This is a genomic window from Nocardioides sp. NPDC057767, from assembly GCF_042798275.1.
GTDB lineage: Bacteria > Actinomycetota > Actinomycetes > Propionibacteriales > Nocardioidaceae > Nocardioides.
On sequence record NZ_JBHVKJ010000016.1, the window covers coordinates 1 to 57671 of the forward strand.

At 69.2% G+C, this 57671-nt stretch carries 48 protein-coding genes, 1 tRNA gene and 1 riboswitch (1 of these 50 running past the window's edge); of the genes, 35 read left to right on the top strand and 14 right to left on the bottom strand.

Annotated features, from left to right (window positions below):
- Positions 1-33 precede the first annotated feature (33 nt).
- From ACFVDI_RS10320 to ACFVDI_RS10330, 3 genes are all read right to left on the bottom strand, one after another.
- Positions 34-774, bottom strand: coding sequence for a phosphoglyceromutase (locus ACFVDI_RS10320; protein ID WP_378903879.1), 741 nt, complete (start codon positions 772-774; stop codon positions 34-36).
- Complete coding sequence (locus ACFVDI_RS10325) at positions 774-1574, bottom strand: hypothetical protein (RefSeq protein ID WP_378903882.1); 801 nt, start codon at positions 1572-1574, stop codon at positions 774-776. Before ACFVDI_RS10325 ends, ACFVDI_RS10320 begins: the two co-directional genes overlap by 1 nt.
- Positions 1575-1641: 67 nt before the next feature.
- Positions 1642-2487 carry a UbiA family prenyltransferase gene (locus ACFVDI_RS10330; RefSeq protein ID WP_378903885.1) on the bottom strand — a complete coding sequence of 282 codons (846 nt, stop codon included), beginning with the start codon at positions 2485-2487 and terminating at the stop codon, positions 1642-1644.
- A gap of 235 nt (positions 2488-2722) precedes the next feature.
- Between ACFVDI_RS10330 and ACFVDI_RS10335 the strand changes: the two genes are divergently transcribed.
- Positions 2723-3208, top strand: coding sequence for a CarD family transcriptional regulator (locus tag ACFVDI_RS10335; protein WP_008360791.1), 486 nt, complete (start codon positions 2723-2725; stop codon positions 3206-3208).
- A 79-nt stretch (positions 3209-3287) separates the two neighbouring features.
- Positions 3288-3896, top strand: a complete 609-nt coding sequence (locus ACFVDI_RS10340) for a 2-C-methyl-D-erythritol 4-phosphate cytidylyltransferase (protein WP_378903888.1) — start codon at positions 3288-3290, stop codon at positions 3894-3896.
- Between the two features lie 10 nt (positions 3897-3906).
- On the opposite strand, the gene ACFVDI_RS10345 is transcribed toward ACFVDI_RS10340, so the two are convergent.
- Entirely contained in the window at positions 3907-4599 is a 693-nt protein-coding gene (locus ACFVDI_RS10345; protein ID WP_378903891.1) for a 2-C-methyl-D-erythritol 4-phosphate cytidylyltransferase, read from the bottom strand.
- Between the two features lie 169 nt (positions 4600-4768).
- Between ACFVDI_RS10345 and nirD the strand changes: the two genes are divergently transcribed.
- From nirD to ACFVDI_RS10370, 5 genes are all read left to right on the top strand, one after another.
- Positions 4769-5131 carry a nitrite reductase small subunit NirD gene (gene nirD, locus ACFVDI_RS10350; RefSeq protein WP_378903894.1) on the top strand — a complete coding sequence of 121 codons (363 nt, stop codon included), beginning with the start codon at positions 4769-4771 and terminating at the stop codon, positions 5129-5131.
- A 23-nt stretch (positions 5132-5154) separates the two neighbouring features.
- Positions 5155-5634, top strand: coding sequence for a 2-C-methyl-D-erythritol 2,4-cyclodiphosphate synthase (gene ispF / locus ACFVDI_RS10355; RefSeq protein ID WP_378903897.1), 480 nt, complete (start codon positions 5155-5157; stop codon positions 5632-5634).
- Positions 5635-5750: 116 nt separating this feature from the next.
- A complete protein-coding gene (gene cysS / locus ACFVDI_RS10360; RefSeq protein ID WP_378903900.1) occupies positions 5751-7160 on the top strand; it encodes a cysteine--tRNA ligase in 1410 nt (469 codons plus the stop codon).
- Positions 7160-8116, top strand: coding sequence for a 23S rRNA (guanosine(2251)-2'-O)-methyltransferase RlmB (gene rlmB / locus ACFVDI_RS10365; protein WP_378903903.1), 957 nt, complete (start codon positions 7160-7162; stop codon positions 8114-8116). The genes cysS and rlmB overlap by 1 nt, the downstream gene beginning before the upstream one ends.
- 50 nt (positions 8117-8166) lie before the next feature.
- Positions 8167-9693 (top strand): metallophosphoesterase, encoded by a 1527-nt coding sequence (locus ACFVDI_RS10370; RefSeq protein ID WP_378903906.1) that lies wholly within the window; start codon positions 8167-8169, stop codon positions 9691-9693.
- A gap of 2 nt (positions 9694-9695) precedes the next feature.
- Here ACFVDI_RS10370 and ACFVDI_RS10375 read toward each other — a convergent pair whose 3' ends face one another.
- Entirely contained in the window at positions 9696-11225 is a 1530-nt protein-coding gene (locus ACFVDI_RS10375; RefSeq protein WP_378903909.1) for an alanine/glycine:cation symporter family protein, read from the bottom strand.
- A gap of 174 nt (positions 11226-11399) precedes the next feature.
- Between ACFVDI_RS10375 and ACFVDI_RS10380 the strand changes: the two genes are divergently transcribed.
- Positions 11400-11475: transfer RNA gene (locus ACFVDI_RS10380), tRNA-Thr, on the top strand.
- Between the two features lie 10 nt (positions 11476-11485).
- On the opposite strand, the gene pdxY is transcribed toward ACFVDI_RS10380, so the two are convergent.
- From pdxY to ACFVDI_RS10400, 4 genes are all read right to left on the bottom strand, one after another.
- Entirely contained in the window at positions 11486-12334 is an 849-nt protein-coding gene (gene pdxY, locus ACFVDI_RS10385) for a pyridoxal kinase PdxY (RefSeq protein WP_378903912.1), read from the bottom strand.
- A gap of 68 nt (positions 12335-12402) precedes the next feature.
- Complete coding sequence (locus ACFVDI_RS10390; protein ID WP_378903915.1) at positions 12403-12912, bottom strand: rhomboid family intramembrane serine protease; 510 nt, start codon at positions 12910-12912, stop codon at positions 12403-12405.
- A 101-nt stretch (positions 12913-13013) separates the two neighbouring features.
- Entirely contained in the window at positions 13014-13580 is a 567-nt protein-coding gene (locus ACFVDI_RS10395) for a hypothetical protein (RefSeq protein ID WP_378903918.1), read from the bottom strand.
- A gap of 58 nt (positions 13581-13638) precedes the next feature.
- Positions 13639-14328, bottom strand: coding sequence for a uracil-DNA glycosylase (locus ACFVDI_RS10400; RefSeq protein WP_378903921.1), 690 nt, complete (start codon positions 14326-14328; stop codon positions 13639-13641).
- 52 nt (positions 14329-14380) lie between these two features.
- On the opposite strand from ACFVDI_RS10400, the gene ACFVDI_RS10405 reads away from it, so the two are divergent.
- Together ACFVDI_RS10405 and ACFVDI_RS10410 are read left to right on the top strand one after the other, a co-directional pair.
- Positions 14381-15373, top strand: a complete 993-nt coding sequence (locus ACFVDI_RS10405) for an LLM class F420-dependent oxidoreductase (protein ID WP_378903923.1) — start codon at positions 14381-14383, stop codon at positions 15371-15373.
- Between the two features lie 64 nt (positions 15374-15437).
- Positions 15438-16988, top strand: a complete 1551-nt coding sequence (locus ACFVDI_RS10410) for an FMN-binding glutamate synthase family protein (RefSeq protein WP_378903926.1) — start codon at positions 15438-15440, stop codon at positions 16986-16988.
- A gap of 3 nt (positions 16989-16991) precedes the next feature.
- Here ACFVDI_RS10410 and ACFVDI_RS10415 read toward each other — a convergent pair whose 3' ends face one another.
- The gene (locus tag ACFVDI_RS10415) at positions 16992-18017 is read right to left on the bottom strand and encodes a Gfo/Idh/MocA family protein (RefSeq protein WP_378903928.1); all 1026 of its coding nucleotides are present in this window, start codon (positions 18015-18017) and stop codon (positions 16992-16994) included.
- 106 nt (positions 18018-18123) lie between these two features.
- The gene (locus ACFVDI_RS10420) at positions 18124-19566 is read right to left on the bottom strand and encodes a trehalose-6-phosphate synthase (RefSeq protein WP_378904106.1); all 1443 of its coding nucleotides are present in this window, start codon (positions 19564-19566) and stop codon (positions 18124-18126) included.
- A 156-nt stretch (positions 19567-19722) separates the two neighbouring features.
- Here ACFVDI_RS10420 and ACFVDI_RS10425 point away from each other — a divergent pair, with 156 nt between their 5' ends.
- The 8 genes from ACFVDI_RS10425 (at position 19723) to ACFVDI_RS10460 (ending at position 28016) form a co-directional block, all read left to right on the top strand.
- Positions 19723-20019 (top strand): DUF3263 domain-containing protein, encoded by a 297-nt coding sequence (locus ACFVDI_RS10425; protein WP_091046051.1) that lies wholly within the window; start codon positions 19723-19725, stop codon positions 20017-20019.
- Complete coding sequence (locus ACFVDI_RS10430) at positions 20020-20541, top strand: LytR C-terminal domain-containing protein (protein ID WP_378903931.1); 522 nt, start codon at positions 20020-20022, stop codon at positions 20539-20541.
- A gap of 92 nt (positions 20542-20633) precedes the next feature.
- The gene (gene otsB, locus ACFVDI_RS10435) at positions 20634-21488 is read left to right on the top strand and encodes a trehalose-phosphatase (protein ID WP_378903934.1); all 855 of its coding nucleotides are present in this window, start codon (positions 20634-20636) and stop codon (positions 21486-21488) included.
- Between the two features lie 113 nt (positions 21489-21601).
- A complete protein-coding gene (gene lon / locus ACFVDI_RS10440; protein ID WP_378903937.1) occupies positions 21602-23926 on the top strand; it encodes an endopeptidase La in 2325 nt (774 codons plus the stop codon).
- A gap of 68 nt (positions 23927-23994) precedes the next feature.
- Positions 23995-24546, top strand: a complete 552-nt coding sequence (locus tag ACFVDI_RS10445; RefSeq protein ID WP_378903940.1) for an isochorismatase family protein — start codon at positions 23995-23997, stop codon at positions 24544-24546.
- The gene (locus ACFVDI_RS10450; RefSeq protein WP_378903943.1) at positions 24543-25454 is read left to right on the top strand and encodes a GlxA family transcriptional regulator; all 912 of its coding nucleotides are present in this window, start codon (positions 24543-24545) and stop codon (positions 25452-25454) included. Before ACFVDI_RS10445 ends, ACFVDI_RS10450 begins: the two co-directional genes overlap by 4 nt.
- Positions 25455-25538: 84 nt before the next feature.
- Positions 25539-25677, top strand: a riboswitch (SAM riboswitch).
- Between the two features lie 11 nt (positions 25678-25688).
- A complete protein-coding gene (thrC, locus tag ACFVDI_RS10455; protein WP_378903945.1) occupies positions 25689-26960 on the top strand; it encodes a threonine synthase in 1272 nt (423 codons plus the stop codon).
- 126 nt (positions 26961-27086) lie between these two features.
- On the top strand, positions 27087-28016 hold the full coding sequence (locus tag ACFVDI_RS10460; RefSeq protein WP_378903948.1) for an SGNH/GDSL hydrolase family protein: 930 nt from the start codon (positions 27087-27089) through the stop codon (positions 28014-28016).
- A 123-nt stretch (positions 28017-28139) separates the two neighbouring features.
- Here ACFVDI_RS10460 and ACFVDI_RS10465 read toward each other — a convergent pair whose 3' ends face one another.
- Positions 28140-29738 carry an AMP-binding protein gene (locus ACFVDI_RS10465; protein WP_378903951.1) on the bottom strand — a complete coding sequence of 533 codons (1599 nt, stop codon included), beginning with the start codon at positions 29736-29738 and terminating at the stop codon, positions 28140-28142.
- A gap of 87 nt (positions 29739-29825) precedes the next feature.
- On the bottom strand, positions 29826-31394 hold the full coding sequence (locus ACFVDI_RS10470) for an AMP-binding protein (protein ID WP_378903954.1): 1569 nt from the start codon (positions 31392-31394) through the stop codon (positions 29826-29828).
- A gap of 262 nt (positions 31395-31656) precedes the next feature.
- Between ACFVDI_RS10470 and ACFVDI_RS10475 the strand changes: the two genes are divergently transcribed.
- The 9 genes from ACFVDI_RS10475 (at position 31657) to ACFVDI_RS10515 (ending at position 40714) form a co-directional block, all read left to right on the top strand.
- The gene (locus tag ACFVDI_RS10475) at positions 31657-32169 is read left to right on the top strand and encodes a GNAT family N-acetyltransferase (protein WP_378904109.1); all 513 of its coding nucleotides are present in this window, start codon (positions 31657-31659) and stop codon (positions 32167-32169) included.
- A gap of 210 nt (positions 32170-32379) precedes the next feature.
- Positions 32380-34014 (top strand): chaperonin GroEL, encoded by a 1635-nt coding sequence (gene groL / locus ACFVDI_RS10480; protein ID WP_378903957.1) that lies wholly within the window; start codon positions 32380-32382, stop codon positions 34012-34014.
- Positions 34015-34231: 217 nt separating this feature from the next.
- Positions 34232-35269 (top strand): alpha/beta hydrolase family protein, encoded by a 1038-nt coding sequence (locus ACFVDI_RS10485; protein ID WP_378903960.1) that lies wholly within the window; start codon positions 34232-34234, stop codon positions 35267-35269.
- A gap of 273 nt (positions 35270-35542) precedes the next feature.
- On the top strand, positions 35543-36118 hold the full coding sequence (locus ACFVDI_RS10490) for a hypothetical protein (protein ID WP_378903963.1): 576 nt from the start codon (positions 35543-35545) through the stop codon (positions 36116-36118).
- A complete protein-coding gene (locus tag ACFVDI_RS10495) occupies positions 36115-36645 on the top strand; it encodes an NTP transferase domain-containing protein (protein ID WP_378903966.1) in 531 nt (176 codons plus the stop codon). Before ACFVDI_RS10490 ends, ACFVDI_RS10495 begins: the two co-directional genes overlap by 4 nt.
- 72 nt (positions 36646-36717) lie before the next feature.
- Entirely contained in the window at positions 36718-37596 is an 879-nt protein-coding gene (locus ACFVDI_RS10500; protein WP_378903969.1) for an AAA family ATPase, read from the top strand.
- Positions 37597-37672: 76 nt separating this feature from the next.
- Entirely contained in the window at positions 37673-38779 is a 1107-nt protein-coding gene (locus ACFVDI_RS10505) for a VWA domain-containing protein (protein ID WP_378903972.1), read from the top strand.
- Positions 38772-39893: an XdhC family protein gene (locus ACFVDI_RS10510; RefSeq protein ID WP_378903975.1), complete on the top strand. Its 1122-nt coding sequence runs from the start codon at positions 38772-38774 to the stop codon at positions 39891-39893. The genes ACFVDI_RS10505 and ACFVDI_RS10510 overlap by 8 nt, the downstream gene beginning before the upstream one ends.
- Positions 39894-39928: 35 nt before the next feature.
- Positions 39929-40714: a TspO/MBR family protein gene (locus ACFVDI_RS10515; protein ID WP_378903978.1), complete on the top strand. Its 786-nt coding sequence runs from the start codon at positions 39929-39931 to the stop codon at positions 40712-40714.
- 33 nt (positions 40715-40747) lie between these two features.
- Here ACFVDI_RS10515 and ACFVDI_RS10520 read toward each other — a convergent pair whose 3' ends face one another.
- The gene (locus tag ACFVDI_RS10520) at positions 40748-41206 is read right to left on the bottom strand and encodes a GNAT family N-acetyltransferase (RefSeq protein WP_378903981.1); all 459 of its coding nucleotides are present in this window, start codon (positions 41204-41206) and stop codon (positions 40748-40750) included.
- 139 nt (positions 41207-41345) lie between these two features.
- Between ACFVDI_RS10520 and ACFVDI_RS10525 the strand changes: the two genes are divergently transcribed.
- From ACFVDI_RS10525 to ACFVDI_RS10560, 8 genes are all read left to right on the top strand, one after another.
- Entirely contained in the window at positions 41346-42569 is a 1224-nt protein-coding gene (locus ACFVDI_RS10525; protein WP_378903984.1) for a transcriptional regulator, read from the top strand.
- A gap of 98 nt (positions 42570-42667) precedes the next feature.
- On the top strand, positions 42668-43201 hold the full coding sequence (locus ACFVDI_RS10530; RefSeq protein ID WP_378903987.1) for a (2Fe-2S)-binding protein: 534 nt from the start codon (positions 42668-42670) through the stop codon (positions 43199-43201).
- Entirely contained in the window at positions 43198-45675 is a 2478-nt protein-coding gene (locus tag ACFVDI_RS10535) for a xanthine dehydrogenase family protein molybdopterin-binding subunit (RefSeq protein WP_378903990.1), read from the top strand. Before ACFVDI_RS10530 ends, ACFVDI_RS10535 begins: the two co-directional genes overlap by 4 nt.
- Complete coding sequence (locus ACFVDI_RS10540) at positions 45672-46526, top strand: FAD binding domain-containing protein (RefSeq protein WP_378903993.1); 855 nt, start codon at positions 45672-45674, stop codon at positions 46524-46526. The genes ACFVDI_RS10535 and ACFVDI_RS10540 overlap by 4 nt, the downstream gene beginning before the upstream one ends.
- Before the next feature lie 3 nt (positions 46527-46529).
- Entirely contained in the window at positions 46530-47228 is a 699-nt protein-coding gene (locus tag ACFVDI_RS10545; RefSeq protein WP_378903996.1) for an SRPBCC family protein, read from the top strand.
- Positions 47229-47354: 126 nt separating this feature from the next.
- Positions 47355-48851: a flavin-containing monooxygenase gene (locus ACFVDI_RS10550; protein WP_378903999.1), complete on the top strand. Its 1497-nt coding sequence runs from the start codon at positions 47355-47357 to the stop codon at positions 48849-48851.
- 158 nt (positions 48852-49009) lie between these two features.
- Positions 49010-49978, top strand: coding sequence for an AraC family transcriptional regulator (locus ACFVDI_RS10555; protein WP_378904002.1), 969 nt, complete (start codon positions 49010-49012; stop codon positions 49976-49978).
- A 222-nt stretch (positions 49979-50200) separates the two neighbouring features.
- Positions 50201-57671: the 5' portion of a DNRLRE domain-containing protein gene (locus tag ACFVDI_RS10560; protein ID WP_378904005.1), read on the top strand. 1538 nt of this gene lie beyond the right edge of the window; 7471 of the gene's 9009 nt are visible here — the first part of the coding sequence; the start codon lies at positions 50201-50203; the stop codon falls past the right edge of the window.

Genomic DNA, 57671 nt, shown 5'->3' on the forward strand with positions numbered 1-57671 from the left:
CGTCAAGACGAGCCGACTCGGCGGATTTTCTGATTACTGCTTGCCCTGGTTGGCGACAGCCTCGGCCGCAGCGGCCGCGGCCTCGGGGTCGAGGTAGGTGCCGCCGGTGACGACCGGCTTCAGCGACTCGTCGAGCTCGTAGACCAGCGGCTGGGCCGTGGGGATGTTGAGCTTGGCGATCTCGGTGTCGGAGATGTTGTCGAGGTGCTTGACCAGCGCGCGCAGGCTGTTGCCGTGGGCGGTGACCAGCACGGTCTTGCCGGCCTGCAGGTCAGGCACGATCGCCGACTCCCAGTAGGGGATCATCCGGGCGACGACGTCCTTGAGGCACTCGGTGGCGGGCACCTCGATGTCGGCGTAGCGCGGGTCACCGGCCTGGGAGAACTCCGAGTCGGCCTCGATCGGCGGGGGCGGTACGTCGTAGGAGCGACGCCACAGCTGGAACTGCTCCTCGCCGAACTTCTTGAGCGTCTCGGACTTGTTCTTGCCCTGCAGCGCGCCGTAGTGGCGCTCGTTGAGACGCCAGTCGCGGCGCACCGGGATCCAGTGGCGCTCGGCGGTGTCGAGCGCGATGTTGGCGGTGTTGATCGCGCGGCGCAGCAGGCTGGTGTGCACCAGATCGGGCAGGATCCCGGCCTCGGCGAGCAGCTTGCCGCCGTTGACGGCCTCGGCCCGGCCCTTGTCGGTGAGGTCGACATCGACCCAACCGGTGGACAGGTTGAGCGCGTTCCACTCGCTCTCGCCGTGGCGCAGCAGGACGAGCTTGTAGGTCATCAGTGAGCTTCCTCGGCGCCGGCGAGGGCGGCCGGCGGGAACTCGCATGAGTAGGGGTCCTCGGAGATCGTGCCCGCGGACTCGCCGTGCTCCTCGGTCTCTGCCTCGGCACCGGCCTCGGTGGCCTCACCCTCGGTGGCGTGCTCGTCCTCGGTGGCGGTCTCGTCCTCGGTGGCGGTCTCGGCCGGAAGGGTCGAGGCCTCCTCGCCGGTGGCGGCGCCCTCGGACGCCTCGCCCTCGGCGTCCTTGTCCTTCTTCGCGGGCTTGGTGGTGGTCTCGTCGACGGCGGCGACGACCTCGGCGTACGGACCGCACTGGGTGACCACCGGGACCGAGATGGTCCGCTCCTCACCGTCGGAGAAGGTGAAGGTCATCGGGATGCTGTCACCCGGCTTGAAGTCACCGGTGACCGCGATCCCGCCGTTGGCCGGGTCGGCCAGGTTGATGATGCCGGCGGTGGGCAGCTCGATCGGGGTGAACGACTCGGGCGTGACCGTCTTGCTGGCCTCGGCGCCGGTCGCGATCGAGGTGACCGACGGCAACGCCTCGCCGGCGACCGCCGGGTTGATCGCCGGGTCGAGCGAGAAGGTGCCGACCAGGATGCCGGAGCCTTCCTGCGCGGACACGATGCGGGCGGCGTTGATCCGGATGGCACCGTCGAGCGTCGAGCCGCCGTGGGCGATCTCGTTGGGCCGGTCGGTCGCGTAGTCGAAGCTGCTGCAGGCGGTGAGCGCCGGCAGGGCGAGAGCCACGAGGGCGCCCGTCACCGCGAGCCGCTTCCGCATAACCTTGGTCGTCACGCGCGACACTCTATCCGCCCGATCCGGCGATCTCGGAAAAGGGTCAGGCTCGCAGGTCAGGCACCGGTCACGCGCGCAGTCCGACGACGCTCGCGGCGTACAGCATCGCGCCGATCACGACGGCGATGTAGACCAGCGTGGCGACGAGCAGCTTGCCAGCCCCGAGCTTGAGCCCGGCCTTGAGCGGCAGGTAGGTCCAGCCGTCCTCGTTGTCGGCGACCAGGCCCCACAGGGCGGTGAGGAAGTGGACGCCGACACCGAGCGCGGCGGCGAGCGCCACCATCGCCCAATGCGGCGGGCCGCCGGCGGTCTCGCCGGCCCAGCCCGCGTACGAGATGTATCCGGGATAGCAGGCGAAGGCGGCCGCCCACAGGACCCAGGAGAAGAGGCCCTTGCGCAGCAGTACGTTGGCGAGCATGCCGATCACCAGCGAGCCCAGGTAGAACAACCCCGCCACGGTGCCCGAGGTGACCGAGAGCGGAATGACCAGGAGTACGCCGCAGCACAGCGCGAACCAGACGCCACCTGCTTCGAGGCGGCCGTCCGAGATCGGCTTGCCCTCGCGCTCGTGACGACGGTCGACGACCTGGTCGACGAGGTCGTTGTGCCAGCCGAGGACGGCCTGGCCGACGAGCACGGTGGCCGCGATCAGGGCGACTTCACGCGTGGTCAGTCCGGCCAGGACCGCGGCGACCGAGAGGCCGATGGCGGTCAGCACGGCCTGACGGGGGTGGGTGGTGCGGATGAGGAGGAACGGGGCCCAGTTGCCGATCCTGTCCATGACGTTCCGACTGCTCGCCGGGGCATCAGGAACGGCCGACGCGCTGGGCTGCGTCTCTTCCGGGTCCTGATCCTGGGCGTGCGACGACACGGTGAAGATGGTCTTGGGGGCGCTCTGCGATGCATTCGCCATGGCGGCAGTATCGGGCACTCCGCCGACACGCGCAGGACAACAGGCTGGCTACGACGAGATTTCGGCCCCGTTTCGAAATCAGCCATGCTGCCACTCTTGACCGGCCTGCGCGCGCGGAACCACACAAGTTGTCGATCTGTCAACCCCAGATTGAGCCCCTGACCTGCAGAAACGCGGAATCCGAATTCTAAGATCCGTGGTAGACTTATGGCCCTAGGAAGGGGTACCTAAAAATATGACTTTCACCGTCGGCGAGACCGTCGTATACCCGAACCATGGCGCGGCCGTCATCGAAGACATCGAGATGCGCACCATCAAGGGCGAGGAGCGGCAGTATCTGGTCCTCCGCATCATCGCTCAGCAGGACCTCGTGGTGCGTGTTCCGGCCAACAATCTCGAGCTCGTCGGAGTTCGAGACGTCGTAGACAAGGACGGGCTTGATCGAGTCTTCGAGGTGCTTCGTGCGGAGCACGTCGAAGAGCCGACCAACTGGTCGCGTCGTTACAAGGCAAATCTGGAGAAGCTGCACAGCGGCGATGTCATGAAGGTCGCCGAGGTCGTGCGTGACCTGTGGCGTCGTGAGCGTGACCGTGGCCTCTCCGCCGGGGAGAAGCGCATGCTCGCCAAGGCACGCCAGATCCTCGTCTCGGAGCTCGCGCTGTGCGAGCACACCAACGAAGACAAGGCTGAAGTCCTCCTCGACGAGGTGCTGGCCAGCTGAAGCTGGTTTCGGTCTGCGTTACAGGCTCCGGGTCATCCCGGGGCCTGTAACGCGTTCTGGGGCGGATACGGTGACTGTCATGGAGGACCCCTACGCCGACTACGACGAGATCGACGAGACCGCCGACCTGCCGCCGGCCCTCGGGATCGTCGCCGACGACGGCCGGGGCTCGCTGCCGTTCGCACTGATCCACGGTGAGGCGCTGGTCGCCGCGGCGACCTGGTCCCTCGGGGAGTCCGGAGTGACCCCCGTCGACTTCACCACGTCGTGGGCAGGGATCGTCGAGGCCGAGGAGCCGCTGGTCCTGCACGACTCGCTGTGCCCGATGACCCCGCCCGCCTTCATCGCCCACTGCGTCTCGACCGCGCTCGCGCGCGAGGCGGTCGTCGTCGGCGTACGCCCGGTCACCGACACGGTCAAGAAGCTCACCGCCGAGGACGGGGTGCCGGTGCTCGGTGAGACCGTCGACCGGTCCGCGCTCGTCTCGGTCGCGGCACCGATCGTGCTGCCGTCGGCCGTCGTCGCCTCGCTCGACGACTGGCCTTCCGGCGACTTCGCCGAGATCGCGGGTGCCCTGGCCCGCCGGTTCCCGGTGGTCTCGGTCGAGGCGCCGCCGGTCGGTCGCCGGGTGACATCGCCCGATGACGTACGCCTGCTCGAGGCTCTCTCGCGCAGCCGGATCAGCTGAGCTCTTCGCGTCAGCCGAGCAGGGCCCCGGCCGCCTGGAGGTCGTCGGCGAAGGTCACCTTGAGGTTCAGCGGCGAGCTGGGCACGGCGACGATCCGTACGTCGGAGGCGTAGCGCTCCAGCGTCGCACCGGTGTCGGTGCCGTCGAACCCGTCGGCCGCGGCCCGGGCATAGGCAGCCAGCAGGTCGGCGGCCCGGAACGCCTGCGGTGTCTGTACGCCGACGAGAGCACCACCCACCGGCTGGAGGTCACGCGAGGAGAGGTGGGTGAGCGGGGCGGCGGGGATGGCGCCGCCGTGCTCGCGGGCGACACCGATGACCGCGGCATAGAGCTCGGGAGCGGCCAGCGGCCGGGCGGTGTCGTGGATCGCGACGACGTCGATCCGGCCGGCCTCGATGTCGGCGCGGAGCACGCCGAGCGCGGCCTGCTCGGAGGTGTGGCGGGTCGCGCCCCCGGTGACCATCGCGGCCTCGCGCTCGCCCAGCAGGGGCTGCGCCACGGCCGCCACCGCCTCCTCGTCGCCGCTGCGTACGACCAGGACCAGGCGGTGCACGTCGGGCACCTCGAGGGCGGTGCGGAGCGAGAGACCGAGGGCTGAGGAGGCCGGATCGTCGGACCCGTCGAGGGGGAGCAGCACCTTGTTGATGGCGGCTCCGACGCGGGTGCCGGATCCGGCGGCCAGGAGTACGAGAGCGACGGGCACCCCTGGAGGCTATCCCTTCGGTGGAGGAGGTGGCCGAGCGGCTGGGCGCTGGTGTTTACGCACCCGTAACAGAGCGAAACAGGAGGTGTCCCTCACGCGTCCTACGGTTCAAATCCACCGAAGGGAGGACCCGACGAATGTCGACGAAGCGGCTCGGGCCGGCGACGTCATGAGTGCTCACGCGCAGCGGGACGACCACGCAGAGTGGCAGTCCGTCTGTCCCGTCGACGCGCTCGAGGTGAAGCGCGGCGCCACGGCTCTGGTCCACGGGCAGGCCATCGCCATCTTCCGGATGCCCGGCGACGCCGTCTATGCGCTGGGCAACCACGACCCCTTCGCGAAGGCGTCGGTGATCGCCAAGGGCATCGTCGGGGTCCGCGAGGGCGTGCCGTTCGTGGCCTCGCCCGCCCACCGGCACGGGTTCGACCTGCGTACCGGACAGTGCCTGGACGACCCGCACGTGTCCATCCCGGCCTACGAGGTCCGGGTCGTGGACGGGCTCATCCACGTCGGGCACCGGAAGGTCACCTGAGGCGCATCTGGGAGACTGCGGGCGTGCAGCTTCCTCTGGTCGGCATCGGGACCGACGTACACAGCCTTGCCGACGGTGTCCCGATGCACGTGGCGGGCCTCGCCTTCCCTGACGAGGTGCAGGGTCTGGCCGGACACTCCGACGGCGACGTGGCTGCCCACGCCTGCTGCGACGCACTCTTCTCCGCCGCCGGGCTCGGCGACCTGGGGTCGAACTTCGGCACCTCCGAGCCCGAGTGGGCCGGTGCGGCCGGAATCGTCCTGCTGGCGGAGGCAGCACGCAGGGTCCGCGAGGCCGGCTTCGAGATCGGCAACGTCGCGGTCCAGGTGATCGGCAACCGCCCCAAGATCGGTCCGCGGCGGGACGAGGCCAACCGGGTCCTCTCCACTGCGGCAGGCGCGCCGGTCACGGTGACCGCGACGACCTCCGACGGTCTCGGGCTCACCGGGCGCGGCGAAGGTGTCGCCGCGATCGCGACCGCGATCATCGCGCCACGTCGGTAGCGCAGGCGCGAGGTCACCGACATGGCCCGATGAAAGCGCCGTCGCTCGCTCGCTGGCGCTCGCTCGTCGTGCGTCGCGAATCCTGAACTCACCGGCTACGTCCTTAGACTTGGGGCATGGCACTCAGGCTCTACGACTCGGCGACCCGTGAAGTACGTGACTTCACCCCCTTGCAGCCCGGCAAGGCGTCGCTCTACGTCTGTGGCCTGACCGTGCAGAGCGAGCCGCATGTCGGGCACGTCCGGAGCGGGGTGAACTTCGACGTGCTGCAGCGCTGGCTGCGGGCGTCGGGGTATGAGACCACGTTCATCCGCAACGTGACCGACATCGACGACAAGATCCTGGCGAAGTCCGCCGACCAGGGGCGACCCTGGTACAACCTTGCCTACGACATGCACCGTGAGCTCGACTCCGCCTACGCCTCGCTCAACGTCGCCCCGCCGACCTACGAGCCGCTGGCCACCGGTCACATCCCCGAGATCATCGCCCTGATCGAGGAGCTGATCGCGAAGGGCCACGCCTACGCGGCCGAGGACGGCTCGGCCGACGTCTACTTCGACGTGCGCTCCTGGCCCTCCTACGGCGAGCTGTCGGGGCAGAAGGTCGACGACATGGAGGCCGCCGCCGACGCCGACCCGCGGGGCAAGCGCGACCCGCGTGACTTCGCGCTGTGGAAGGGCCGGAAGGTCTCCGAGCCGGAGACCGCCTCGTGGCCCTCGCCCTGGGGGCTGGGGCGTCCCGGGTGGCACATCGAGTGCTCGGCGATGGCCGGGAAGTACCTCGGTCCCGCCTTCGACTTCCACGGCGGAGGCCTCGACCTACGCTTCCCGCACCACGAGAACGAGCAGGCGCAGTCGCGCGCCGCCGGCCGGCCGTTCGCGAGCTACTGGCTCCACAACGCCTGGATCACCACCTCCGGCGAGAAGATGTCGAAGTCGCTGGGCAACTCGCTGGTCATCCCCGAGGTCCTGAAGAAGGTACGCGGCATCGAGCTGCGCTACTACCTGGTCGCGGCCCACTACCGGTCGCACGTCGAGTTCTCCTTCTCAGCCCTGGACGAGGCGGCGCTGGCGTTCCAGCGGATCGAGGGCTTCCTGGACCGGGCGGCCGGCGTGGTCGGCGAGATCCCCGCCGACGGCGTGGCATGCGCCGACTTCGTCAACGCGATGGACGACGACCTCGGCACCCCCGCCGCCGTGGCGGCCCTGCACGACGTCGTCCGTGAGGGCAACAAGCTGCTCGCCGACGGCGACAGCCCGGCGTTGCGCGGTGTCGCCGCGAGCGTGCGCGCGATGCTGGACATCCTCGGGCTGGACCCGGCCGACCCCTCGTGGGGCCCGGCGAGTGGTCAGGACGAGAAGCTGACCGGTGCGCTGGACGTACTCGTCCGCGGGGTCCTGGACGAGCGTGCGGAGGCGCGCGCCGCCAAGGACTGGGCCCGCGCAGATGCCATGCGAGACCGGCTCAAGGATGCCGGGATCGAGATCGAGGACACCCCTGAGGGTCCGAAATGGAGCGTTAACTGATGGCAGGCAACTCCCAGCGTCGCGGAGCGATCGCGAAGGGACGCAAGAAGGGTGCCCAGGTCGGGTCCGGCGGCAACCGTCGTCGCGGGCTCGAGGGCAAGGGACCGACGCCGAAGGCGAAGGACCGGCCCTACCACAAGGCCCACAAGGCGGCCCAGGCCGCCGAGCAGCGGTCCAACAAGGGTCCGCGCAAGCGGGCCGCAGGCGACGCCGAGTGGATCATCGGACGCAACTCCGTGGTCGAGGCGCTGCGCGAGGACGTACCGGTCAACGGGATCTACGTCGCGGAGGGTGCCGAGCGTGACGGTCGGCTGCGGGAGGCGTTCCAGCTCGCCTCCGAGAAGGGCATCTCGCTGCTCGAGGTGACCAAGATCGAGCTCGACCGGCTCACCGGCTTCAACGGCCACCAGGGTCTGGCGGCGCGCATCCCCGCCTATGAGTACGCCCACGCCGACGACCTGATCGACCGCGCCGCCGAGACCGGCGAGAAGCCGCTGATCGTGGCCCTCGACCAGGTCACCGACCCGCGCAACCTGGGCGCCATCGTGCGTTCGGCCGCGGCCTTCGGCGCCCACGGCGTGGTGATCCCGGAGCGCCGTGCGGCCGGGATGACGGCCGCGGCGTGGAAGACGAGCGCCGGTGCGGCGTCCCGGATCCCGGTCGCTCAGACGGTCAACCTGACCCGGCAGCTCAAGGCCTACCAGGACGCCGGCTGCATGGTCGTCGGGCTCGACATGGAGGGCGACATCTCGCTGCCCGAGCTGGGTGCCCCCGACGGTCTCGCCGACGGTCCGCTGGTGATCGTCGTCGGTGCTGAGGGTGGCGGCCTGTCGCGCTTGGTCCAGGAGACCTGTGACCAGATAGTGTCGATCCCGATGGCCAACTCGGTGGAGTCCCTCAATGCCGGCGTCGCTGCGTCGGTCGTGCTCTACGCCGTCGCGGAGGCGCGCCGCTGATCTCCCGCCGCAGCCTGCTTCGTGGCCTCGCCGTCTGGGCGGGGCTGGGAGTGCTGTGGCTCGTGCTCGCCGTGGCGGTGAGCGCGTGGCTCTTCCTGTCCAGCGAACGCCAGGTGGTCCTCGCCGGCCACGACTCGGTCCTGCGCCCGACTCTGTCGGGGAAGGCGATCATCCACACCGGACCGGTGCTTCCCGACGTACGTCTGGACGTGGCCGGTCCGGTCGGCGTCGACGTGACGCTCGGGAAGACCGAGCTGAGGTCGATGGACGAGCTCTTCGAGCGCTATGCGGTGCTCGGTTCGGCGCCGGATGGTCAGCGTGCCGTGGTGCTGGAGCAGGTCGAGTCCATGCTCACCGCCGCCGTGATCCGCGGCGCTGCGGTCTCGCTGGCGATCGTGGCCGGGGGCGTTCTGCTGTGGTGGCTGCCCGGCGCCGAACGCCGTGCCGAGCTGCGGCGACGTACGACGGAGGCGGTCCGCACCCGGCACGGCCTCGCCACCGCGGGCGTCGGTGTGGTGACGGTGGCGGTGCTCGCGGTCGCGGTCTGGCAACCGTGGGGCGAGTCCCCCGCGCCCGCCGCGGACAGCAGGCCCGAGCCCGTCGCCGGTGACTGGACCCCGCTGGCCGACTTCCTCGGCCGGGAGATCCCCGTGCCCGAGGAGCTGGCCGGGGTGGAGGTACGCGGCGACGCCTACACCAACCAGACCCGGAGGCTGGTGGCCAGCGCCGTGGACACCTACAACTCCAGCCGCACCTTCTACGAGAAGGTGGTCGAGAAGGTGCCGGACCTGGCCCTGCGGGATCCGGCCGAGGACGAGACCGTGGTGGCTCTCGTCTCCGACCGCCACGACAACGTCGGCATGGACTCGGTGGTGCGTGCGATCGCCGACGAGGGCGGGGCGACCGGCATCCTGGACGCGGGCGATGACACCTCGACCGGTTCCGAGTGGGAGACCTTCTCCCTCGACTCCCTCACCGACGCCAGCGACGGGCTGGACAAGTGGGCGGTCACCGGCAACCACGACCACGGCCCGACGGTCGGCACCTACCTGGCCGACAAGGGCTGGACGATGCTCGACGGCGAGGTCGTCGACGGCCCTGGGGGTTCGACGCTCCTCGGGGTCCCCGACCCGCGCACCAGCGGCCTCGGCAACTGGATCGACGAGAAGGGCGTCACCCTCGAGGAGGCCGGTGAGAAGCTGGCCGACATCGCCTGCGCCTCGATGGAGGACGGCAAGCCGGTCGCGACGCTCCTCGTCCACGACCCGTCGCTGGCCCGCGAGACCCTGCGCCGCGGCTGCGCGACCCTCGTCGTCGGCGGTCACCGCCACGTCCATCAGGGTCCGACCGAGGTGACCGGCGAGAACGGTCAGGTCGGCTGGACCTACACCAACGGCACCACCGGCGGTGCTGCGTACGCCTTCGCGATGGGGAAGATCCGGCGCACCGCCGAGGTCTCTTTGATCACCTACGCCGACGGGAAGCCCGTCGGTCTCCAGTCGGTCGAGCTGGAGACCAACGGCGCCCTCACCGCCCACGAGTACGTCCCGCTGGGCGCTCCCGTCGGGAGCGAGTAGGGCTAGACCCGCTCGCGCTCCGGCTCGTAGCTCTCCCAGTACGTCGCTCCGGTGATGCCCAGGGCGCGGGGGTCGAAGACCGGGTTGAGCCCCTGCTTCTTCTGCCGCTCGTAGTCCCGCAGCGCCGCGAACGCGGGCTGCTGGAGGACGAGGATCCCGAGGATGTTGAGCCACGCCATCAGGCCGACGCCGATGTCTCCGAGGGTCCAGGCGTCGCTGGCCGTCGACACGCAGCCGTACGCCGAGGCGACCAGGATGACGGCCTGCAGGGCCAGCGTGGTGACCCGGCCGAGCGAGACGCCGCGCTGCCCGCCGAGCCGGACGGTGGCGAACCGGCCGACGATGAAGCGCAGGTTGGTCTCGGCCATGTAGTAGTAGGCGACCATCGTCGTGAAGCAGAAGAAGGCGAGGGAGACGGCGATGAACGAGGCGCCGATCCCGGGGAACACGGTGTCGAAGGCCGACTGCGTGTAGGCCGGGCCGACCTCGGCGCCCGCGGCGAGCACGCCGCCGTCCGCGATCACGTCGCCGCTCTCGCTGCCACCCTCGAAGACGCGGTAGGCGCCGGTGGACAGGATCAGGAAGCCGGTCGCCGAGCACACGAACAGGGTGTCGACGTAGACGGCGAAGGCCTGCACCAGACCCTGCTTCGCCGGGTGCGAGACCTCGGCCGCGGCCGCAGCGTGCGGGCCGGTGCCCTGCCCCGCCTCGTTGGAGTAGACCCCGCGCTTGACGCCCCACATCACGGCGAGACCGAGCACCGCGCCGAACGTGGAGTGGAGGCCGAAGGCGCTGGACACCACGTCGCTGATGACCCCCGGGATCTGGTCCGAGTTCACCACCACGACGACCATGGCGACGGCGACGTACGCCACCGCCATGAACGGCACCACGAGCGTCGCGAAGGACGCGATCCGCTTGACGCCACCGACCACGACGAACGCGAACACGATCACCGTCGCGAGCGCGACGCCCCAGGTCGGGACGCCCCACGCGTTGGTCATGCCCGCCGTCATCGAGTTCGCCTGGACACCGGGAAGGAGTACGCCGCACGCGAGCACGGTCACGGCCGCGAAGACGAACCCGTAGACCGTGAAGAACTTGCTGGCGCGGGTGTGCGCGAAGGCGCGGCTGAAGTAGTAGGCAGGACCGCCCCGGTACTCACCGGTGAGCGGGTCCCGGGTCTTGTAGACCTGACCGAGCGTGCTCTCCACGAAGGACGTCGAGGCGCCGAGGAACGCCACCGCCCACATCCAGAACATCGCGCCCGGCCCACCGAAGGCGATCGCCGTGGCGACACCGGCGATGTTGCCCGTGCCCACGCGCCCGGCCAGCGACATCGCCAGCGCCTGGAACGAGGAGACCCCGGAGGACGACTTCTCACCGCGTACGAGCAGCCGCACCATCTCGGGGAAGTGTCGCACCTGGAGGAAGCGTGACCGCACGGAGAAGAACACCCCCACCGCGAGACACAGATACACGAGCCAGTTGCTCCACACGACCGCGCTGATGGCGCCCAAGATGTCCGTCATCCGTCTTCCCTTCATCTATCCGTTCGGATGAGGGGAAACCCTCTCAGACGTCCTCCCCGCGCAGGTTTTCGAGGGGTTGCCTCGGGGTGCGTCACGGTCGGGACGACACGCCGGATGCGCAGTTGGGCCGGTGACTGGCTACGATTGTCCCGCCGTTGCGGAGACGTACGGCATGCCGGTGTAGCTCAGTTGGTAGAGCGTTCGCCTTGTAAGCGAAATGTCGCGGGTTCGACTCCTGTCACCGGCTCCAAGAGAGATGATCAGCGGAGCTGGGTGACCTCGTACGTCGTCGGCGGGTTGGCGATGTTGTCCTGGGAGGCGACGAGCTCGAGCTCGCGGCGCCCCGACTTCAGCGTGCGGTCGAGGATGGCGAAGAGGGTGTTCGCGGTGCGGCTCAGAGCGGCCGGTGTCGAGCCGGTCGAGAGCAGGTGGGAGAGGTAGACCGCCGCGGTGACGTCGCCGCCGCCGTTGGGGGAGATCGGGAGCAGGGGAGTGGTGACCGACCACGCGCCCTCGTCGGAGACCGCGACCAGGTCGAGGTGGGTGGGGTCCTTGGTGATCACGGAGGTCACCAGCACGTTGGAGGGTCCGGACTCACGGACGATGTCGACCGCGGCGAGCACCTCCTGCAGGGTGTCGGTGGCCTCGAGGCCGGCCAGGAAGTTGAGCTCGAAGTGGTTGGGCGTGATCACGTCGGCGGCGGGCACGACCTCGTCGCGCATGAACTCGGGGATGCCCTCACGGACGAACATCCCGCGCCCGACGTCACCCATCACCGGGTCGCAGCAGTAGAGGGCCCGCGGGTTGAGGGCCTTCACGCGGCGTACGGAGTCCAGGACGATCGCCCCGACGGCCGGGTCGCCCTGATAGCCGGACAGCACCGCGGAGACGGTGGAGAGACCGTCACGCTCGGAGATCCCCTCGATGACCTCGGCGACCTGGTCGGCGGCCACGACGGGTCCTCGCCACTCGCCGTAGCCGGTGTGGTTGGAGAAGTTGACCGTGAGCACCGGCCAGACCTCGTGGCCGAGGCGCTGGATCGGGAAGACGGCCGCCGAGTTGCCGACGTAGCCGAAGGCCACGTGCGACTGGATGGAGAGGATCTGCATGGAACCAGTCTCCATCAGCAGGCTCAGGCGGACTTCTTCTGGGCCGACTTCTGCGCCAACTTCTGCGCCTACTTCTGGGCCTGCTTCTGGGGCGGGTCGTTGAGCAGCCAGGCCGCGAGCGCGCCACCGATCGCACCGAAGAGGTGGCCCTGCCAGGAGACGCCGGTCTGTCCGGGGAGTACGCCGAGCAGCAGGCTGCCCCAGACGAGGAAGATGAGCACGCCGATGATGATCTGGCCGACGCGGTGGTTGAACAGTCCGCGCAGGATCAGGTAGACGAGCCACCCGAAGATCAGCATCGAGGTGCCGGCGGTGATGCTGCCCGGGGGCGACATCAGCCAGACGCCGACGCCGCCGACGATCCAGATGATGAGCGTCGCGGCGATCCCGCGGCCGAACCCGGACGCGAGCACCAGGAAGCTCAGGACGAGCGCGAACAGGGTGTTGCCGTAGAGGTGGGCCCAGCCGAAGTGGAGCACCGGAGCGAACACGATGCCGAGCAGGCCGGCGTCGGTGCGCGGCTGGATGCCGAGGGTGTCGAGCTGGTGGCCGCTGATGTAGTCGGTGACCTCGAGCACCCACAAAAGGGCGACGAATCCGAGTGACCAAATGCCGGCCCTCAGCCAGTTGGCGCGTTGGGGCCGCGTGGGGGAATCCTGGCTCACGCGTGAAATCTTACCTACCGGTCAACAGCGGCAAGTCTCTGCTCGAGGCTCTCGTAGAGGTGCGGGACCGCAGCCGGGTAGGGCCCGGTCTCGTAGAGCTCGGTGGCCAGGGTGCGGGCCGGCTCCCCGGTGTGCTCCTCGGCCCAGGTGTCACCACCGTCGGTGATCCGGCCGCCGTCGAGGGGGAGGACCGCATTCGGAGCGAGCGCGACCCAGTGCCCGTCGCTGCCGCCGTCGTCGAGCCACGCCACCGGCACGGCGTACGCCTCGCCCTCGGTCATCTCGGCCTCGACGGTGATCCGACGAGCGATCGGGTGAGCTCCCTGCCGGCTCCACAGGACGGTGGTGACCTCGAGCCGGTCGGTGTCGTCGGGGCCGGCGGTGCCCAGGACGAGGTGGTCGGCGAAGGTCGCCCAGTCGCGTACCTCGGTCGCGGGGAGCTCCGCAGGAGCGGCCCGGTCGAGCAGTGTCCGGACGCCCAGCACCGCGGCCCAGGCCGCCAGCAGGACGACCACGACGGTGCCGGCGATCTTGAGCCGGCGGGGCACCGACAGGGTCGGATCGGTGGTGTTCTCGCCCACGTGACCCCCCGTTCACCGCGCCGATGGGCCGCTGCGCCCGACCCTGATCCGACAGAGCCTAGTCCGGAAGGGACCAGTCGATTGGCGATCCGCCCTGTTCGACCAGGAGGGCGTTGGCGCGGGAGAACGGCCGGGAGCCGAAGAACCCGCGACGGGCGGAGAGCGGCGAGGGGTGGACGGACTTGATCGCGGGCACGCCGTTGAGCCGCGGCTCCAGGTTCTGCGCATGCCGGCCCCACAGGATGGCGACCAGCGGTCCGCCGCGGCGGCCGAGCACGTCGATCGCTCGCCCGGTGACCTCCTCCCAGCCCTTCTTCGAGTGGGAGGCGGGGGCCCCGGGACGCACCGTCAGCGAGGTGTTGAGGAGCATCACCCCGCGGTCGGCCCACGTCGAGAGGTCGCCGTGCTCGGGCATCTTCAGGTCGAGGTCGGTGGCCAGCTCGGCGTAGATGTTCCGCAGCGAAGCGGGCAGGGGACGTACGTCCTTCTCGACCGCGAAGCTGAGCCCGATCGGGTGCCCGATGGTCGGGTAAGGGTCCTGGCCGACGATGAGGACGCGTACGTCTCGCAGCGGTCGCCGGAAGGCGTTGAAGATCCGGTCGCCGTCGGGAAGATAGGGGCGCCTGGCCGCCAGCTCCTCGCGCAGGAAGCGGCCCATCTGCTCTATCTGCGGCTCGGCCGGTGCCAGCGCCTCGGCCCAGTCGGCAGCCATCAGACCCTTGTCCACGAGTCCTGCCAGTGCGCTCATTCCCTCAACATATCGTTCGCCACGCCCAGGGACCCTGGATAGGTTGGGTCGTATGAAGTTCGGACTCTTCATCCCGCAGGGATGGCGCTTTGACCTCGTCGGGATCGACCCGGCAGACCAGTGGACCACGATGAAGGACCTGGCGCTCCACGCCGACGGCGGGAGCTGGGAGTCGATCTGGGTCTACGACCACTTCCACACCACCCCGGAGCCCTCGGACCAGGCCACGCACGAGGCCTGGACGCTGATGGCGGGCCTGGGCGCGGTCACCTCGCGGGTGCGGCTCGGCCAGATGTGCTCCTGCATGTCCTACCGCAACCCCGCCTACCTCGCGAAGGTCGCCGCGACCGCCGACCACGTCAGCGGCGGCCGGATCGAGATGGGCATCGGCGCGGGCTGGTACGAGCACGAGTGGCGGGCCTACGGCTACGGCTTCCCGGAGGCGCGCGACCGGCTCGGGATGCTCCGCGAGGGCGTCCAGATCTTCCAGCAGGCCTGGACCAAGGGCGTCTCGTCGCTGGACGGGAAGTACTACGAGGTCGACGGCGCCATCTGTCAGCCGCTGCCGATCCAGAAGGGCCGTTCCGGGATCCCGCTGTGGATCGCCGGCGGTGGCGAGAAGGTGACCCTGAAGATCGCCGCGCAGTACGCCGACTACACCAACTTCGCCGGCGACCCGGAGACGTTCCAGGCGAAGTCGGAGATCCTGCGCGGCCACTGCGAGAACCTCGGTCGCGACTTCGCCGAGATCACCCGCTCCGCCAACTACAACGTCTTCATCGGCGAGACCGAGAAGGACGCCCAGGACAAGATCGACTGGTACGCCGACCACCTCACCAAGTCCCTCGGCGAGGCCGCCGGCGCGGAGCACGCGCGCCGCAGCGGGAGCCAGGGTCTGGTCGGCACGCCCGAGCAGATCGTGGAGAAGCTGAAGGCGATGGAGGAGCTGGGGATGACGTACGCCATCACCTACTTCGGCGACGCCGCCTACGACCGCTCCTCGATCGAGCTCTTCGAGTCGAAGGTCGTGCCCGAGCTCGTCTGAGCGACGCCTGCCGACACCGCCACGGACGTTTACAACGCGGTGGCGGGCCGGTAGGAAGTCGTACATGAAGATGACGACCCTCCTCGGGGGCGCGGCGGTTGCCGCTGCCGTGGTCGCCGCGCGCGACCTGACCCAGCGCAAGCACGCGATCCTTCGGAACTTCCCGGTGATCGGGCACGCGCGCTACCTGATGGAGAAGATCGGGCCGGAGCTGCGGCAGTACATCGTCGCCGACAACGACGAGGAGCGTCCGTTCAGCCGTGACCAGCGGCGCTGGGTGTACGCCTCGTCCAAGGAGCAGAACAACTACTTCGGCTTCGGCACCGACAACGACATCGAGCACACGCAGGGCCACATCCACATCAAGCACCGTACGTTCGCCGACAGTCTTCCCGACGACCACGACCGGGCCGCCAGGCTCCCGTCGGCGAAGGTGCTCGGTGGCCCACGCGGGCGCGCGAAGGCGTTCCGTCCGGACTCGGTGGTCAACATCTCGGCGATGTCGTTCGGGTCGCTGTCCGGACCGGCGATCACGGCGCTCAACCGGGGCGCGTTCAAGGCCGGCGCGATGCACAACACCGGCGAGGGCGGCATCTCGCCCTACCACCTCGAGGGTGGGGCGGACCTGGTCATGCAGATCGGCACGGCCTACTTCGGGTGCCGCAACGCCGACGGCAGCTTCTCGATCGACCGGTTGAAGGAGCGGGTGGCCACGGCGCCGGTCAAGGCCATCGAGATCAAGCTGTCCCAGGGCGCGAAGCCGGGCCTCGGTGGGCTGCTCCCCGCGGCCAAGGTGACCCCGGAGATCGCCGCGATCCGCGGCATCGAGGTCGGCAAGGACTGCGCCTCACCGTCTCGGCACTCGGCCTTCTCCGACGTCGACTCCATGCTCGACTTCGTCGAGATGATCGCCGCCGAGACCGGGCTGCCGGTCGGCATCAAGTCGGCGGTCGGGGAGATGGAGTTCTGGCGGGAGCTCGCCGCCAGGATGCGGACGGGGGAGCGGGGCGTCGACTTCGTCACCGTCGACGGCGGCGAGGGCGGCACCGGTGCCGCGCCGCTGATCTTCTCCGACGCGGTCGCGATGCCCTACCGGATCGGCTTCTCCCGGGTCTACGGCACCTTCGCCGAGCTCGGCCTGACCGACTCGATCACCTTCATCGGGTCGGCCAAGCTCGGCCTGCCGGAGAATGCCGCCGTCGCCTTCGCGCTCGGCGCGGACATGATCAACGTCGGCCGCGAGGCGATGATGTCGATCGGCTGCATCCAGGCCCAGAAGTGCCACGACGACACCTGCCCGACGGGCGTGGCGACCCAGAGCAAGTGGCTCTCCGGCGGCCTGGACCCGCTGGACAAGGGTGACCGCTGCGCCAGCTACCTGCGTACGCTGCGCAGGGAGCTGACGAAGGTCTCCGCCGCCGTCGGCGTCGCCCACCCCGGCCTGATCACGCCCCGCGACATCGAGGTCATGAACGGCGACTACGAGTCACGCACCCTCGCCGGCGTCTACGGCTACAAGGACCACTGGGGTGCCCTGGGCCCCGAGGTGGTCGGCGAGCTGCTCGACGTCGTGCACCCCCACCGCACCTTCAACGAGAAGCCGACGACCGCCTGAGGCTCAGGACTCGTCGGCGAAGCGGGCGCCGATGGACTCGCGGATCATGTCCATCTGGCGCATCAGGCTGAGCGTCTGGCTGTGCGGCACCAGCGGGGACTCCAGGAGGCCCTCGCGCAGGCAGCGCTGCACCTCGACGATCTCGTTGCCGTACGCAACGCCGATGACGGGCTCGTCGCCGACGATCTCCACCGGCTCGCTCCCGTCGGCGGGCTTGAAGACCGCCGAGGACGGGTGATGGAAGTCGGTCAGCTCGATGCGGCCCTGATCGGTGGCGATCGCGGCCGAGCGGGAGGAGTAGGACGTGACCGACGAGACCATGGTGGAGAGCTCGTTGCCGGCGTACTTCCCGGTCATCACCAGGTCGAGGTCGAAGGTGCCGCCGTCGGCGCCCGTCCCCAGGTTGGCCTGCGCGGTCAGCGAGCGGGCCTCGCCGAAGAGCAGGTGGGCGAAGGTGAGCGGGTAGATGCCCATGTCGAGCAGCGCGCTGGCGCCGAGGGCCGGGTCGAGGAGACGCTGGTGCTGCTCGGGGTCGGCGACGAAGCCGAGCTCGGCGTGCACGTGACGGGGGGCCCCGAAGCGGCCGGACTTCACGTCGGCGACCAGGCGCCGGATGATCGGGTTGGTCGCCATCCACATGGCCTCCATGAGGAACAGCTTCCTGGAGGCGGCCAGGTCGGCCATGGTCTGCGAGTCGGCGGCGTTGAGCGTCAGCGCCTTCTCGCACAGCACGTGCTTGCCGGCCTCGAGGACGAGGGTCGCGTGCTCGAGGTGGTGGGAATGGGGGGAGGCGATGTAGACGACGTCGACGTCCTCGTCGGCGGCCAGCTCCTCGTAGGAGCCGTGCGCGCGGACCGGGCCGTCGGCGGCGGCGTACTCCTTCGCGAACGTCTCTGCGGACTCCTTGCTCCGTGAGCCCACGGCCACGAGTTGGCCGTCGGGGACGAGCATCAGGTCGGTGGCGAGGGAGTGGGCGATCCGGCCGGTGCCGAGAATTCCCCACCTGATCGGGTCAGAGTTGGTGGTCACGCGTCGACTCTAGCCACCTGCGCTGGTCTCCGCGCTTCGCGCGGTCACTTCCTCGCTCGGCGCGAGCGGAGGAGCAGGCTCGCCGCTCGACCTCGCTCCGGTCGTCTCAGCGGCTGTTGGGCGGAAGGACGCTTTTGTTGTGGTTGCCCGGCACCGCGGCGAGCTCCTCGAGGAAGGTGTCGGCCCAGTGGCGTACGTCTCGGGCGGCGACCTGCTTACGCATCGCCCTCATCCGGCGGGTGAGCTCCTTCGGCTCGGCCTCGTAGGCCTCCAGGAGCGCGGCCTTCATCCCGTTGATGTCGTAGGGGTTCACCAGCCAGGCCTGGCGCAGCTCCTCGGCCGCGCCGGCGAACTCGGAGAGCACCAAGGCGCCGTCGTCCTCGTAGCGGCAGGCGACGTACTCCTTCGCGACCAGGTTCATGCCGTCGCGGTAGGGGGTGACGACCATGATGTCGGCCGCGCGGTAGAGCGCGGCCATCTCGGCCCGGGGGAGACTCGTGTGGAGGTAGGAGATGGCCGGGCGGCCGATGCGGCCGAGGTCGCCGTTGAGGCGGCCGACGAGGCGGTCGATGTCGTCGCGGAGCTTGCGGTACTGCTCGACGCGTTCGCGGGAGGGCACCGCGACCTGGACGAAGATCACGTCCTCGACGTCGAGCTTGGTGTCGCGCAGCAGCTCGCCGAAGGCGCGCAGCCGGGCGTGGATGCCCTTGGTGTAGTCGAGCCGGTCGACGCCGAGCATGATCTTCTTCGGGTCGCCGAGCTGCTGGCGGATCTCCTTGGCGCGCTGGTTGACGCCCTCGTCGTGCGCCATCTCGTCGAAGCCGACGAAGTCGATCGAGATCGGGAAGGCGGCCGCGTGCACGGTGCGCCCGTCGGGGAGATAGACCAGGTCGCGATGGGTCTTGTGGCCGACGCGCTGGCGCACCAGGCGGACGAAGTTCTGGGCGGCCTGGGGGAGCTGGAAGCCGACCAGGTCGGCACCGAGCAGCCCCTCGAGCAGCTGTCTTCGCCAGGGGACCTGCTGAAAGAGCTCGGCCGGGGGGAACGGGATGTGCAGGTAGAAGCCGATGCGCAGGTCGGGGCGGAGCTCGCGCAGCATCTGCGGGACCAGCTGGAGCTGGTAGTCCTGGACCCAGACGGTCGCGCCCTTGGCGGCCACCTCGGCGCACTTCTCGGCGAACCGCTTGTTGACACGCTGGTAGCCGTCCCACCACTCGCGGTGGAACTCGGGCTTGGCCACGACGTCGTGGTAGAGCGGCCACAGGGTGCCGTTGGAGAAGCCTTCGTAGTGCTCCTCGATGTCCTGGGCGCTCATGGTCATCGGCAGCAGGTGGAGCCCGTCGTCCTCGAACGGCTCGAGGTCCTCGTCGGTGCCGCCCGGCCACCCGATCCAGACGCCGTCGTTGGCCCGCAGGACCGGCTCGAGAGCGCTGACCAGACCTCCCGGCGAGCGGCGCCACGCCTTCGTGCCGTCCGGCATCTCCACTCGATCGACGGGGAGCCGATTGGCCACGATTACCAGGTCAGCCTGCACATCTCCGACTGTAATGGACCGGAGCCAGGTTCGGTGCGGTGCCGTTCCACTGGGTACTCTGCGGTCCCTCACAGGAATACCTGTCGAGTAACACGCCGAAGGGTGAACCACAGCGGTGTAGTTCGGCGCGTTAGTCTGTGGCCAGATGCAGACGACACCGGGGGACGAGGAATGAGCGCTGTCAACGTGCAGGTCACAGGCCCAGGCGAGGACCCCGCGAGCCTCAGCGAGCGCGACAAGCAGATCCTTGACTTCGAGCGCCAGTGGTGGAAGTACGCCGGCGCCAAGGAAGCTGCCGTGCGCGAGGCGTTCAACATGTCCGCCACCCGCTACTACCAGGTGCTCAACGCTCTGATCGACAAGCCGGAGGCCCTCGAGGCCGACCCGCTCCTGGTGCGCCGCCTGCGACGGCTCCGTGCGGCCCGGCAGCGTCAGCGCTCGGCGAGACGGCTCGGCTTCGAGGTCTGAATGATCAGCGGGGTACGTCCGTCGAAGGGGGAGCGTGGCGTCGCGCTTCCCGCGCCCGTCATCGCGCTGAGCGTGGTGGCCGTCGTCGTCGCGGTGATCGTCTTCTGGGTCACCGGCGGCGACGGAGACGGCCGGGACGAGAAGATCGCCCAGACCGGTGGCAGCCCGTCGGCCTCGGCGTCCGCCTCGCCGAAGGCCGCCAAGGCCGAGGAGAAGAAGCCGGCCAAGGCGGAGCCCTCACCGGTCGACCGTGCCAAGGTCAGCGTCGAGGTCTACAACCAGTCCAACATCGCCGGCCTGGCCGGCGATGTCGCGGCGAAGGCGACCACGGTCGGGTGGAACGTCGTCGGCGAGGACAACTGGATGGGCTCCGTCCCGGAGAACACCGTCTACTACCCGAGCGGGATGAAGCGCGAGGGCCAGCAGCTGGCCGACGACCTCGGCATCAAACGCACCCATCTGTCGGTGGAGGGCTCGATGAAGGGTGACCGGCTGACGGTCATCCTGACCGGCGCCCTCTGACGGGTTCCGGCCGTTCTCGACGGTGTGTGATCTGTCGCACGGCTCGGCATTCCCGGTCGGCTCGGAGGTCGTTGCCGTGTCACAGTTGGGGCATGGCCGAACTCCAGCTTGATGGCACAGCAGGAGAGCAGAAGTACGCCGCGATCGCGGCTGCTGCCGCCGAGACCCTCGTCGGTCTCGACTTCGACGGCACGCTCTCGCCGATCGTCGAGGACCCCGCCTCGGCCCGGATCCACCCGGACGCGGCCTCGGTTCTGATCGCGCTCGCGGCCCGGGTGAAGGCGGTCGCCATCGTCACCGGCCGCCCGGCTGGACAGGTCGTCGAGCTGGGCGGGCTGGCCGCGATCGCGGACTCGTTCGCGGAGCTCGGCAAGGAGCTGTACGTCTTCGGGCAGTACGGCAACGAGCGCTGGAGCGGCTCGGACCGGGTCGTCGTCGGCCCGCCGCCGCCCGAGGGGCTGGGTGCCTTCGAGGCGGCGCTCCCGGCGGTGCTCGCCGCGCACGGGGCGCAGGACGCCTACATCGAGGAGAAGGGTCTCGCCGTCGGGGTCCACACGCGCCGGTTCCCCGACCCCGACGCCGTCACCGCGCGCCTGCTTCCGCCGCTGACCGAGCTGGCTGCCGAGCACGGACTGATGATCGAGCCCGGCAAGCAGGTCATCGAGGTACGTGCCCCCGGCATGCACAAGGGTCACGCCATCGAGACGCTGATCTCGGTGGTCGAGCCGGGCGCGATCCTGTTCGGTGGTGACGACCTGGGTGACATCGAGGCGTTCGAGGCCGTCAAGGCGTGGGGAAAGACCACCGGGTCGCCGACGCTGCTCGTCTACTCCGAAGCCGGGCCCGACCGTGGACCGCTCGCCGGACTGGCCGATCTCGAGGTCGCCGGACCGGAGGGTGTGCTGGGGCTGTTGCTTCGGCTGGCTGACGACGCAGCGGCTGTGTAACAGCGTGGCACAGCTCGCGCCGTCCGCTGACAGCGAACAAGTTAACCGGAGGGAACATCCGGTTGCCCCCAGAAGTTGAGCCAGTATCACTCAACTTTTCTAGGAGGGTCCGCATGGACAAGCTTCCTGTGCTGTTCGTCTCGGATGCCGTGGTCCTGCCGGGGATGGTCGTGCCCATCGAGCTCGACGAGGCCGCGCAGGCTGCCATCGATGCCGCCCGGGCGGGCTCGGAGAGCCGGCTGCTGGTGGCGCCGCGGCTGGGGGACCGGTATGCGACGTACGGCGCCGTGGCCACGATCGAGCGCGTCGGCCGCTTCCGGGGCGGTGAGCCCGCGGCGGTGCTGCGGGCCGTCGGCCGGGCGAAGATCGGGTTTGGCGTGACCGGGCCCGGTGCCGCGCTCTGGGTCGAGGTCGAGCCCGCCACGGAGACGACGACCGAGCACGCGAAGGAGCTGGCCGAGGAGTACAAGCGGCTGGTCGTCGCGGTGCTCCAGCGTCGCGAGGCCTGGCCGGTCATCGACCAGGTCAACCGGCTCACCGAGCCGTCCGAGATCGCCGACACGGCCGGCTATGCGCCCTACCTCGACGACGAGGCCAAGCGCGAGCTGCTCGAGACCCCGGACGTCGAGGAGCGGCTCGAGAAGGTGATCGCCTGGGCCAAGGACCACATCGCCGAGTCCGAAATCAGCGACAAGATCGCCGAGGACGTCCGCGAGGGCATGGAGAAGACGCAGCGGGAGTTCCTGCTGCGCCAGCAGCTCGCCGCGATCCGCAAGGAGCTCGGCGAGGGCGAGCCCGAGGGCTCCGACGACTACCGGGCCCGCGTCGAGGCCGCCGATCTTCCCGAGGCCGTACGTGAGGCCGCGCTGCGCGAGGTCGACAAGCTCGAGCGTGGCTCCGAGCAGAACCCCGAGACGGCGTGGATCCGCACCTGGCTCGACACCGTCCTGGAGCTGCCGTGGGGCGTGGTCACCGAGGATTCCACCGACGTGACCGCCGCCCGCGAGGTGCTCGACGCCGACCACCACGGCCTCGAGGAGGTCAAGGACCGGATCGTCGAGTACCTGGCGGTCAGGGCCCGGCGGGCCGAGCGTGGTCTGCAGGTCATCGGTGGCCGTGGCTCGGGTGCGGTCGTGCTGCTGGCCGGTCCTCCGGGAGTCGGCAAGACCTCGCTCGGTGAGTCGGTGGCGCGCTCGCTCGGACGGAAGTTCGTCCGGGTCGCGCTGGGTGGTGTTCGCGACGAGGCCGAGATCCGCGGTCACCGGCGCACCTACGTCGGCGCGCTGCCCGGCCGGATCGTGCGGGCCGTCAAGGAGGCCGGCTCGATGAACCCGGTCGTGCTCCTCGACGAGGTCGACAAGGTCGGATCCGACTACCGGGGTGACCCCGCGGCCGCACTGCTGGAGGTGCTCGACCCGGCGCAGAACCACACCTTCCGCGACCACTACCTCGAGCTCGACCTGGACCTCTCCGACGTGCTCTTCATCGCGACGGCCAACGTCGTGGAGCAGATCCCGAGCGCGCTGCTGGATCGGATGGAGCTGGTCACGAGCGACGGCTACACCGAGGACGACAAGGTCGCGATCGCCCGCGACTTCCTGCTGCCCCGGCAGCTCGAGCGGGCCGCGGTGACGCCTGCGGAGGTCACGGTCGCCGACGAGGCGCTGCGTGAGCTGGCCGCGAACTACACCCGCGAGGCGGGCGTACGTCAGCTCGAGCGGTTCATCGCCAAGGCGCTGCGCAAGGCGGCGACGAAGCTGGCCACCGGTGCGGAGCACGTCGAGGTCGATCTGGACAACCTCAAGGACCTCGTCGGACGGCCCCGGTTCACGCCGGAGTCGGCGGAGCGTACGTCGGTCCCGGGTGTCGCCACCGGACTGGCCGTCACGGGGCTCGGTGGGGACGTGCTCTTCATCGAGGCGTCGGCGTCCGACGGGCAGACCGGGCTGAACATCACCGGTCAGCTCGGCGAGGTGATGAAGGAGTCCGCGCAGATCGCGCTCTCGTTCGTGCGCTCGCACGCGGCCGAGCTGGGCGTCGACCCGGTCGTGCTCGACCGCTCGCTGCACGTCCACGTGCCGGCAGGTGCGGTGCCCAAGGACGGGCCGAGCGCCGGCATCACCATGGTCACCGCGCTGACCTCGCTCGCGACGGGTCGCCCGGTGCGCAGCGAGGTCGGCATGACCGGTGAGGTCTCCCTCTCCGGCCGGGTGCTGCCCATCGGCGGGCTCAAGCAGAAGCTGCTCGCCGCTCAGCGGGCCGGTCTGACCGAGGTCTTCGTGCCCCAGCGCAACGAGCCCGACCTGGACGAGGTGCCGGAGGACGTGAAGCAGGCGCTGAAGATCAACCTGGTGAGCGATGTCAGGGATGTCGTACGCGGCGCACTGGCGCCCGCCGAGGGAGAGGCCACCACGCAGAGCACGGTGGCCGCTGCCTGACCGGATCGTTCCGGATGCTGCCCGCTTGGTGCCTCGTGCATCGAGCGGGCAGCTCGCACACTGGAGGCATGGGTAACCGGGCGCTTCTCGTCATCGACATCCAGGAATCCTTTCGCCAGAAGGACTCGTGGGAGCAGACCCTTCACCTCGACATCGCCGAGCGCGCCGACCGGCTGGTGAGCCTCGCGCGTGCCGCGGGCGACCTGGTCGTGTGGGTGCTCCACACCGAGCCCGGCAGCGGCGGTGCCTTCGACCCGGACTCGGGTCACGTGCGCTACCTCGAGGGGCTCAGCGGCCCGCGGGACGGCGATGTCGAGGTGCGTAAGACTTCGCACAACGCCTTCACCACCACCAACCTCCAGCAGGTGCTGACCGAGCACGGCGTCACCGAGCTCGTGGTCTGCGGGATCCGCGCCGAGCAGTGCGTCGAGACCACGGCGCGGATCGGCTCCGACCTCGGCTACCGGATCACCTACGTGGCCGACGCTGTCACCACCGAGCCGCTGGGCGGGCTGTCGGCCGAGGAGGTCGTGGAACGGACGAAGCTCGTGCTCAGCGGCCGGTTCGCCGAGATCGCGACCATCGCCGAGCTGGAGGCTGTGGCAGCATCTGCGGCGTGAGCAAGGTCGTGTTCGTGCTGCTGCCCGGCGTACATCTGCTCGATCTCGCCGGGCCGGCTCAGGCGTTCCACACCGCGGGCAACCTGGGTCATCCCTACGACCTCGTCTACGTCGCCGGTGCCGGGCCGGGGGAGGTGCTCTCGGCCCAGGGGCTGCCGTTGGCGGCGACGGCGGAGTGGCCCGACCTCGACCCCGGTGACCTGCTGCTCGTGCCGGGCTGGAAGGCGGCGTACGACCTCGTCGCCGGGCCCCGGCTCACCCCCGAGGCCGCCGAGCGGCTGCGTGCCCATCATGCGGCCGGGGGTGAGGTGGCGAGCGTCTGCGCCGGTGCCGACGCCCTCGGCCAGGCGGGTCTCCTCGACGGGCGCCTGTGCACCACCCATCACGATCTCCAGGACGCGCTGGCCCGGCGCTACCCGAAGGCCCGGGTCGTGCGCGACGTGCTGTTCACCGGCGATGACCGGATCGTGACGTCGGCCGGCATCGCCAGCGGCATCGACCTGAGCCTGCACCTGCTCGCGATGCGCCACGGGCCGGCACTGGCGGCGCGGGTCGCCCGTGACATGGTCGTCTACGCGCGGCGTAACGGCGACCAGCCGCAGGAGAGCGTCCTGCTGCGCCACCGCAACCATCTCGACGACACCGTCCACCACGTGCAGGACGTCATCGACGCCCGGTTCGCCGAGCCGCTTCCGCTCTCCGGCCTGGCCGAGGGCGCGGGTGTCAGCGAGCGCACTCTGACCCGTGCCTTCGTACGCGCCACCGGTCTCACCCCGCTCCGCTACCAGCAGGCGCTTCGCCGAGAGCGTGCCGACCACCTGCTCGCTGCCGGCACGACGATGGAATCGGCCGCTCGAGCGGTGGGCTTCGACGACGCCCGGATGCTGCGCCGCCTCCGCGCCCGCTGACTGTTGGTCCAAGTGGTGGACACATGGTCCACGGAGTGGAACCCGAGTGTGTGGGGTGCCGGATACCTGCCGTACGATCGCTACTGCTCATCGAGAGGGACTGAGGGAACGGCCCAGTGAAGTCCCGGCAACCGACCGCGAGCCTCCTCCCGACCACGGGCAGGGCGCGGAGCAGGTGCTAATTCCGGCCCGGCGCGAGAGACGTGATCGGGGAAGATGAGGAGGAGGTTTCTCATGAGCGCTGCGACCACGGAGACGAAGGGCCTGCGCGAGGGTGCTTTCGGCAACGCCTCGGCGCTGTCGTGCCGGGAGTGCGGCCACCAGATCGACCTCGGTCCGCACTACGCCTGTCCGGAGTGTTTCGGGCCACTGGAGGTGGCCTATGACTTCCCGGCCGTGACCCGCGAGGAGATCGAGGCCGGACCCCGCAACATCTGGCGCTACAAGGCGCTGCTGCCGGTGCCCGACGACATCGAGCAGAGCCCGAACACCGAGCCCGGCTTCACCCGGCTCCTGGACGCGAAGAACCTCGCCAAGGAGCTCGGCGTCGAGAAGATCTGGGTGAAGGACGACTCGACCAACCCGACCAACTCCTTCAAGGACCGCGTCGTCGCGTGCGCGCTGAGCGCCGCCCGCGAGCTCGACGCCAAGGTCTTCGCCTGCCCCTCGACCGGCAACCTGGCGAACGCGGTCGCCGCCGCGGGCGCCCGCGCCGGGATCCCCACCGCGGTCTTCATCCCGAGCAACCTCGAGCAGCCCAAGCAGGTCAACTCGGCCGTCTTCACCGACAACCTGATCGCCGTCGACGGCAACTACGACGACGTCAACAAGCTCGCCCAGGAGATCGCCGCGGAGGAGGACGGCTGGGCGTTCGTGAACGTCAACGTACGTCCCTTCTACGCCGAGGGCTCCAAGACCCTCGGCTTCGAGATCGCCGAGCAGCTCGGCTGGCGCCTGCCCGACCAGATCGTCATCCCGGTGGCTTCCGGATCCCAGCTGACCAAGGTCGACAAGGCTTTCAAGGAGCTGATCAAGCTCGGTCTGGTCGAGGAGAAGCCCTACCGGATCTTCGGTGCCCAGGCGACCGGCTGCAACCCGGTCGCGACCGCGTTCAAGGCCGGCGTCGACGCCATCCGCCCGGTCAAGCCCGACACCATCGCCAAGTCGCTGGCCATCGGCAACCCGGCCGACGGCATCTACGTTCTCGACGCCACCCGCTCCTCCGGTGGTGCGGTCGAGGAGGTCACCGACGACGAGATCCGCGCGGCGATCGTGCTCCTGGCCCGCACCGAGGGCATCTTCACCGAGACCGCCGGCGGCACCACCCTCGCGGTCACCAAGAAGCTCGTCGAGACCGGCGCGCTCGACCCGAGCCTGGAGACGGTGATCATCAACACCGGCCACGGCCTCAAGACCCTCGACGCGGTCAGCGGCATCGTCGGCCCCCGCGCCACCATCGCCCCCAACTACGACTCCTTCGAGGAGGCGGGGCTCTCTCAGGCGTAGGGCCGTGGATGTTCGTCTAGGTATGTAGCCGAACCGTCGCTTCCCGTGCGGAACTCCGCGAGGGAAGCGACGGTTTCTCTGCATACCTAGACGAACCAACCGCCCGTTCACCCTCGTGCGGTACACATGAGGAATGTGAGCAGCGCGAAGACGAGTGAAGAGGCCAGGTGGCTCGGTGTGGTCGCCGCCACCGCCGGAGTCGCCGGCGCGATCGGCGTGGTCGGGGCGGCGGCCGGTGCCGGGTTCGTGACGTTGCTGAAGAGACAGGCTGCGCACGCGCGCGATGTGATCGGCAAGCCTCTCGGCGAAGAGGCGATCGACGCCGACAAGGTCTACAGGAAGACCTACGGAGGTACGCCGGTAGAGCTGCTCGTCCTCGGTGACTCGATCGCCGCCGGGCTGGGCGCGGAGACCAAGGGCGGCACCCTCGGCGCCCGGCTGGCCAAGGGCACGGCCAAGGCGCTGCAGCGGCCGGTGCGGCTGCGTACGGCGGCCGTGGTCGGGGCCGAGACCTCCATGGTCCCCGCGCAGCTCGAGTCCCTGCCGGAGAGCTATCGCCCCGACGTCGCAGTGGTCATCGTGGGCGGGAACGACGTCACCCACCGGGTGCCGCAGAAGGACTCGACCCGGGTGCTCGGCGAGGTCATCGACGCGCTGCGCGAGCGCGGCGCCGAGGTGGTCGTCGGCACCTGCCCGGACGTCGGCGCGGTGCGGCCGCTACCCCAGCCGCTGCGCTCCCTCGGGCGCCGGATCGCCCGGCAGCTGGCCGACGGCCAGCGCGAGACCGCCCTGGCCCGGGGCGCCCACGTCGTGTCGCTCTCCGACGTCGTCGGCCCGTTCTTCATCACGAACCCCGACGAGATGTTCGCCATCGACCACTTCCACCCCAGCGCGATGGGCTACAAGCGCACCGCCAAGGCGATGTTGCCCTCCGTCCTGGCCGCCCTCGGCCAGGTCCACAAGGTCCCCTTCGGACACCACCTCCCCGAGCTCCCGCCCGAGGCGGAAGAGCCGCCAGCCCTTGAGGACGCCGACGACCCCGACCGGCAGCCCTGACCCCCAACCCCGATCCGGCGTGTCAGTCCCGGAAAACAGCGCCGAGTCGGCGCAAATGTCCCAAGCAGCTGGGACAGACGCGCCGACTCGGCGTGTGGTGGCGGGACAGATGCGCCGAGTCGGCTACTCGGTGTCGGCCTCGTCAGGACGCTTGCCGCCGGTGCTGAGCAGGTCAGCGGTGAGGCCGGTGGCGGCGCGGTAGTCGACGGTTCCGGCCGGCGTACGCGGCACGGACTCGACCAGCAGGACCAGCTTGGGCTCGTGAGCATCCCCGAGCACCGCTCGGGCGTGCTTGCGCAGGTCGGCGGCGGCGATCTCGGAGCCCGGGGTCAGCTGCACCAGCGCCGCGACCTGCTGGCCCCAGCGCGGGTGGGGCATGCCGAAGACCGCGGCATCGACGACGTCGTCGTGGGCGAGGAGCACGCCCTCGATCGTCTCCGGGTGGATCTCGAGGTCGCCGGTCCGCACCAAGGTCGCGGCCCGGCCGAGCAGCGTGATCGAGCCGTCCTCCTCGCGACGGGCGAGGTCGCCGGGGAAGGTCCAGCGCCGGTTGTCGATCAGCTTGATCGCGGTGGCCGAGCGGGCGTTGTCCTTGTAGTAGCCGAGCGCGGCCGGGCCGGAGCGGGCCAGCAGCCCCTCGACACCGGGAGCCGCCGGGGTGAGGTCGGGGGTGAAGACCTCCACCTCCGGGCCCACCATGAACCGCGCCTCACCGGGCGCGAGCGCCGAGCCGTCGTCGGCGCGGGACCCGGTGACGCCGGTCTCCAGGGTGCCGTAGGAGTCGACGATGACCCGCCGGGCGAACGCGTCGCGAAGCACGGAGAGAACGCCGTCGGAGAGCGGTGCCGCGGTGTTGGAGACGCCCGCGAGCGAGTGCAGCGGCCAGCGTTTCTTGCCGACGAGCCGCGCGGCGGCAACCGGCCGCGCCTGGGCGTCGCCGAGGAGGGTGATCGCGGTGGCGCCGGACTTCTCGGCGAGGTCGAGGAAGGCCTCGGCCGAGAAAGACTCAGAGGTGTCGAGCACCGCGGTGCCGCCGGCGACCAGCGCTCGCAGGAGCAGCAGTTGGCTCTGGCCGTGCAGCAGCGGCCCGCCGGCGAGCAGCACGACGCCCGAGTCGCGGGCGGCCGCCTCGGCGGCGAGGCCCTCGACCGACGGGATCGGCGCGTTGCGGCGGACGGTGTTCAGGGCCGCCCAGATCAGGTCCTCCTGGCGCCAGACCGCGCCCTTGGGGGTGCCGGTGGTGCCGGTGGTGAAGATGATGTGCCAGTCGCCGGGCGTACGCCCGACCGTCGGCCGCTCCTTGGAGGCCGCGGCGACCTTGGCGTCGTAGTCGGGGCCGAGGACCACCCGGTGAGCCAACGACAGCGAGAGCTCGTCGATGTCGTCGGTGAACTCGGGGGAGACGATGGCCGCGACGCAGTCGGTGGCGGCGTACGTCCTGGCGAGCTCGTCACGCCGGTAGGCGTGGTTGATGTTGACCGGGATCGTGCGGGCCTTGAGGCACCCGTAGAGGGCGTCGACCCACTCGATCCGGTTGGTCGCGTGGACGGCGACCTGGGCACCCGGCTCGAGGCCGACGCTCAGCAGGTGGTTGGCCAGGCGCGTGGCACGCTCGTCGATCTCGGCGTACGTGTAGGCGCGCTCGGTGGTGACGACTGCGGTGCGGTCGGGGATCGCATCGGCCATCGCTTCCAGGATGTCGGGCAGTGTGAGGGGGATCACGGCGGACACAGGGACGTCTGCGCCTTCCTTGGTTAGGGCCAGAGGTGGGGCGTACGACACCGGGCCGTACGTCGGATCAGCCGGCCGTCACCTACGCGCCTCGAGCAGCTCGGCAGCGACCGTAGCGCTCGCACGATAGTCCACCTTGCTGACCGGCGTGCGAGGGACTCGCTCCACGAGCAGGATGTCCTTGGGTACCTTGTAGGCAGAGATCAGGCTGCGGCAGTGCTCCCGAAGCGCGTCGATCGAGGTCGCGGCGCCCTCGCGGAGCTGCACGAGAGCGGTGACCTGCTGACCCCAGCGCTCGTGCGGCGTGCCGACGACCGCGGTGTCGAAGACGTCGGCGTGACGCAGCAGGACCGCCTCGACCTCCTCCGGGAAGACTTTCTCGCCGCCGGTGTTGATGCAGCCCGAACCGCGGCCCAGGACGGTGATCGAGCCGTCCTCCTCACGTCGCGCGAAGTCGCCCGGGATCGACCAGCGCTGCCCGTCGACCTCCTTGAACGTCGCCGCGGTCTTGACCGGGTCGTTGTAGTAGCCCAGCGGGATCGAGCCGGTGCGGGCGAGCATCCCGGTCTCGCCCGGCGCGCACGGCTTCAGCTCGGTGTCGAAGACCTGTACGTCCATCCCGACCTGGAACTTCGGGGCGGCCTGCGCACCCTCGTTGCCCTCGTCGACCTGCATGCCGGTCGCCCCGGACTCCGAGGCGCCGTAGGAGTCGAGGATGTAGCGGCCCGGCAGCGCCTCCCGGAGCTGGGCACGGACCCCTGCGGAGAGCGGGGCGGCGCCGTTCGAGACGGCGAACAGGCTGCTCAGGTCCCACCGTTCCGGTTCGCGCAGGATCGACTCAGCGACCGGGCGGCCCATCGCGTCGCCGAGGAAGGTGAGCGAGTTGACCCCAGCGGCCTGGACGAGGTCGAGGATCGTCTCGGCCGACCAGGCCGGCTCGGTGTAGAGCGCGACCGTGCAGCCGGCGACATGGCCGTTGCCCATGATCCACTGGCTGCCGCCGTGCATCATCGGGCCGCAGGCCAGCAGCACCATCGGCGTCTCCTGCGCCGCGGCCTCCTGGGCGAGCTGCTCGACGGTGTCGAAGGGCGCTCCGAAGCGGCTCGCGTTCAGTGCGGCTCGGATGATGTCCTCCTGGCGCCACACGACGCCCTTCGGCATCCCGGTGGTCCCGCCGGTGTAGATGACGTAGCGGTCGTCGGGGCTGCGCTCGATGTCGGGGCGCTCCTTGGGAGCGGCGGCCACCGCGGCGTCGTACTCCTCGCCCAGCACCAGCGTCGGGATCCCGAGCCCGAGCGCGGCGACCGCCTCGACGTGCTCGGGCCCGATGATCGCCATCATCGCGTCGGAGTTGCGGTAGAGGTGGTCGAGCTCGTCGTGGAGGTACTTGTGGTTGATGTTGATCGGCACCGCCCGCGCCTTCATGCACCCGTAGAAGGCGTCGACCCACTCGATCCGGTTGCGGGAGTGGACGGCGACGTGGTCGCCCGGCTCGACCCCCTGCGCGATGAGGTGGTTGGCCAGCCGGCTCGCGCGCTCGTCGATCTCGGCGAAGCTGTAGGCGTGTTCCATCGTGAACACGGCGGTGCGGTCGGGGACGGCGTCGGCCATCGCCTCGATGATGTCCGGAAGAGTGATCGGGGTCACAGCACCGAGTGTGGCAACTAGAACGTGTTCTCGTCTACCGATCGGGATGCAAAAACTTGCAGAGCGTCCCGGCGCCGGGCGAGATCGGTCCGCTCCGGCCGTGCGCGCAGGGCGCGATGGCGTCCGCATAGGGCTCGATGGCGGCCCGGCGACGCCCTGACGGCCGAGACACGGCCACATCGACACCGCCGACCTCGGGTCCATCGCCGCCGGCCCTGCCCACCTGATTGTTGCGCTGCCCTATCGTGGGCCCGTGCCCGAGATGACCTTCCGAGACGCCACTTTCGACGACGTGGACGCCCTGGTCGGGCTGATCGAGTCGGCCTACCGCGGCGATGCCTCCCGCGCCGGCTGGACCACCGAGGCCGACCTGCTGGCCGGCCAGCGGACAGACCCCGAGGGTGTACGCGACGTGATCACCGCGCCTGGCTCCCGGCTCCTGGTGGCCGAACGCGCAGGCGAGATCGTTGCCTGCTGCCAGCTGCAGAAGCGCGAGGCGTACGTCTATTTCGGCATGTTCTCCGTCTCGCCGACGCTGCAGGGCGCCGGTGTCGGCAAGGCCGTCATGGCCGAGGCCGAGCGGATCGCGGGCGAGTGGGGTGCGGAGGAGATCCGGATGACGGTGATCCGCCAGCGCGAGGACCTGATCGCGTTCTACGAGCGGCGGGGGTTCGGGCGTACGGGGCGCTTCGAGCCGTTCCCTTATGGCGACGAGCGCTTCGGCGTGCCGCTGCGCGAAGACCTCGAGTTCGCGGAGCTCGCGAAGCCTCTCTGACTGTCGCGGCCCCGATTTTCTTGCACTCGCAGGGGTCGAGTGCTAAACATGAGGCTGGCACTCTTACCATGAGAGTGACAACAACCGGACCGGTGACGTTGAGGCGTCGCGAGCGGCAGGGAAGGGTTCTGCCGGGAGTGGCGTCGTCCGTCGCGGGCAACCCATCGGACCGGATCCAACGAACTTCCCAAGTGAAGGATCGCAGGAGCAATGCCGAAGCTCATCGCTTTCAACGAGGAGGCCCGTCGGGGTCTGGAGAAGGGTCTCAACACCCTCGCCGACGCCGTCAAGGTCACCCTCGGTCCCAAGGGCCGCAACGTCGTGCTCGAGAAGAAGTGGGGCGCCCCCACGATCACCAACGATGGTGTCTCCATCGCCAAGGAGATCGAGCTCGAGGACCCCTACGAGAAGATCGGTGCCGAGCTGGTCAAGGAGGTCGCGAAGAAGACCGACGACGTCGCCGGTGACGGCACGACGACCGCGACCGTTCTCGCCCAGGCGCTGGTCCGCGAGGGCCTGCGCAACGTCGCCGCGGGTGCCAACCCGGCCGGCCTGAAGCGCGGCATCGAGGCGGCCGTCGACGCCGTCTCCGAGCAGCTGCTCGCCCAGGCCAAGGACATCGAGACCAAGGAGCAGATCGCTGCTACCGCCTCGATCTCGGCCGCTGACACCACCGTCGGCGAGATCATCGCCGAGGCGATGGACAAGGTCGGCAAGGAAGGCGTCATCACCGTCGAGGAGTCGAACACCTTCGGGCTCGACCTCGAGCTGACCGAGGGTATGCGCTTCGACAAGGGCTACATCTCGGCCTACTTCGTGACCGACCCGGAGCGTATGGAGACCGTCCTCGACGACCCGTACATCCTGATCGTCAACTCGAAGATCTCCAGCGTCAAGGACCTGATCCCGGTCCTGGAGAAGGTCATGCAGACCGGCAAGCCGCTGGTCATCCTGGCCGAGGACGTCGACGGCGAGGCTCTCTCGACGCTGGTCGTCAACAAGATCAAGGGCACCTTCAAGTCCGTCGCCGTCAAGGCTCCGGGCTTCGGTGACCGCCGCAAGGCCATGCTGCAGGACATCGCGATCCTCACCGGTGGCCAGGTCATCTCCGAGGAGGTCGGCCTCTCCCTGGAGACCGCCGGCATCGAGCTGCTCGGCCAGGCCCGCAAGGTCGTCATCACCAAGGACGAGACCACCATCGTCGAGGGTTCGGGCGACCAGGGTCAGATCGAGGGCCGGGTCAACCAGATCCGCGCCGAGATCGAGAAGTCGGACTCCGACTACGACCGCGAGAAGCTCCAGGAGCGCCTCGCCAAGCTGGCCGGCGGCGTGGCCGTCATCAAGGTCGGCGCGGCCACCGAGGTCGAGCTCAAGGAGCGCAAGCACCGCATCGAGGACGCCGTCCGCAACGCGAAGGCCGCTGTCGAGGAGGGCATCCTCCCCGGTGGTGGTGTCGCGCTGATCCAGGCCGCGACCACCGCGTTCGAGAAGCTCGAGCTCGAGGGTGACGAGGCCACCGGTGCCTCGATCGTCAAGGCCGCCATCTCGGCGCCGCTGAAGCAGATCGCCATCAACGCCGGCCTCGAGGGCGGCGTCGTGGCGGAGAAGGTCGCCGGTCTTCCGGTCGGCCAGGGCCTCAACGCGGCCACGGGCGAGTACGTCGACCTGCTCCAGGCCGGCATCATCGACCCCGCCAAGGTGACCCGCTCCGCGCTGCAGAACGCTGCGTCGATCGCTGCGCTGTTCCTCACCACCGAGGCCGTCGTGGCCGACAAGCCGGAGAAGGCCGCCGCTGGTGGCGACCCGACCGGTGGCATGGGTGACATGGGCGGCATGGGCTTCTGAGTCCGTCCCGCTAGCTCCGCCAAGAGGGCCCCTCCTTCGGGAGGGGTCCTCTTCGTTTCCGGCCCGGGCGGGTACTCCAGGGAGTTTCCGTCGGTTACTCGCGGGTAAATGGACGGAAACTCCCTGGACTACGTCAGCGACACCACGCCTCCACGTGGATCCTGGCGCTCTCGACGTCACAGACCTGCGGTCGGGGACACCGGCTACGCTCGACGGCATGGGCCTGAGGGCGATGTCGGCGCTGGCGATCTCGGCCGTGCTTCTTGCCGGGTGCGGTGGTGAACCGGCCGCTTCGCCGCCATCCCGGTTGGCGACACCGACACCGCCGACCTCGGCGACACCCTCCTCGCCCACCCCGAGCCCGTCGGAGACGCTGCCGCCGGTGAACGACAAGGTCTCGCTCCCACAGCTGATGCGCGAGGAGTTCCCGGGCGGCGAGGTGCAGGTGCTGCGCGAGTCGGGCAGCACTGACGCCTACCGGCGCTTCGAGATCAGCTACCCGAGCGGCCCGCTGACGATCACCGGGGTGCTCTTCCGGCCGCGCGGCGAGGGCCCGTTCCCCGGCGTGGTCTTCGCCCACGGCCACATCGACATTGACATCTACGTCACCGGGCAGGGCCTGCGACGCGAGCAGGACCGGCTGGCCCGGGAGGGCTACGTCGTCCTGCACACCGACTACCGCGGCCACGCCGGATCCTCGCCCATCCCCGAAGGAACCGAGGAGGACGAGAGCCGCCTGGGCTACACGCGCGACACCATCAACGCCGTCCAGGCGATGAAACGGCTTCCGTACGTCGACCCCGACCGCACCGCGCTGCTCGGCCGCTCCATGGGCGGGGGAGTGGTGATGAACGCGCTCGTCGCTCAGCCGGGCCTGGTGCGTGCGGGGGTGACGTACGCGTCGATCTCCTCCGACATCGTCGACAACATCAACCGGTGGGCGGTGCCGTCGCGGCCGGAGGAGGTGGCCCGGCTCTACCGGCAGCACGGGGATCCGGAGCGCGAGCCGGAGTTCTGGGCGGGGCTGTCGGCCCGGACGTACTTCGACCGCATCGAGGTTCCGCTCCAGATGCACCACGGGACCGAGGACGAGTCCTGTCCGATCAGCTGGGCCTACACCACCCGGGACCTGATGGCGAGCGCGGGCGTGCGTCAGCGGCTGTGGGTCTATGAAGGGGAGCAGCACGCCTTCGGGCCACAGTGGGACCGCTCGATCAGGCGGGTGATCGCGTTCCTCGAGCGTCATCTGGGATGACCTGGTCAGATGGAAGGAGGGGGGCCCAGCGGTCCCATCTTTTTGGGGACTTTCGACACTGTCTCGACAACAGGTCGGTAACGCAACATTGGTGCTCCACACAGTGGCCGACTGCGGGGAAGCGTCTGGATCTGGGGGGCTTTGAAGCCCAAGGAAGTGTCCGGGTGAAGTTCTGCGGCGGCGGGCGGGGTCAGGGTCTTCGAGACCAGGGCCCCGCCTGCGTGTGTCAACCGCGTCCACGGATGACGCCCAGCGGTGAGGCATGATGGCGGCATGAGTGTGGACGTCGGACCGAAGACCGGGATGCAGCCGCCGCGGTCGCCCTGGCGCTGGCTCGCGGCCGTCATCGCCGTCGCGGTCGTGCTCGTCGCCGTCGTCGCCTCCTTCGGGCTCCTCGGCTCCGACGACACCGCTGAAGACCCCGTCGCCACACCACCCTCGCCGACCGCGACGGTCACCGAGACCGCGCCGGTCCCGTCGGCCTCCACCCCGGCCGGCGCCTCGGGAGCGACCGAGCTGAGCGTCGTCGCCGACGCCGCCCGATGCATTCCGCCCACGTCTAAGTGGCTCTCCCAGAATGCCGCGCTGGCCTTCGAGGGCACTGCCGAGAGCGTGAGCAAGAGCGAGGCCGTGCTGCGGGTGAAGACGTGGATGTACGCCGACGGCTTCGGCGGCACCGACACTGTCAGCATCACCCTGCCCCCGCCGAGCACCATCCCGATGCCCGAGTTCGAGAAGGGCAAGAACTACCTGGTCGCGGCCACGGGCGATGCCGAGGTCATCGGCTGCGGCTACAGCGACGCGAAGACTCCGAAGCTGCAGAAGCTCTACACCGCCGCGTTCAAGTGATCTCCGGGCTCCTCCTCGCTGCCGGCGCCGGACGCCGGATGGGCAAGCCGAAGGCGCTCGTCGACGACTGGCTGGTCCGGTCGGTCGGAGCACTGCGGGAGGGCGGCTGCGACGACGTGCTCGTCGTGCTCGGGGCGTCCGCCGAGGAGGCTCGGACGCTGCTCCCGGCGGGTCAGCGGGTCGCCGTCGCCGAGGACTGGGACGAGGGGATGGGGGCCTCGCTGCGCGTCGGTCTGGAGGCTCTCGGGCCGGACGTGCAGGCTGCCGTGGTCCATCTGGTCGACCTGCCGGACGTCGGCGCCGACGTTGTCGCCCGAGTGGTCTCGACGGCCTCGGCCACCGGGTTGACGCGGGCCGCCTACCACGGGGTTCCCGGCCATCCGGTGCTGATCGGGCGCGACCACTGGGACGGCGTCATCGAGGCAGCCGTCGGCGACCAGGGCGCCCGGGGCTATCTCCGGTCCCATGACGTACGTCTGGTGGAATGCGGAGACCTGGCCGGCGGAGACGACGTCGACCGCCGCTGACGGCGACTCGCTCCTACCCTCCTAAGAGGTTGTCCAACCCTCAGCCAACTCTGCGCGTTCTAGGCTCAGGTCATGGACCTGACGCCCCGGGAGATCGCCGACCGCCTGGCGGCGACGGGATATCTGGCCGATCCGGAGCTGGCGACGGTGACGTTCCTCGCGCTCAGGATGCAGCGTCCGCTGCTGCTCGAGGGTGAACCGGGGACCGGCAAGACCGCGCTCGCCGAGGCCGTCGCCGAGGCGTTCGACCTGCCGCTGGTCAGGTTGCAGTGCTACGAGGGGATCGACGCCACCCAGGCACTCTACGACTGGGACTTCGCCCGCCAGATCCTGCACCTGCGCGCCCTGGAGGCGGCCGGTGGTGCGGGCGAGGTGGAGGAGGCCGAGAAGTCGCTCTACGACGAGCGGTTCCTGCTCGCCCGTCCGGTGCTGGCGGCGCTGCGGCAGGCGCCCTCGGTGCTGCTCGTCGACGAGGTCGACCGCGCTGATGACGAGTTCGAGGCGTTCCTGCTCGAGGTGCTGTCCACCTATCAGGTGACGATCCCGGAGTTCGGGACGGTCGCCGCGACGGTTCCCCCGGTCGTCGTGCTCACCTCCAACCGCACCCGCGAGCTCCACGACGCCCTCAAGCGCCGCTGCCTCTACCACTGGATCGACCACCCGGGCCTGGACCGCGAGATCGAGATCGTACGCAGCCGAGCCCCCGAGGTCGCCGAGGAGCTCGCCCGCCAGGTGGTCACGGTGGTCCAGCAGCTGCGCGGCGCCGAGGGCGCGAACGCCCTGCTCAAGCCGCCGGGGGTCGCCGAGACTCTCGACTGGGCTCGCGCGCTGCACCACCTCGGCACGACCGAGATGAATCTGGAGAGTGCCGCAGCCACGCTCGGTGCGCTCGTCAAGCACCGCGAGGACGCCGATCGCGTCCGGGCGGCGCTGGATCGGCTGCTGGCGTGAGCGAGCGCAAGCGAGCGGCAATGGGCGTCAGGCCGCCGCGCCCGTACTCTCAGCTTTGCCCTACGGACGTGGTGGCATGGCCGTAGGACACGACGGGCCCGAGATCCTGCTCGGCTTCACCCGGGCGCTCAGGGCGGCCGGCGTGCCGGTGACCCAGGACCGCGCCCACGGCTTCCTGCAGGCGACCGCGATCGTCGGCGCCGGCGACCCGGCCGCGACCTACACGGCCGGCCGGGCGACACTGTGCGCCGGCCCCGACGACCTGCGCCGCTACGACCAGGTCTTCGAGGCGTGGTTCGGGCCGACCGCGAAGCTGCCGAGACCGCAGGGGCCGCCGCGTACGGTCTCGGTCACCTCCAGCCTTCCCGAGACCGAGCCGCAGGACGGCGAGGAGGAGGGGGAGGGCGCCGACGACATCATCCGGGCGCGGGCCAGCGAGATCGAGACCCTGCGCCACCGTGACGTCGCCGACCTCGACCCGGCCGAGCAGGAGCGGGTGGCCGCGCTGATCGCCCGGCTCCGCCCCCGCGCGCCACGAAGAAGGACGCCACGACAGGAGCAGTGGCGACGGGGCCGCGTCGATGCCCACCGCACCCTGCGGGTCAGCCTGCGACACCTCGGCGAGCCGGCCGGGATCCACTACCGCAGGCGCGGCGAGCGGCCGCGCCGCGTCGTGTGGCTGATCGACGTGTCCGGGTCGATGAGCTCCTATGCCGACGTGCTGCTGCGGGTGGCCCACCGGGTGAGCTCGACGAACCCGGCCAACGCCGTGTTCACCATGGGCACCAGACTCACCGACGTCACCCGCGCGCTGCGCCACCGGGATCCCGACCGAGCGCTCGTCGCGGCCGGCGAGGCGGTGCCCGACTGGTCGGGTGGCACCCGGCTCGGCGACGACCTGCAGGCGTTCCTGCGGCGCCATCAAGGACTGGCCAGAGGCGCGGTGGTGGTCATCGCGAGCGACGGCTGGGAGCGCGGTGACCCCGCGCTCCTGCAGGAGCAGACGGCGAGATTGCACCGTCTCGCCCATCGTGTGGTGTGGGTCAACCCACACCGTGGCAAGGTTGGATACGAGCCGCTGCAGCGAGGCATCGTCGCGGTGCTGCCGCACGTGGACGACTTCGTCGCCGGACATTCGCTGGCGACGTACGAGGATCTGGTGGAGGTGATCGCGCGTGCGTGACGTACTCGACGATCTGATGAAGTGGTGGGAGTCCGGCGAGACCGTGGCGGTGGCGACGGTGGTGGCGACGTTCCAGTCGGCGCCTCGGCCCCCGGGGGCCTCGATGCTCGTCGGCCCCGACGAGACCGCGGTCGGCTCGGTCTCCGGTGGATGTGTCGAGGGCGCCGTCTACGAGGTCGCCCGTGAGGTCGCCGCCTCCGGCATCCCGGAGCTCAACCGCTACGGCTTCTCCGACGACGACGCGTTCGCGGTCGGCCTGACCTGCGGCGGCATCCTCGACGTCTTCGTGGAGAAGGTGTCGAAGGAGACCTTCCCGGAGCTCGGCGAGCTCGCCGAGGACGTACGCAGCGGCACGCCCGTCGCCCTCGCGACCGTCATCGAGCATCCCGACCCCGAGATCCTGGGGCGCCGTGTCCTCATCCGCCCCGAAGGTGTCAAGGGATCCCTGGGGAGCGCCAGGATGGACGACGCCGTCCATGACGACGCGCTCGGCCTCCTGGCGCACGGCACCAACCAGACGCTCTCCTACGGCATCGACGGCGAGCGCCGCGGCGAGGGCATGCGCGTCTTCGTCTGGTCCTTCGCGCCCAAGCCCCGGATGCTCGTCTTCGGCGCGATCGACTTCGCCGCCGCCGTCGCCCGTGTCGGTGCGTTCCTCGGCTATCACGTCACCGTCTGCGACGCCCGCCCGGTCTTCGCCACCAACTCCCGCTTCCCCTCGGCCGACGAGGTCGTCGTCGACTGGCCCCACCGCTATCTGGGCGCCGAGGTCGAGGCGGGCCGCATCGACCAGCGCACCGTGATCGCCGTCCTCACTCACGACCCGAAGTTCGACGTACCTCTCCTCGAGGTCGCCCTCCGTCTCCCCGACATCGCCTACGTCGGCGCGATGGGCTCCCGTCGCACCCACGACGACCGCCTCGCCCGGCTCCGCGACGCCGGCCTCACCGACGAGGAGATCGCCCGCCTGAGCAGCCCCATCGGCCTCGACCTCGGCGCCCGTACGCCGGAGGAGACCGCCATCTCCATCGCGGCCGAGATCGTCGCCGGCCGTTGGGGCGGCTCGGGTGAGCGCCTGGCCACGACCACCGGACGGATCCACGAAGACCGTTAGACAAGAGCCACGATCTCGTTTGTTACGGTCGACGAGTGAAGAGAACATGGCAGATCGGTAATGTTCTGGCCCTGGTCTTTGCGCTTGTGGCCAACTTCCTGACGGGTGCGCAGATTCTCGATCTGCCACCGATCGGTGAGATATCGGACAGATACGCCACCTACCTGACACCGGCTGCCTACGCGTTCTCCATCTGGACTCTCATCTATCTGCTGCTGATCGTCTTCGCGGTCCATCAGGCGAGGGATCTTCGCCATCCGCGCGATGACAACGACCTCCCGCAGCTGCTCGGACCGCTCTTCATCGTCGCCAGCATCTGCAACGGCCTGTGGACCTACGTCTTCGTGAAGGAATGGATCGGTCTCTCCGTCGCTGTTCTGCTGACTCTCACCGCAGCGCTCTACGCCGCACTGTGGCGCCTGGGGGTGGGCACCTCCCGGCCGTCCACCAAGGACTTCCTCATGGTGTGGCTGCCGCTGATGCTCTACACGGGATGGGTGACCGCGGCGAGCATCGTCAACATCGCGACCTACCTCGACTCGAAGGATGTGACGGTCAGCCCCCTGGCCTCGATCGTGGTGATCGCGGTGCTCACCGTCGTTCTGCTGATCCTTCTGTTCGAGCGCAACCTGCGAGAGCTGCTGATCTCCTGCGCGTGGGCGCTGGTCGCGATCGGTCTCCGCCAGCTTCAGCTCTCGCAGAGTACGTGGGTGGCGATCGTGGCGCTGGTCTGCGCCGGAATCCTGGTCCTGGCGATGCTCTTCCACGCGATGGCTCGCGGATTGTCGTACGACGGCCACCCCGAGAGCGTTCGGGCCTGATCGTCAACGGGCCGAGTGGCCGACGTGGGCGCGCTACAGCTCCTTCTCGTAGTAGAGCGCCCTCGGGCCGGAGCCGCGGCCCTCGTGGTTGTCGAAGCCGAACTTCTCGTACAGTGCGCGGGCCGAGGTGTCGTCCTCGCTCGTCCCCAGGTCCATGTGCGTCGCGCCGCGGGCCTTCGCCTCGTCGATGATCGCCTGCAGCAAGATGGTGCCGAGGCCGTGCCCGCGGCGGTCGGGCACGATGTAGAGCTCGGCGAGATAGGCCTCGAGCTCGTCGGCCGTGGTCTGCCGGCGGAAGCGGGTGATGCCGTGGCCGACCGCGGGGTCGCCGATCAGCATCACCGTCGTGTCCCCGCCCTCGACGAGCCGGCTGAGGTGCCGGGCGAGCTCGTCGGCAGGAGGGGCGGGGTAGGCGTACTCGGTGTCGAAGTCGACCTGCAGCCTGGCCGCGGTCTCGAAGTCGGCCCAGGTCGTGGCGGTGCGCGTCGTCATGCACCCACTCTGACACCGCGGTGGGAGCCGCGATCGATCGTGGCGTGAGCGGGTACCGCCGAGGGGATCGTGAGGTGTGTCACAGGGTGCTACCTTGGCAGAACCCAGCCTCAATGGGCCGAGCTCCAAAGGGGGAGTGATGGTTCGTAGCGATCTGCAGGAGCGCCGCATCAGCGCGGCGCGGGCGTGGACCGCCTTCGTGGAGAGCGGCGACGCGGCCGAGGACTTCGTCCGGCCCGAGATCCTGACCAGCTGGACGCGTTCGGCGACGGCAGTGAAGCCGGATGTACGCGAGGCGCCGCTGGCCGACGAGGACGAGACCCGGGAGATGTGGCGCGGGTCGCCGCTCCAGGTGGCCGTCGAGCGGGTCGAGGAGGAGCTGCGCTGCACCGCCGACGACGGTGACCTGGTCATCGCGGTCACCGACCCCGACACCCGGGTGCTGTGGACCTACGGCGGCCGGGTGATGCGCCACAAGGCGGAGTCGGTCAACTTCGTGCCGGGCGGCCGCTGGGACGACGAGAGCGCCGGCACCAACGCGCTCGACCTCGCCAACCGCACCAACTCGCCGTCGATGGTCTTCGGCCCCGAGCACTATGCCGAGGTCGTGCACAACTGGGTCTGCTGGGCCGCGCCGCTCCACGACCCGGTCACCGGCAAGCACCTCGGTGTCCTCGACCTCTCCACGACCTGGGACCGAACGCACCCGATCGGGATGGCCACGGCCCGGGTGATGGCGCGCCTCATCGAGGGCGCGCTGCCGAAGATCCCGACCCCGCGGGAGGACGAGGCGATCGCCGAGCCTGGCCTGGTGCTGACCCTGCTGGGCACCGCGGAGACCTGGCTCGACGGCCAGCGGCTGCTGCTCAACCGCCGTCAGACCGAGATCCTCGCCCTGCTCGCGCTGCACCCCGAGGGCCTCTCGTTGGAGCGGCTGCACGCGATGGTCTACGGCGACCAGGCGGTCACCTTCTCCACGCTGAAGGCCGAGGTCTCCCACCTTCGCCATGCCCTGGGCGGCCAGGTCGCCTCGAGGCCCTACCGTCTGCTGATGCCGGTGGCGACCGACGTCGAGCAGGTCCTCGCCCTGATCCGGCACGGCCGGGTGGCGGGTGCGGTGGAGGCGTACGGCGGTGATCTCCTGCCCGGCACCAACAGCCCGGCGCTGGCCGAGATGGCCGACTACGTCGCGGTCGCGCTGCGCGAGGCGCTGATCGCCGACCCGCAGCCTGACGCGGTGCTGCGCTACAGCGAGCTGGCTCCCTACGACACCGAGGTCGTCGACGTCTGTCTGCGCCGCCTCGGCGCGAGCGCCCATCCGGCGTTGCCCCTGCTCAGGGCACGTTTGGCTGCCAGTCGCTGACCAAGAAGAGGTAACCGGCAGCAGCAGCCAACCGGAGCCCAACCCTGCGCGTCCTACTGTGATCTGGCCCACACAGTGACGTCTGGCAGGGAGACAACATGGCCCGGATCAGCATGCGCGTCGACGGTATGAAGGTCACCGACGACGTCGAACCGCGGACACTGCTCGTGCAGTATCTGCGCGAAGGACTCGGCAAGACCGGCACGGTGATCGGTTGCGACACCAGCAACTGCGGCGCCTGCACGGTCCATCTCGACGGCGACTCGGTGAAGTCGTGCAACGTGCTCGCGGTGCAGGCCGACGGATGCGAGGTGACCACGATCGAGGGGCTCGCCGACACTGTCGAGGGCGACCTGCACCCGGTCCAGGAGGCGTTCCGCGAGTGTCACGGCCTGCAGTGCGGGTTCTGTACGCCCGGCATGATCATGCAGTCCGTCGACCTGCTCACGCGCAACCCGCAGCCCAGCGAGGACGAGATCCGTGAGGGCATCGAGGGCAACCTGTGCCGCTGCACGGGCTACCACAACATCGTCCGCGCGGTGCAGTACGCCAGCGGCGGTCTCGACAGGCTCGACCACCGGAGGGATGCCGCCAACCCGCGCGGCGCGACCGAGGAGGTGGACGCGCTGTGACCGCCGTAGAGGCTCGTCCGGAGCAGACCAACGAGATCGGCCGCGACCGGCGCCGCAAGGAGGACGCGCGCCTGATCACCGGCCGGACCCGCTGGACCGACAACATCAACCTCCCCGGGATGCTGCACCTGGCGATGGTGCGCAGTCCCTTCGCCCACGCCCGGATCACCGGCATCGACACCAGCGCCGCGGAGGACTCCGAGGGCGTGGTGACCGTGCTGGCCGCCAAGGACTTCGACGAGACGCTCGGCGTCTGCATCAACGCCTGGCCGATCACGCCCGACCAGAAGACGCCGGCCCACCCGCCGATCGCCACAGACCGGGTCACCTTCGCCGGGGAGATCGTCGCGGTCGTGGCCGCCCGGTCCGCGGCCGCGGCCCGCGACGCCGCCGAGATGGTCGAGGTCGACTACGAGGAGCTTCCCGCGGTCGTCTCCCTCGAGGAGGCGGTCAAGGACGAGGTGCTCGCGCACCCGGACCTCGGCACCAACAAGTCCGCGCTGTGGGTCTTCGACAGCGCCCAGGCCGGCACCGGCGGCAACGTCGACGAGGCCATCTCGGCGGCCCGCAACGACGGGATCGTCCTCGAGCGGACCTACCGCCAGCAGCGCCTGATCCCGGCCTTCATGGAGCCGCGCAGCGTCGTGTGCGACCCGACCGGTGAGCAGATCACCGTGTGGAGCGCCACCCAGATCCCGCACATCCTGCGGTTCGCCTTCGCCGCGACCACCGGGGTGCCCGAGTCGAAGATCAGGGTGATCGCGCCCGACGTCGGCGGCGGCTTCGGAGGCAAGCTCCAGCAGACGCCGGAGGAGATGATCGTCTTCGCGATGGCCCGCCGGCTCGGCAAGCCCGTGAAGTACACCGAGACCCGCTCGGAGTCCCTCCTCAGCGCTCACCACGGCCGCGACCAGATCCAGAAGCTGACTCTCTCGGCCACGAAGGACGGTCAGGTCACCGGCCTCAAGGTCGAGCTCGACGCCAATCTGGGCGCCTACGTCGCCATCGTCGGCGGCGGTGTCCCGGTGCTCGGCGCGTTCATGTTCAACGCGATCTACAAGTTCCCGGCCTATCAGTTCAACTGCCAGACCGTGTTCACCAACACCACCTGGACCGACGCCTACCGCGGCGCGGGACGGCCGGAGGCGACGTACGCCGTCGAGCGGCTGATGGACGAGCTCGCCGCCGAGGTCGGGGTCGATCCGCTCGAGATCCGGGAGCGGAACTGGATCAAGCACGAGGAGTTCCCGTTCACGACCATCGCCGGTCTGACGTACGACTCGGGGAACTACGAGGCGGCGACGGCCAAGGCGAAGGAGCTCTTCGGGTATGACGAGCTCCGTGCCGAGCAGCAGCAGCGCCGGGCCAACAACGACCCGGTCCAGCTGGGCATCGGCGTCTCGACGTTCACCGAGATGTGCGGCCTCGCCCCCTCGAGGGTGCTCGGCAGCCTCGACTACGGCGCCGGTGGCTGGGAGCACGCCCAGGTGCGGCTGACCCCGACCGGCAAGGTCGAGGTCATCACCGGCGCCAGCGCGCACGGCCAGGGGCACGAGACCGCGTTCAGCCAGATCGTGGCGGACCGTCTCGGCGTACCGTTCGAGGACGTCGAGGTGCTCCACGGCGACACCCAGATCGCGGCCAAGGGCTACGACACCTACGGGTCCAGGTCGCTGGTCGTGGGTGGCGAGGCGCTCGTCCGGGCGGCCGACAAGGTGCTCGAGAAGGCCAAGCCGATCGCGGCCCACCTGCTCGAGGCGAGCGTCGACGACCTCGAGTTCACCGGCGGCAGGTGGACGGTGCGCGGCACCGACCAGGGGATGTCCATCGGCGAGCTGTCCACGGCGGTCTTCGCCGCGCACAACCTGCCCGACGGCGTCGAGGCCAACCTCGACTCCGAGGCCACCTTCGACCCGGAGAACTTCAACTTCCCGCACGGCACCCACCTGTGCGCGATGGAGGTCGACACCGAGACCGGGCAGGTGAAGATGCGGAAGTACGTCTGCTGCGACGACATCGGCAACATCATCAACCCGCTCATCGTCGCAGGTCAGGTGCACGGTGGACTCGTCCAGGGCATCGCCCAGGCGCTGTGGGAGGACGCCGTCTACGACGACGCCGGCACCTTGGTGTCGGGCTCGTTCGTGGACTACCTGCTCCCGACCGCCGCCGACACGATCAGCTTCGAGATCGACCACACCACCTCGCCGGCGACCACCAACACGCTCGGCACCAAGGGAGTCGGTGAGGCCGGCACGATCGCCTCCACCCCGGCCGTGGTCAACGCGGTCGTCGACGCGCTACGCCCGCTCGGCGTGCACGACGTGACCATGCCCTGCACGCCGGAACGGGTGTGGCGGGCCATCAACGAGGGCTCGGCCGGTGGCGAGACCACCGGTGCGGCCGCCGCACACTTCGATCCGTCGACGGGCATGTCCGGGAACGTCGACCGCACGGAAGGAGACGCCCAGTGATTCCCGCATCGTTCGACTACGTCGCCCCGACCACGGTCGAGGAGGCCCTGGCCGCCCTCGCGCAGTACGGGGACGAGGCCAAGATCATCGCCGGCGGCCAGAGCCTGCTGCCGGTACTGAGGATGCGCCTCAACGCTCCCGAGTGGGTCATCGACCTCGGTCGCATCGACTCCCTCAAGGGCGTACGTGACGAGGGTGACTCGATCCTGATCGGCGCCATGACGCGCCACTGCGACGTCGCGACCGATCCTCTGGTCGCCGAGCACGCGGCCCTGGTCGCTCGTGCCACGGCGACGGTCGCCGACGAGCAGGTGCGCCACCGCGGCACCTTCGGTGGTGCGCTCGCCCACGCCGACCCGGCGGGCGATCTCGGAGCACCGGCCCTTGCTCTGGGCGCCGAGTTCGTCATCGCCGGGCCGGCCGGCGAGCGGGTCGTCCCGGGCGCGGAGTTCTTCCAGGGGCTCTTCGAGACGGCCGTCTCCGAGGACGAGCTGCTCGTCGGCGTACGCATCCCGAAGCACACCGGATGGACTGCTCACTACGAGAAGTTCGTCCGGGTCGCCCACCAGTGGCCGATCTGCGCGGTCGGCGCGACCCTCAAGGTCTCCGGCGGTGTGATCGAGGGGGCGGCGATCGGCCTCACCAACATGGGCTCGACCCCGCTCCGGGCCGCCGGCGTCGAGCAGGCGCTGGTCGGCCAGCAGGCCACCGAGGAGGTCGTACGCAACGCCGCGGCCCTGGCCGCGGACGGCGCCGAGCCGCCCTCCGACCTCAACGGCGACGCCGACTACCGGCGCCACCTGGTCACGGTGCTGGCACGGCGCGCCATCACGCAGGCACTCGGGGGCTGACGCGTGGATCTGACGCACCAGTTCACGGTCCCGACCTCGGTCGAGGAGACCTGGGACAGCTTCCTGGACATCGGCTCGCTCGCCGAATGCTTCCCGGGAGCCCAGGTCACCTCGGCCGAGGGCGACACCTTCACCGGCACGGTGAAGGTCAAGCTCGGTCCCATCGCCATGGTCTACGCCGGCTCCGGCACCTTCGTCGAGAAGGACGAGTCCGCCCGGCGGCTGGTCGTCGAGGCCAAGGGGCGCGACAAGCGCGGCAACGGCACCGCCGGTGCCAACGCGACCCTGACGATGGCTCCGGAGGGCACCGGCACCAGGGTCGAGATCGTCACCGACCTCGCGGTCACCGGCAAGCCCGCCCAGTTCGGTCGTGGGGTCATGCAGGACGTCTCCGACAAGCTCCTCGGCCAGTTCGTCGCGTGCCTGGAGTCCAAGTCGGCTCCGGCTGCCGCTCCGGTGACCCCCGAGGCACCGGCCGCGGCGGAGCCCGTGGGTGAAGGGAGCTCGGAACCATCGCCGGCTGCCCCGTCGACAGCCGCAGCGCCGACGCCGCAGGCGCCGAAGCACGCCAAACAGCCCGAGGCCATCGACCTGGGTGCGACCGTGGTGCCGGTGCTGATCAAGAACTACGGCAAGAAGATCGCCATCGGGGTGGCCGTCATCGCCGCGGTGGTGATCGTCTACAAGCTGCTGCGCGGCTGAGACCGGTTTGCGCGACAATCCGTCGCGCAAACCGGATACCTCTCGCGCAACACGGATAGCGGAGCGCTGTTCGACCTCTCTAGCGTTTTGCCTACGCAGACCCTGCTGCGAGAGGAAACAGAAAAAGTGAAGATCGCGGTCATCGGCGCCGGGTTCGCAGGCATCGCCTCGGCCAAGGTGCTCACCCAGCTCGGGCACGACATCACCGTCTTCGAGAAGGCGCCCGATGTCGGTGGTGTATGGAGCCGCACCCGTCGCTACCCGGGCCTGACGACGCAGAACAACAAGGACTCCTACACGCTCTCGGACCTGAGGATGCCGAAGGTGTTCCCCGAGTGGCTCCGTGGCGAGCAGGTGCAGAGCTACCTCGAGATGTACGTCGAGAAGTTCGAGCTCGCCCCGATGATCAGGCTCTCCACCGAGGTGCGGAGTGCCCAGCCGGCTGGAGGGGGCGGCTGGGCCCTCACCTCGCGAGCCAGTTCCGCTGCGGGGGCCGACGCCGAGGCGACCGAGCACTTCGACCACCTTGTCGTGGCCAGTGGTGTCTTCTCGGAGCCGTTCTCCCCCGCGTACGACGGGGTCGAGGAGCTGAAGGCCGCCGGCGGCCAGATCCTCGCCGCGAGCGAGCTGCACGACCTGGAGACCGTCAAGGGCAAGGATGTCGTGGTCGTCGGCTACGGGAAGTCGGCCTGCGACGTGGCCGTCGAGATCGCCAAGGAGGCGTCCTCGACCACCGTGGTCGCGCGCCAGCTGCTGTGGAAGATGCCGCGCAAGATCAAGGGCGTCCTCAACTACAAGGTGCTGCTGCTCACGCGCATGGGGGAGGGGCTCTTTCCCTATCAGAACATCCGTGGTGCCGAGAAGGTGCTGCACGCGGGCGGATCGAAGATGGCCGGGTCGATGGTCGGCAGCGTCGAGTCGGTCACCACCAGCCAGCTCAAGCTGAAGAAGCTCGGTCTGCTGCCGAAGGGCCAGTTCACCGACATCGCCCGCTCGACGGTCTCGCTGGCCACCGAGGGATTCTTCGAAGGCGTCGAGGCCGGGGACATCGCCGTCGAGCGCGACACCGAGATCGCTGCCTTCGTGACCAAGGACGGCAAGTCGTACGCCGAGCTCGCCAACGGCCGCGCGGTGCCTGCCGACGTCGTGGTGACCGCGACCGGCTTCAAGCAGGAGCTCCCGTTCTTCTCCGAGGAGATCCAGGACCAGCTCACCGACGACAACGGCGACTACCAGCTCTACCGCCAGATCCTCCCGCTGACCGTGAAGGACCTGACCTTCGCCGGCTACAACTCCTCGTTCTTCTCGCCGCTCTCGGCCGAGATGAGCGCCGTCTGGATCGGCTCCCACCTCGGTGGCGGCCACGAGGTTCCGCCGGTCGAGGAGATGGAGGCCCATGTCACCGCGAGGCTCGCCTGGATGCGGGAGCGCACCGACGGTCACCACGCCCGCGGCACCAACATCATCCCGTTCTCGATGCACAACATCGACGAGGTCCTCGGGGACGTCGGCCTCGACGTCGGCAGGCTGACCAAAGCAGTGCAGTGGCTGCTGCCGATCAACCCGAAGGCGTACGCCTCGGTCACTCCCAGGCTCGTGGAGAAGCTGGCGGCGAGGAGCTAGTACGGCGCGAGATGCCGGTTTCCTGGGTGGGACCGGCATCTCGACCGGGTGAGGACCTGGGCTGGGACCTTAGACAGTGATTGCGCCGTGTTCGCGTCGACACGGCGCCGGCTCCGCTACGCTCTTCGGTCAATCGAGCCACGGTCCAGGAGCCTCCCTTGCCCCGTCCCCTGCTGAGCCGCCACACCGTTGTCGCCACCACTGACGTGGACCAGGCTCGAGAAGCCGTGGCGGAACGTTTCTGCGCCCACTACCTGGCGCTGACGAAGGCCGGCTCGCAGCTCGACATGGTGCACAACGCCGCGCCGCTGGGCGAGGACGTGATGCTCAACTACATGCGCTACGGCGACGAGGTGCGGATCACCCCGGGCACCTTCGACGACTTCTACCTGATCCAGCTCCCGCTGGCCGGCAGCGCCAAGGTCAAGGTCGGAGAGCACGTCGTCCTCGCCGACCGTACCCGCGCCTCGATCGGCTCGCCGACCGAGCCGGTCGACATGCTCTGGTCCGACGGCTGCGAGAAGCTGCAGGTCTACATCCGCCGCAGCGCGGTCGAGGAGGCGGCCGCGGGCATCGGCGGCTCCGGTCCGGTCGTCTTCGACCCGACGCTCGACCTCGGGCGGCCGGAGGTGCGCGACTGGCTGAAGATGGTGCGCCTGGCCTACGACAACGTCGAGGCGGGTGGCTCGCTGATGAGCTCACCGCTGGTTGCCGCGCCCTACGAGCAGGCGCTCATCGGCGGCCTGCTGACGATCCAGGCCAACACGTCCTTGGAGATCGTCTCCGGGAACGTCACGCCCACGATCTCCCGAGCCGTACGCATGGCCGTGGACCTCCTCGAGGCCCACCCCGAGCGCCCCTGGAAGGTCGCCGAGCTCGCTCAGAAGGTCGGCGTCTCCACTCGCACGCTGCAGGAGGCGTTCCAGCGCGACCTCGACACAACGCCCTTAGAGTACTGGCGGCGGACCCGGCTCGACCGTGCCCACTCCGACCTGCTCGCCGCCGACGCGACCGCCACCTCGGTCACCGCCATCGCCGCCCAGTGGGGCTTCTTCCACCTCGGCCGGTTCTCCCAGGCGTACCGGGCGCAGTTCCAGGAGCTCCCGTCACAGACGCTCATGCGCTGACTCATGCGACGAACCGGTAACCGCTTCCTGACCTCCATCAGGTGCTCGCGAAGGCCGGTGACCAGCACGGCCGCGCCATCGTCTCGAGGGGATGAATTACGGCGCTGAGTAAAATGTCTCTCCAGTTCTGGGTATTCGGTGGGCAAGAATCCATGAGCCGAGTTAGGTTTCGATGCCGCTCGGACACGGCACCTTCCTCCCCCCACGTCTCCAGGAGTTGTCGTGCCTTCTGTGTCTCGGGCGATCGTCCGCGCTGTCCTGACATCCGTGATCGGCCTGTTGAGCGTGGTGCTGATGCTGACGGGGCTGGCGTTGCCGGCGACCGCTGCGTCTCGGGCTGCGGTTGCCGCCGCTGCTCCGCGGGTCGCGCAGCTGAAGGCGCCGAGCCCGGCGGTGGCGGCGAAGCCGTCGGCGCGGTTGGGGTCGGCTGCGGCGTCGGTGGGGGAGAAGCGACCTAAGCATCCGGGTTCGCTCAAGCCGTATAGGGTGCGCGAGTTGACCGGCCAGCGGCGCGAGCGGTCGACAACGCACCTGATGTCGGATGGGACGCGTCAGGTCACGCTGAGCACGGCGCCGATCCATTGGCGCCAGTCGTCGTCGGACGGGTGGCAGCCGATCGAGACCGAGGTCAACCCCGGTACGGGTTCTGCTGCCTTCGTGAACGAGTCGAACGTGTTCACGACCAGATTCGGCCGGTCGCGCCACGACTTGGCGTCCGCTGCGGGTGATGGCTGGTCGGTCTCGATGGGCGCGGTCGGCAAAGACGGGAAGCTGACGCCGAAGGCGGAGGGTTCCGGGGTCGACGTCGATGACGTGTTCGGGTCGGCTGACCTGCGTTACACGGTGGGGGCTGGTGAGTTGAAGGAGGAGATCCTCCTTCCCGATGCAGAGGCAGCCCCGGCCGAAGGCTTCACCTTCGCGTTGGACCTCAAGGGTCTGTTTGCTCGGAAGATCGAGGGTGGCGCGATCGGGCTCTACAAGAGCAAGGACGCGAAGCGCCCGAGGCTGGTGCTTCCGGCGCCGTTCATGACGGACGCAGCCGGTGCGCGTTCGGATGCGGTGACCCAGATCCTGGGTGAGGCCGAGGACGGCACGACGACGGTGACGATCACCCCGGAGGCCGACTGGCTGGGCCAGAAGTCGCGTGAGTGGCCGATCAGCATCGACCCCACCTTGGTCTATGCGCCGGACGCGACTGATGGTCAGGACGTGAAGATCTCCTCGGCCTCGCCGACGAGTGCGTTCCCCTCGGAGGGCTCGATTCCGGTAGGTATGTCCTCGGCGACGAGCAAGTGGCGTGGGTTGTTCAGGTTCGACACGTCGGCGATTCCGACTGATGCGCAGGTGTATGCGGCGCAGTTGCGTCTGCACTTCTCTGGGGTGCACACCAGTGAGGCCGAGCCGGTTCGGTTGTTCGCCTACCCGGTGACCAAGGCGTGGACCGAGACCACCGCGACTTGGGACACGATGAACACCGCGTATTCGGCGGTCAACTCGTTCAACCAGTTCCTGGTCGATGACTCCGATGGTGGGGCGACCTCGTTCACTGGTCCGTGGAAGGACGTGGCGGACGCGGGTGCGGTCTATGGTTCGTATTCCTCGTTGGGCTCGGGCACGACGGCGGACACGTTCGAATGGAACGGCAAGCTGCCGTGGGCGGGGATGTTCGAAACCGACGTCCGCTATCTCCCGGGCGCCTCACGTGGAAAACCGACGTACACGGCGACGGGTGATCGTGACACGAGTGCGTCGGTGGGAGTGGATCAAACCGTAGGCACGTCCTCGACGTGGAAACGGATCTCAACTCAACAGCACTTCGCGCCGGGGGCGACTGCCCGGATCCGGATGACGCGCCAGGCGGGCACGACGGCCACGGCCCCTATGGCGGATGCGGTGCGCTGGTTGGAGTATGCGCAGACCTACAAGGGTGCAACGGAGCGGGATGGGTGGCACACCTACGGACTGGGCACGATGGTCAAGGGCTGGGTCGCGAACCCGGAGACCAACTTCGGTCTGACGCTCATGTCGGCCGACGAGTCCGGGACGGGCCCGCTGGGCGGCCCGTACTATCACTCGTCGGACGGTGCTTACGCCTCTGAAGCTGAAGGTGACACCCGCCCGCAACTGGTGGTGGTGCTGGGTCAGCCCGGCCCGACCCAGGATGTCCCGTCCACGGTGCACGCCGATGGTCCGGAATTGTCATGGTCTTCAGCGTCGGACCCGTCGTTCGCCCAGGAAGACGATGTGGCGGAGTATCAAGTCTTCCGTGGCTGCGTGTCGCTGCCTCAGGCTGCATGTACGACTCCGGTGGGCGAGGACTTCTCCACCGAGTACGCCCGCAACGGGGCGTTGAAGCTAGTCGGCTCGGTCCCAGCAGACACGTTTACGTTCCGTGATGAGACCGCGGTTGCCTCGACCGCGACCGAGAAGGCGTCCTATCGCTATTGGGTTGTCGCGCGCACCGTGGCCGATGCCCAGGCACCGTCCTCGGGCGGCAGTGCAGAGGAGGGTCGGGACGGCTCCGCGGTGGGCTCGCCAATGACTGTGGAGATTCCGAGACAGGGCCGGATTGCCCGGATCTTCACCGCCAGCCGCGTTGGGGGTCCTGGTGGTGATGTGGCGGACACGACGTTGTCGGCGGCGAAGCCAACCACCAATCTTCCCAACCCTGATGAGATCACTGCTGGTGACCGCACGTGGGTTCAGGCTGGCAACAACAGTCCGACCTATGGTGACGAGCGAGCGGTGTTCGGTTTCGACACCTCCCCGATCAACCGCCGGGCCAGGGTGACTTCGGCATCGCTGGATCTGTGGAAGTCGGCAGGTGCTGCAACCAATGGTGCAACAGATGCCGTCTATGACCTGCACGAGATGACTAGCGGTTTCGTGGAGAACCAGGCGACCTGGCAGCGGGCCTCGACGGCGCAGGACTGGACCGACGGCGGTGCATTCAAAGCCACCGCGATTGCGTCGGCGACGTTGAACAACAGCCCTGATCGCGTGAAGCTGTCCTCGACCGGTCTGCTGGCGACAGTGCAGGGTTGGGTCGATGGGACTGCGGGTGCCCCGAACGGGTTGCTGCTGAAGGTCCGTGACGAGGCGGTTTCCACGCACCGGGTCGGATTCTTGAACAGCGAGGCGCTAGACCCGAGCCTGCGGCCCCGGCTACGGGTCGAGCATTTGGTCAAGAACGACGACCAGATCTTCGAGGCACCCACCATGCCGCAACGGTTTGTACCGGGCACGATCACCCGGGTCCCGGTTACGGTAACGAACACCACCGACACCGCCTGGCCGGCCAGCCTGGAGCTGACCTACCGGTGGACGGAGCCCGACTCGACCAGCGACATCACCGTCGAAGGTGACCGGCTCAAGGTCGCTGTCGGGCGGGCGTTGGAACCGGGAGAGTCGGTCGACCTGACCCTGCCCGTACGTACCCCGATCAACTCCGACACCGGGTCGAAGCGACTCGCCTACGACTTCTACCTGGACCTGCGCAACACCACCGACAACTCGTGGTGGTCCGCGGCGCACCCGTACAAGCCGGGTGGTGGCCAGAACTCCACCCCGGGGTGTGCGATGGTTGCGACCGGGTTGCTGTGCCAGGACCGCTATGTCGAGTCCGCGACCTCTAACGCCCTCGGCTTGGAGAAGTTCGGCACCTACACCGGCGAGGAGACCGGCGCCGGTTCCCAGGTGCTGACGAACCTGGCCTCGGGCAACGAGTCGTGGTCCTACGACGCGATCTCGAACCCGTCAGTCGGCCCCTCGGCGTTCGTGCGGGCGACCTACAACTCCAAGGACGGCACCGACGCCGGCGCGGGCTGGGGTGTCTCGATCCAGCCCGGCACCCTGACCCGGCTCGGGTCCAAGCTCTCGGTGCCCAGCGGCGGGTCGACGAACAACCTGATGACCTTCGTCGATGGTGACGGCACCGGCCACACCTACAAGATCCACGACGACATGACGACTCCCAACATTCTGGAGTACGACCGCCCCGCGGGGGTGGCGTTGGAGTTGCATCGCGATGCCACGGCGCCGGTGCGGGAGCAGTGGGTGTTCACACGTCCGGACGGAACCCGATTCTTCTTCGCGCAGCAGGATGCGCCTGAAGAGAAGGACCCCGCCACGGGCCAGGTGGTCGCGACGGCGGTGGATGCCGGGTTGCAGACCGCGGTCGTCGACATATATGGCAACCGGCTCTCCTTCGGCTATTCGAGCACCGGTGATCGCCTGGAGACGGTCAAGGATTCCCAGGGCCGTACGGTGCTGTCTCTGAGCTGGGATGCTGCTGGTCTGACCTCGATCACCGACATCGCCGGCCAGAAGCTCTCGTTCGGCTACAACGCGGCCCACATGCTGACCAGCCTGAGCGACACCGCGGCCCCGGTCGAGGGGGTGTCCACAGCGCCGGTGAAGAGGTTCGGGTTCACCTACACCAACGACTCGGCCAACACGGGCACGTTGATGACCTCGATCACTGACCCGAGGGACAACGTCTCCCGGATCGCGTACTTCACCTCGACGGAGAATTCCGCCTACGCCAACTGGCCCAAGACCTTCACCGACCGTCGCAACAAGACCACCGACTTCACCTACTCCGACCCCGACGGGTCTGAGGGAGTGGACACCCAGGCGGTGGTCACCGACCACAACGCCACCGCGTCTCCGGGCGGCGGGACACCGGGCAGCCCCGGTGACACGGTCACCACCTACCGGGTCGACGGGTACGGCCGCACGACATCGGTCACCGACTCGCTGCAGCACACCACCAAGCTGGGCTGGGACCGCGACCACAACGTGATCCGGCTCGAGGAGGCCAACGGAGCGGTCTCGACATGGGACTACGACAACCGCACCGGCTACCCCCTGACCATCCGGGATGCCCAGGCCGTGAAGACCGGGGGAGCCGGGGTCAAGCTGACCTACGAGCGACTCCTGAACGCACCGGGCGCCCCGACCGCGTTGAAGACCAAGACCAGCGCCGCCGGCCGGAAATGGACCTTCACCAACGACCCCGCGACCGGCGCGCTGAAGAGCGTGGCGGACCCGCTGGGGAACACGACGAGCTATACCTACAAGCCTGAGGGTCTGCTCGCCACGGCGACCGATGCGAACGGCGCGGTCACCACGTACAACACCTACGACGTCTCCGGGATGCCGACGAAGGTCACCTCGCAGATCACGGCCACGACCGACCGGTCCTCGTCGATCACCTACGACCCCCGCGGCAACACGCTGACCGTGACCGACCCACTCAACAACGTCTCAACCGTCGAGTACGACGGGTTCGGCCGCCCGACCAAGGTCACCACCCCCGGCGATGACTCCGCTCCGGGCTCGCCGAAGGCGACCCGTACGACGGTGTCCTCCTACGACCTCAACGACAACCTGACCTCCTCGACCGCCGCCAACGGCGCGGTCACCACCAGCACCTACAACGCGGCTGATCTGCCGACTCGGCAGGACCTGCCGGACAACAACACCACCGGCAGGGCCATCACCACCTCCTACGACGATCTGGGTCAGCAGATCGAGCAGACCGCCCCCGAAGGCGTGGCCACCACCAGCAACGCTAACGACTTCGTCACCCGGTACGTCTACGACAAGGTCGGCCAGCAGATCCGCGTCGATGTCCCGTTCGTGGACACCGACGGGACCAGCAAGACCGCCACCACGACGTCGAGCTACGACACGGTGGGGAACCTGGTGAAGACCGTCGACCCGGTCAAGAACGCCACCACCGCAGACTCCGACTACACCGCCAAGGTCGGCTACGACCTCAACCACCGCCCCATCACCTCTACGGACGCGAAGGGGTATGTCACCAAGACCGAGTACGACGCCGACGGCCTGGTCACCGCGACCGTGGACCCGCGTGGGGTCCGGGTCCGCAAGGTCTACGACACCGCCGGCCGCCCGATCGAGACCCACGTCCCCCACACGGCCTGGGGAGACACGTCCGCGAGGGACCAGGTCACCAAGACCACCTACGACAAGGTCGGCCAGGTCATCAAGACGACCAGCCCCACCGGCCGGGCCTCCGAGACGGTCTACAACCTGGCCGGCGAGGTGACTCAGACCAAGGCGCCGTTCAAGAGCGGTGATGCGGCCTACCCGAACCCGACCTCGACGTTCTACGAGTACGACGCCGCTGGCCGTTTGAAGCGTCAGTCGCAACCCACGTTCGACGCCACTGCGCCGGCCGCCGCGGATCAGTGGACCAACTTTGCCTACTTCCCCTCGGGCGAGATCAAGACCACCACTGACCCGCACGGCCTGGCTACTTCCTACCTCTATAACCAGCTCGGCCAGCAGACCCAGCGCAAGTTCAACAATCCCAACTCTGACGCGGCATCGATCCGCACCACTTCGATGTCGTACTACCCCGACGGGTCGGTGGCATCCAAGGATGACCAGGCACCCCGGGAGTTGATCAAGTACTACAGCAACGCCAACGGCTCGATGTTCACCGCCGCACCCAGCGCTGCCTGGACCACGGTGTCCAACACGGGTCAGGATCCCAACATCGACGGCTCCAACTACGTCTGGCATGCCGCTGCAGCCGCCGGATCCACCGGTGCGTCGGATGCCGCGACATGGAAGGTGACCCCGGACAACAACGACACCTACGAGGTCAGAGCCTCCTGCCCAGTCCGCACCGACACCACCACCGCCGCGGTTTACACCATCAACACCGCAGATGGTGCCAAGACCGCCACCGTCAACCAGAAGACTTGCACCAGCGCCCAGAAATGGATGTCCCTCGGGACCTACCGGTTCGATGCCGGCGTAACCAAGACCGTCGTCCTCAAGCCGTCTGCGGACGGTGTCGTGGTTGCCGATGGGGTGTCCCTGGTCCCGTCGGCTGCTGGCCCAAGCAAGGCGTATGCGTACACCTATGACCGCAACGGTCTGACCACCGAGGTCAAGGACAACACCCCTGGCGCGAAGGCCGACACCTACCGGACCAGTTACGACGGCCTCGGTAGGGCCAAGTCCTCCACCGAGCTCGCCGGCACAACCACCAGGCGCACCACGTCCTACACGTACGACCTGAACTCGAACCTGACCAGCACCTACGCCGACCGCAACGTCGACACGGACACGGGTTCTGGGAACCTGGCCGCGACCCGCTACACCGGCTACACCTACGACGTACGCAACATGGTCGCCACCGTCGCCACCGGGCCCCAGTCGACCTCGGCAAACAGCCGCTACGCCTACGAGTACGACTCCCGCGGGCTCCCCGTCTCGCTGACCAAGCCCAACGGGAACCGGGGCGGCTACACCTTCTACGAGGACCGGCTGCTGCGGACCTCCGATGAGCGCACCAGCGCGGACCGCGGCAAGCAGGTCGTCGCGGCCCACACGTTGGACTACGACGCTGACGGGCAGAAGTCGTTCGATGTGGCCAAGGTGGACCAGGCCGGCTCGACCGGGACCCTCGACCAGCGCTCGACGTTCGCCTACACCCCGGCCGGGCAGCTCGCCTCGGTGGACAAGACCGGCGCGGATGCTGGTGATGATGAGACCTACGTCTATGACGCGGCCGGGAACACGATCAAGCAGACCATTGGGGCGATCACCACAACCTCGACCTTCGACCGTGACCGGCTCTCCTCCAGTGCGGTCACTGGCGCCGGGACGACGTATAGCCGTTATGACCCGTACGGGCGTCTGATCAGTCGGG

Coding starts and splice junctions, on each gene's coding strand:
- groL (WP_378903957.1), top strand. CDS start 32,380: ATGCCGAAGCTCATCGCTTTCAACGAGGAGGCCCGTCGGGGTCTGGAG.
- ACFVDI_RS10375 (WP_378903909.1), bottom strand. CDS start 11,225: ATGACGGACATCTTGGGCGCCATCAGCGCGGTCGTGTGGAGCAACTGG.
- pdxY (WP_378903912.1), bottom strand. CDS start 12,334: ATGCAGATCCTCTCCATCCAGTCGCACGTGGCCTTCGGCTACGTCGGC.
- ACFVDI_RS10500 (WP_378903969.1), top strand. CDS start 36,718: ATGGACCTGACGCCCCGGGAGATCGCCGACCGCCTGGCGGCGACGGGA.
- thrC (WP_378903945.1), top strand. CDS start 25,689: ATGAGCGCTGCGACCACGGAGACGAAGGGCCTGCGCGAGGGTGCTTTC.
- ACFVDI_RS10520 (WP_378903981.1), bottom strand. CDS start 41,206: ATGACGACGCGCACCGCCACGACCTGGGCCGACTTCGAGACCGCGGCC.
- ACFVDI_RS10430 (WP_378903931.1), top strand. CDS start 20,020: ATGATCAGCGGGGTACGTCCGTCGAAGGGGGAGCGTGGCGTCGCGCTT.
- nirD (WP_378903894.1), top strand. CDS start 4,769: ATGAGTGCTCACGCGCAGCGGGACGACCACGCAGAGTGGCAGTCCGTC.
- ACFVDI_RS10525 (WP_378903984.1), top strand. CDS start 41,346: ATGGTTCGTAGCGATCTGCAGGAGCGCCGCATCAGCGCGGCGCGGGCG.
- otsB (WP_378903934.1), top strand. CDS start 20,634: ATGGCCGAACTCCAGCTTGATGGCACAGCAGGAGAGCAGAAGTACGCC.
- ACFVDI_RS10485 (WP_378903960.1), top strand. CDS start 34,232: ATGGGCCTGAGGGCGATGTCGGCGCTGGCGATCTCGGCCGTGCTTCTT.
- ACFVDI_RS10475 (WP_378904109.1), top strand. CDS start 31,657: ATGACCTTCCGAGACGCCACTTTCGACGACGTGGACGCCCTGGTCGGG.
- ACFVDI_RS10330 (WP_378903885.1), bottom strand. CDS start 2,487: ATGGCGAATGCATCGCAGAGCGCCCCCAAGACCATCTTCACCGTGTCG.
- ACFVDI_RS10460 (WP_378903948.1), top strand. CDS start 27,087: ATGAGGAATGTGAGCAGCGCGAAGACGAGTGAAGAGGCCAGGTGGCTC.
- ACFVDI_RS10530 (WP_378903987.1), top strand. CDS start 42,668: ATGGCCCGGATCAGCATGCGCGTCGACGGTATGAAGGTCACCGACGAC.
- ACFVDI_RS10410 (WP_378903926.1), top strand. CDS start 15,438: ATGAAGATGACGACCCTCCTCGGGGGCGCGGCGGTTGCCGCTGCCGTG.
- ACFVDI_RS10490 (WP_378903963.1), top strand. CDS start 35,543: ATGAGTGTGGACGTCGGACCGAAGACCGGGATGCAGCCGCCGCGGTCG.
- ACFVDI_RS10505 (WP_378903972.1), top strand. CDS start 37,673: ATGGCCGTAGGACACGACGGGCCCGAGATCCTGCTCGGCTTCACCCGG.
- ACFVDI_RS10405 (WP_378903923.1), top strand. CDS start 14,381: ATGAAGTTCGGACTCTTCATCCCGCAGGGATGGCGCTTTGACCTCGTC.
- ACFVDI_RS10320 (WP_378903879.1), bottom strand. CDS start 774: ATGACCTACAAGCTCGTCCTGCTGCGCCACGGCGAGAGCGAGTGGAAC.
- ACFVDI_RS10400 (WP_378903921.1), bottom strand. CDS start 14,328: ATGAGCGCACTGGCAGGACTCGTGGACAAGGGTCTGATGGCTGCCGAC.
- rlmB (WP_378903903.1), top strand. CDS start 7,160: ATGGCAGGCAACTCCCAGCGTCGCGGAGCGATCGCGAAGGGACGCAAG.
- ACFVDI_RS10335 (WP_008360791.1), top strand. CDS start 2,723: ATGACTTTCACCGTCGGCGAGACCGTCGTATACCCGAACCATGGCGCG.
- cysS (WP_378903900.1), top strand. CDS start 5,751: ATGGCACTCAGGCTCTACGACTCGGCGACCCGTGAAGTACGTGACTTC.
- lon (WP_378903937.1), top strand. CDS start 21,602: ATGGACAAGCTTCCTGTGCTGTTCGTCTCGGATGCCGTGGTCCTGCCG.
- ACFVDI_RS10425 (WP_091046051.1), top strand. CDS start 19,723: ATGAGCGCTGTCAACGTGCAGGTCACAGGCCCAGGCGAGGACCCCGCG.
- ACFVDI_RS10445 (WP_378903940.1), top strand. CDS start 23,995: ATGGGTAACCGGGCGCTTCTCGTCATCGACATCCAGGAATCCTTTCGC.
- ACFVDI_RS10340 (WP_378903888.1), top strand. CDS start 3,288: ATGGAGGACCCCTACGCCGACTACGACGAGATCGACGAGACCGCCGAC.